The sequence below is a fragment of the Candidatus Harpocratesius sp. genome, assembly GCF_054039255.1.
Genome location: NZ_JBPLBG010000042.1, coordinates 57672 through 107519, shown reverse-complemented (window position 1 = coordinate 107519; position 49848 = coordinate 57672). Strand labels below are relative to the sequence as shown.

Annotated in this window: 46 protein-coding genes (1 of these 46 cut by a window edge); 26 read left to right on the top strand and 20 right to left on the bottom strand. The window is 30.3% G+C overall.

Annotated elements, in window-relative coordinates; all coding sequences use genetic code 11:
- Positions 1 to 396: 396 nt before the first annotated feature.
- From ACXLDF_RS10260 to ACXLDF_RS10235, 6 genes are all read right to left on the bottom strand, one after another.
- Positions 397 to 696 carry a hypothetical protein gene (locus ACXLDF_RS10260; protein ID WP_457558432.1) on the bottom strand — a complete coding sequence of 100 codons (300 nt, stop codon included), beginning with the start codon at positions 694 to 696 and terminating at the stop codon, positions 397 to 399.
- Between the two features lie 18 nt (positions 697 to 714).
- Positions 715 to 888, bottom strand: coding sequence for a zinc finger domain-containing protein (locus ACXLDF_RS10255; RefSeq protein WP_457558431.1), 174 nt, complete (start codon positions 886 to 888; stop codon positions 715 to 717).
- A gap of 142 nt (positions 889 to 1030) precedes the next feature.
- Positions 1031 to 1729 carry an aspartate/glutamate racemase family protein gene (locus tag ACXLDF_RS10250; protein WP_457558430.1) on the bottom strand — a complete coding sequence of 233 codons (699 nt, stop codon included), beginning with the start codon at positions 1727 to 1729 and terminating at the stop codon, positions 1031 to 1033.
- Positions 1730 to 1931: 202 nt separating this feature from the next.
- A complete protein-coding gene (locus ACXLDF_RS10245; RefSeq protein ID WP_457558429.1) occupies positions 1932 to 3338 on the bottom strand; it encodes a hypothetical protein in 1407 nt (468 codons plus the stop codon).
- Between the two features lie 86 nt (positions 3339 to 3424).
- A complete protein-coding gene (locus tag ACXLDF_RS10240) occupies positions 3425 to 3676 on the bottom strand; it encodes an Lrp/AsnC family transcriptional regulator (protein WP_457558428.1) in 252 nt (83 codons plus the stop codon).
- A gap of 42 nt (positions 3677 to 3718) precedes the next feature.
- Positions 3719 to 4240 carry a hypothetical protein gene (locus tag ACXLDF_RS10235; RefSeq protein WP_457558427.1) on the bottom strand — a complete coding sequence of 174 codons (522 nt, stop codon included), beginning with the start codon at positions 4238 to 4240 and terminating at the stop codon, positions 3719 to 3721.
- 226 nt (positions 4241 to 4466) lie between these two features.
- Between ACXLDF_RS10235 and ACXLDF_RS10230 the strand changes: the two genes are divergently transcribed.
- From ACXLDF_RS10230 to ACXLDF_RS10205, 6 genes are all read left to right on the top strand, one after another.
- Positions 4467 to 7133, top strand: a complete 2667-nt coding sequence (locus tag ACXLDF_RS10230) for an HsdM family class I SAM-dependent methyltransferase (RefSeq protein ID WP_457558426.1) — start codon at positions 4467 to 4469, stop codon at positions 7131 to 7133.
- Between the two features lie 63 nt (positions 7134 to 7196).
- Positions 7197 to 8111, top strand: a complete 915-nt coding sequence (locus tag ACXLDF_RS10225) for a DNA adenine methylase (RefSeq protein ID WP_457558425.1) — start codon at positions 7197 to 7199, stop codon at positions 8109 to 8111.
- Between the two features lie 422 nt (positions 8112 to 8533).
- Entirely contained in the window at positions 8534 to 8887 is a 354-nt protein-coding gene (locus tag ACXLDF_RS10220; protein WP_457558424.1) for an Hsp20/alpha crystallin family protein, read from the top strand.
- A 79-nt stretch (positions 8888 to 8966) separates the two neighbouring features.
- On the top strand, positions 8967 to 9326 hold the full coding sequence (locus ACXLDF_RS10215) for an Hsp20/alpha crystallin family protein (RefSeq protein WP_457558423.1): 360 nt from the start codon (positions 8967 to 8969) through the stop codon (positions 9324 to 9326).
- A 96-nt stretch (positions 9327 to 9422) separates the two neighbouring features.
- The gene (locus ACXLDF_RS10210) at positions 9423 to 9782 is read left to right on the top strand and encodes an Hsp20/alpha crystallin family protein (RefSeq protein WP_457558422.1); all 360 of its coding nucleotides are present in this window, start codon (positions 9423 to 9425) and stop codon (positions 9780 to 9782) included.
- A gap of 254 nt (positions 9783 to 10036) precedes the next feature.
- A complete protein-coding gene (locus ACXLDF_RS10205; RefSeq protein ID WP_457558421.1) occupies positions 10037 to 11095 on the top strand; it encodes an asparaginase in 1059 nt (352 codons plus the stop codon).
- Between the two features lie 74 nt (positions 11096 to 11169).
- Here the strand turns inward: ACXLDF_RS10205 and gatD (ACXLDF_RS10200) are convergent, their stop codons facing one another.
- The 3 genes from gatD (ACXLDF_RS10200) to ACXLDF_RS10190 all read right to left on the bottom strand — a co-directional run bounded on the left by gatD (ACXLDF_RS10200) (position 11170) and on the right by ACXLDF_RS10190 (position 15192).
- A complete protein-coding gene (gene gatD, locus ACXLDF_RS10200; protein WP_457558420.1) occupies positions 11170 to 12615 on the bottom strand; it encodes a Glu-tRNA(Gln) amidotransferase subunit GatD in 1446 nt (481 codons plus the stop codon).
- 5 nt (positions 12616 to 12620) lie between these two features.
- Positions 12621 to 14642, bottom strand: a complete 2022-nt coding sequence (gene gatE / locus ACXLDF_RS10195) for a Glu-tRNA(Gln) amidotransferase subunit GatE (protein WP_457558419.1) — start codon at positions 14640 to 14642, stop codon at positions 12621 to 12623.
- A gap of 145 nt (positions 14643 to 14787) precedes the next feature.
- Positions 14788 to 15192, bottom strand: a complete 405-nt coding sequence (locus ACXLDF_RS10190) for a hypothetical protein (RefSeq protein WP_457558418.1) — start codon at positions 15190 to 15192, stop codon at positions 14788 to 14790.
- Between the two features lie 117 nt (positions 15193 to 15309).
- On the opposite strand from ACXLDF_RS10190, the gene gatE (ACXLDF_RS10185) reads away from it, so the two are divergent.
- Together gatE (ACXLDF_RS10185) and gatD (ACXLDF_RS10180) are read left to right on the top strand one after the other, a co-directional pair.
- Complete coding sequence (gene gatE / locus ACXLDF_RS10185) at positions 15310 to 17361, top strand: Glu-tRNA(Gln) amidotransferase subunit GatE (RefSeq protein WP_457558417.1); 2052 nt, start codon at positions 15310 to 15312, stop codon at positions 17359 to 17361.
- Positions 17361 to 18752, top strand: coding sequence for a Glu-tRNA(Gln) amidotransferase subunit GatD (gene gatD, locus ACXLDF_RS10180; RefSeq protein WP_457558416.1), 1392 nt, complete (start codon positions 17361 to 17363; stop codon positions 18750 to 18752). The genes gatE (ACXLDF_RS10185) and gatD (ACXLDF_RS10180) overlap by 1 nt, the downstream gene beginning before the upstream one ends.
- A gap of 108 nt (positions 18753 to 18860) precedes the next feature.
- On the opposite strand, the gene asnS is transcribed toward gatD (ACXLDF_RS10180), so the two are convergent.
- The gene (gene asnS / locus ACXLDF_RS10175) at positions 18861 to 20156 is read right to left on the bottom strand and encodes an asparagine--tRNA ligase (RefSeq protein ID WP_457558415.1); all 1296 of its coding nucleotides are present in this window, start codon (positions 20154 to 20156) and stop codon (positions 18861 to 18863) included.
- 815 nt (positions 20157 to 20971) lie between these two features.
- On the opposite strand from asnS, the gene ACXLDF_RS10170 reads away from it, so the two are divergent.
- Positions 20972 to 22180 carry a glycosyltransferase family 4 protein gene (locus ACXLDF_RS10170; RefSeq protein WP_457558414.1) on the top strand — a complete coding sequence of 403 codons (1209 nt, stop codon included), beginning with the start codon at positions 20972 to 20974 and terminating at the stop codon, positions 22178 to 22180.
- A 43-nt stretch (positions 22181 to 22223) separates the two neighbouring features.
- Here the strand turns inward: ACXLDF_RS10170 and ACXLDF_RS10165 are convergent, their stop codons facing one another.
- The 8 genes from ACXLDF_RS10165 to ACXLDF_RS10130 form a co-directional block, all read right to left on the bottom strand.
- Positions 22224 to 22520, bottom strand: coding sequence for a hypothetical protein (locus ACXLDF_RS10165; protein ID WP_457558413.1), 297 nt, complete (start codon positions 22518 to 22520; stop codon positions 22224 to 22226).
- Positions 22521 to 22707: 187 nt separating this feature from the next.
- Positions 22708 to 23979 carry an acyltransferase gene (locus tag ACXLDF_RS10160; protein ID WP_457558412.1) on the bottom strand — a complete coding sequence of 424 codons (1272 nt, stop codon included), beginning with the start codon at positions 23977 to 23979 and terminating at the stop codon, positions 22708 to 22710.
- Between the two features lies 1 nt (position 23980).
- Positions 23981 to 24949, bottom strand: coding sequence for a hypothetical protein (locus ACXLDF_RS10155; RefSeq protein ID WP_457558411.1), 969 nt, complete (start codon positions 24947 to 24949; stop codon positions 23981 to 23983).
- Positions 24950 to 25100: 151 nt separating this feature from the next.
- Complete coding sequence (locus ACXLDF_RS10150) at positions 25101 to 25508, bottom strand: hypothetical protein (RefSeq protein ID WP_457558410.1); 408 nt, start codon at positions 25506 to 25508, stop codon at positions 25101 to 25103.
- Positions 25509 to 25658: 150 nt separating this feature from the next.
- Entirely contained in the window at positions 25659 to 26279 is a 621-nt protein-coding gene (locus tag ACXLDF_RS10145) for a hypothetical protein (protein ID WP_457558409.1), read from the bottom strand.
- Between the two features lie 47 nt (positions 26280 to 26326).
- Positions 26327 to 27289 (bottom strand): hypothetical protein, encoded by a 963-nt coding sequence (locus ACXLDF_RS10140; protein ID WP_457558408.1) that lies wholly within the window; start codon positions 27287 to 27289, stop codon positions 26327 to 26329.
- Positions 27290 to 27515: 226 nt separating this feature from the next.
- A complete protein-coding gene (locus tag ACXLDF_RS10135) occupies positions 27516 to 28436 on the bottom strand; it encodes an NAD(P)/FAD-dependent oxidoreductase (RefSeq protein ID WP_457558407.1) in 921 nt (306 codons plus the stop codon).
- A 199-nt stretch (positions 28437 to 28635) separates the two neighbouring features.
- Entirely contained in the window at positions 28636 to 28989 is a 354-nt protein-coding gene (locus ACXLDF_RS10130; protein ID WP_457558406.1) for a YbbN family protein, read from the bottom strand.
- Positions 28990 to 29182: 193 nt separating this feature from the next.
- Here ACXLDF_RS10130 and ACXLDF_RS10125 point away from each other — a divergent pair, with 193 nt between their 5' ends.
- Both ACXLDF_RS10125 and ACXLDF_RS10120 read left to right on the top strand, forming a co-directional pair.
- A complete protein-coding gene (locus tag ACXLDF_RS10125; RefSeq protein ID WP_457558405.1) occupies positions 29183 to 29854 on the top strand; it encodes a hypothetical protein in 672 nt (223 codons plus the stop codon).
- An 18-nt stretch (positions 29855 to 29872) separates the two neighbouring features.
- Entirely contained in the window at positions 29873 to 30652 is a 780-nt protein-coding gene (locus tag ACXLDF_RS10120) for a hypothetical protein (protein ID WP_457558404.1), read from the top strand.
- A gap of 66 nt (positions 30653 to 30718) precedes the next feature.
- Here the strand turns inward: ACXLDF_RS10120 and ACXLDF_RS10115 are convergent, their stop codons facing one another.
- Positions 30719 to 31240: a zinc ribbon domain-containing protein gene (locus ACXLDF_RS10115; protein ID WP_457558403.1), complete on the bottom strand. Its 522-nt coding sequence runs from the start codon at positions 31238 to 31240 to the stop codon at positions 30719 to 30721.
- Positions 31241 to 31431: 191 nt separating this feature from the next.
- Between ACXLDF_RS10115 and ACXLDF_RS10110 the strand changes: the two genes are divergently transcribed.
- The 9 genes from ACXLDF_RS10110 (at position 31432) to ACXLDF_RS10070 (ending at position 42267) form a co-directional block, all read left to right on the top strand.
- Positions 31432 to 33558: a tetratricopeptide repeat protein gene (locus ACXLDF_RS10110; RefSeq protein ID WP_457558402.1), complete on the top strand. Its 2127-nt coding sequence runs from the start codon at positions 31432 to 31434 to the stop codon at positions 33556 to 33558.
- Positions 33559 to 33634: 76 nt separating this feature from the next.
- A complete protein-coding gene (locus ACXLDF_RS10105) occupies positions 33635 to 34288 on the top strand; it encodes a helix-turn-helix domain-containing protein (RefSeq protein WP_457558401.1) in 654 nt (217 codons plus the stop codon).
- A 321-nt stretch (positions 34289 to 34609) separates the two neighbouring features.
- Entirely contained in the window at positions 34610 to 35416 is an 807-nt protein-coding gene (locus ACXLDF_RS10100; RefSeq protein WP_457558400.1) for a hypothetical protein, read from the top strand.
- Positions 35417 to 35567: 151 nt separating this feature from the next.
- Complete coding sequence (locus tag ACXLDF_RS10095; RefSeq protein WP_457558399.1) at positions 35568 to 36170, top strand: hypothetical protein; 603 nt, start codon at positions 35568 to 35570, stop codon at positions 36168 to 36170.
- Between the two features lie 7 nt (positions 36171 to 36177).
- Positions 36178 to 37704, top strand: coding sequence for a hypothetical protein (locus ACXLDF_RS10090; protein ID WP_457558398.1), 1527 nt, complete (start codon positions 36178 to 36180; stop codon positions 37702 to 37704).
- A gap of 36 nt (positions 37705 to 37740) precedes the next feature.
- Positions 37741 to 38499, top strand: a complete 759-nt coding sequence (locus tag ACXLDF_RS10085; RefSeq protein ID WP_457558397.1) for a hypothetical protein — start codon at positions 37741 to 37743, stop codon at positions 38497 to 38499.
- Between the two features lie 16 nt (positions 38500 to 38515).
- Positions 38516 to 39970 (top strand): FAD-binding oxidoreductase, encoded by a 1455-nt coding sequence (locus tag ACXLDF_RS10080; protein ID WP_457558396.1) that lies wholly within the window; start codon positions 38516 to 38518, stop codon positions 39968 to 39970.
- 21 nt (positions 39971 to 39991) lie between these two features.
- Positions 39992 to 41347: a (Fe-S)-binding protein gene (locus tag ACXLDF_RS10075; protein ID WP_457558395.1), complete on the top strand. Its 1356-nt coding sequence runs from the start codon at positions 39992 to 39994 to the stop codon at positions 41345 to 41347.
- A gap of 50 nt (positions 41348 to 41397) precedes the next feature.
- Positions 41398 to 42267: a protoheme IX farnesyltransferase gene (locus ACXLDF_RS10070; protein ID WP_457558394.1), complete on the top strand. Its 870-nt coding sequence runs from the start codon at positions 41398 to 41400 to the stop codon at positions 42265 to 42267.
- A 232-nt stretch (positions 42268 to 42499) separates the two neighbouring features.
- Here ACXLDF_RS10070 and ACXLDF_RS10065 read toward each other — a convergent pair whose 3' ends face one another.
- A complete protein-coding gene (locus ACXLDF_RS10065) occupies positions 42500 to 43183 on the bottom strand; it encodes an ArsR/SmtB family transcription factor (protein ID WP_457558393.1) in 684 nt (227 codons plus the stop codon).
- Between the two features lie 153 nt (positions 43184 to 43336).
- Here ACXLDF_RS10065 and ACXLDF_RS10060 point away from each other — a divergent pair, with 153 nt between their 5' ends.
- From ACXLDF_RS10060 to ACXLDF_RS10035, 6 genes are all read left to right on the top strand, one after another.
- Positions 43337 to 44350: an ABC transporter ATP-binding protein gene (locus tag ACXLDF_RS10060; RefSeq protein WP_457558392.1), complete on the top strand. Its 1014-nt coding sequence runs from the start codon at positions 43337 to 43339 to the stop codon at positions 44348 to 44350.
- On the top strand, positions 44351 to 45013 hold the full coding sequence (locus ACXLDF_RS10055; RefSeq protein ID WP_457558391.1) for an ABC transporter permease: 663 nt from the start codon (positions 44351 to 44353) through the stop codon (positions 45011 to 45013).
- Between the two features lie 133 nt (positions 45014 to 45146).
- Positions 45147 to 46325 (top strand): hypothetical protein, encoded by a 1179-nt coding sequence (locus tag ACXLDF_RS10050; protein WP_457558390.1) that lies wholly within the window; start codon positions 45147 to 45149, stop codon positions 46323 to 46325.
- Positions 46326 to 46395: 70 nt separating this feature from the next.
- Positions 46396 to 47403: a hypothetical protein gene (locus tag ACXLDF_RS10045; protein WP_457558389.1), complete on the top strand. Its 1008-nt coding sequence runs from the start codon at positions 46396 to 46398 to the stop codon at positions 47401 to 47403.
- A 43-nt stretch (positions 47404 to 47446) separates the two neighbouring features.
- Positions 47447 to 48574 (top strand): hypothetical protein, encoded by a 1128-nt coding sequence (locus ACXLDF_RS10040; protein ID WP_457558388.1) that lies wholly within the window; start codon positions 47447 to 47449, stop codon positions 48572 to 48574.
- A 64-nt stretch (positions 48575 to 48638) separates the two neighbouring features.
- Positions 48639 to 49848: the 5' portion of a hypothetical protein gene (locus ACXLDF_RS10035; protein WP_457558387.1), read on the top strand. It continues 38 nt past the right edge of the window; the window shows 1210 of its 1248 coding nt (coding positions 1–1210); its start codon is at positions 48639 to 48641; its stop codon lies beyond the right edge, outside the window.

The following is a 49848-nucleotide window of genomic DNA, read 5'->3' as shown; positions in this document are numbered from 1 at the left end:
TTGAAAAACAGGGCTATTTTAGGAGATAATTTGATTTTACAAATAAAATAAATTATGTCGGAGTAATTTTCAAATGAAATGCAATATAAAGATTAAAAAAATTAATTAACTTGTAAACTTAAGAATTTAATAAGAAATATGTTCTTTTATTTCTTAGCATGAGTAAAATATTAGCTAAAGAGAATTTTGAACATTTTTCTAATATATTTTTCGAATTAGAGCACTAATAATATTTATACTTCTTTACTACAATAAAAGACTCAAGAATAATAATGAAAATGCAAAATTGTATACCGATACTTTCATAGTTATGTGCGAATAAGTTTGTTATCCTATAATAACCAAGAATGCTAAATTTAGGAAAAAAATAAAATTATACTGCTTGAGATTAAGAGATTAAGAAATAATCGAAACCATAGTGCACTCTGCTCGTTGCACTTGTTCAAGACTCGCAATTGCATCTTCCAGAGGTTGGGTTCCACCTTCACGTTCTTTTAATAATATTCGAGCGATAATTTTTTTTGCACCAAATGCAATTGGTTCAATTTTGAATGTTTCGACCATTCCACCTGCTTTTTCAACAATAGGTTTTACCACATTATTCATTAAATCTTCCAAACCTTCAAAATCTTCTGGGATGATATCAAAAATACCTAATAAGGTCTTTGGGCCTTTCTTTTTCTTTTGTTCTGCCATTATTTTTCACCAAATATTTTATGGTCCTTCAAATCCACACTTAGGACATTTATAAGGTCGTGCAAAGCGGCGACATCTTTCACAACGCCACAAGAGTACATCTCCACAGTTTGGACATGCAAAATGCACTGCATTTTCATTGGGTTGGATCATTTTCCCACACGATGTGCATGATTCTTGATTATAACTCATTATTTATTAACCTCAAAAAGGCTACTTCTTGGGTATTTAAGGCAGAGATTCTAAATTAATTTTATGGTATAAAATGGAGAACTTAAAAAAAAAAAGATTGTTAATTTTATTAGTTAACTACGAAAATAAAATTGAATGTTAATTAACTTAGCATGAAATCCAAAGCATACTCCACATGTAATTGAGTTGTGTCAAAAATAGGAATAGAAACATCTTCTTGATGAATTAACAATGGGATTTCAGTACATCCAAGAATAATCCCTTCAGCACCTCTTTGATGCAAATTATTTATAATCCTTTGAAATTTTCGTCGAGATTCTAAGCGAATCTTTCCAAAGGCTAATTCTTCAAAAATAATTCTGTTTATTTCATCTATTTCTTGTTTTGAAGGAATCAGTGTTTCAATATAGTATTTTTCTAATAGTCGATCTTTCAGAAAATTTTCTTGCATTGATATTTTTGTTCCCAACAATCCTACAGTACTAATATTGAGTTCTTGTATTTTTTTTGCAGTTGCATCAATTATATGTAAAATAGGAATAGCAATTTGTAGTGAATCTTCCAAAAGGGGAATTATTTTATGAATTGTATTGGAACAGATAAGTAACGCCTTAACTCCCATTGATTGTAATCCTATACTCATCTTGCTAATGATCAATGTAATTCTTTTCCAATTTTCGATCTCCATGAGCTTAAAGATCTCATCGAAATCTAATGAATATAAGATTAACTGGGCAGAATGATATCCTCCTAATTTTTTAGCAATCCCTTCATTTAGTAAACGATAATATTCTAAAGTGGATTCCCATGTCATTCCACCTAATAACCCAATAGTTTTCATATTGAATAAATATTGTTTAAATATGATAAAAATCCTATTAATGATTTTGATAAATTTCTTTGAACTCATACTTGAAATAAACTTTTCACACTAGTTCATTTCAGAATTAAAAGAAAAAATCAGTAAAGAATCATAGAAAGAACAAATAATTAGGGCGTTTTAAGATGAATTATATGATTTTTTAATCTTCTCTCTATTTTATTCATTCTCGATTGGTTGCAATATATTCAATTTCAGGAAAATATTTAACTGATATTACACCAGGAAATGTTTCAATTTTCTTAATAATTAGAAATAATCTTGCTACAGAACGAAATGCTGCATGAAAAATAATACCTACTTTTCCAAAAGTAATGTATACTTCCCTAATCTCCTTAAATATTCGAATATACTTAAGAAGTGGTTCAATTTTCGAATTTTTGATACGAATTTGAAACAAAATTAATTTATAATTAGCGCTTTCATGCAAATATCTAATAATAATTGAAACTATTAAAAAAATACTGGTGATAATTACATAATTAAACAAAATGGGTTCTTTCCAAATAAATACTCCTATATATAAGCCGATCAATGGTTGTAAAACGGTTAAAACACTGTTCCATGAATCAAACCCTAATTCGTGTCGAGGCCAGTTTCCTGAAGCAATAATTTGAAACAAATATGGAATCATTGTGCAAATTACTGCTATTGAAATAATATAGGGATTAATTAAAAATTGTAATAAATGTTTTAAATCATCAAATACGAATCGTCGAGCTTCTTCTCCTGCCAATGTTGTATAATCGACTAATCCTAAAATCAACATGGTTAAAACGAAAATTATTGAACCAAATAGATGAATTCCTAAAAGTTTATAAAATGAACGGAGTAACCCCAATTTTTTACGCAGTATTTTCGATATTTCTGAATTGATTAGTGATTGGGGTAATAATGGAACTCTATGAAGTGAATCTTGTCCTACATATACAGTATATAAAATAAAGGCAAGGGTTGTAATTATAAGGATGAGAAAGCCAAAGAAAGTAAGGGAAGCATTAGGTGCAGAATCATAACTAAGTGTAATCGAAATAATACCTGCAGTGAGAAGAAATAGATATACCAACTTAAATCCATCCATTTCTTCTGTTCTTCTTACCCAATTTAAAATGGCAATGAAGAGAATTGGAAGAGCGTTGACAATAATTGTGCTAAGAATAACACCAACCAGCTGAAAGCTTAAATAATAAAATGGAACAACTATTCCTACTATAAGAAAGCCTAAAAAAGATAAATAAAGAATTTGATATTTTCCTCGTAAAAAGAATTTATTCTTTCCTAAATAATAAGATTTCAAAGTGGATCGAATTAAATAACCGAATTTTGGAGGTGAATTCGGAGGAGAATTCGGAGGAGAATTTAGAGATGAATCTGAAAGTGAACTTGAGCGAAATATCCAATATATTCTAATCCAAAGAAAGATGATCATTGATAATTCGAAAATTGCTGAAATAATAAATCTGCTGAAACCGATTGTAAAAGGACTGGCTCCTGGAATAAATTTGATGAACAAAGGTCCTAATCCAATAGCAATATTCCCAATTATTAAAAACAGTAGAAAAATATTCATAATCAATGCTCCAAATGGAAGTTTTAAAGATAATTTATATTTTAGTGAATTAATGAAATTGTAATTATTTTTGATTTTTTGGTAAATTATTTCAGGGAGAATTTCTTAAGAACAACTTGTGTGTAGGTCTCTTGAATTCCGGGTAAATTATCAAGATGCTTGCTGTAGAGTTCGTAAATTCCCTCCGTATCTTCCACCTCTATTTCGATCATACCGTTATAATCTCCCGTAAGGCGATAGTATGCTTTAATTTGGGGAAGTTGTAGCAGATAATTCTGAACAGTATCTCGTTGATTTCGTTCTATTTGAAGAAAGCAGAAAGCGGTTAATTTTACCATAATTTTCACATCAAAAAAGGTATTATTTTCCAAAAAAATTTCTTACTTTGAGAACTTATTTTTTCTCTTTTGCTGATTTTGATGTTTATCAAGGAATTTTTTTAAATTGGCATCCAATTGATTTCTTTTTTCAGAATCATAAAAATCGGCTAATTCATCTTGGGCTTTTGGATAATACTGCATATTCAAGAGTTCTTCTTTTCGATCGCAAAATTCTTTAAGAAGTGTAATATTATCATATATAAATTCTGTACTAAGAGCATTTTTTTCCAATAATCTTAAAATTCTCATGAGCATATCTAAAAAATGATAAGAATAAGATATTGCGGCTTTATAAACTGCTTTTTTCTTTGGTTCGGCTGTATATTCTATTTTATTGTATTCTTTCAATAATTTATTAAGAATTTTATTATAATTACGGGTAAACGGAATTATTAATTCATGAAAACGATTTCGCGCTGGTGATTCATTTACCTTATCACAATGCTGGTAAATTGCAATTTCTTGCGAAATTTTCAATTCTAATTGATGCAGTTCTTCCAAAGAAGTATGTGATGAATTCAACGATAATAATATAGTAAAGAATTCATTCCTATATTAATTCGGCTTTTAAATTATTTGTATATATCGAATTTAGTAGGTGACAATTTTATTTCTATATTTGGAAATGATGGAGATATTACATAGGGTTATATGAATAAATAATAATTTTGTCCTATAGATCAGTAATAGATTTTAAGTATATTGGAAGTACATCGCTTTATCATAATATAATGATGTGAATAAGTATATGGTGATTGAAGAAAACTTAACTTCATTTGGAAAGAAAAAACAGTCAAATTTAGTCGGTTCGATCTATACTGAAATATCCCATCTAAAAAGGGAAGTAATCGAATTTTCCAATAAGGACTTTACAAGTTTTTTTCATAAATCACTTTCATTTCTAAAAAAAGAAATATTGGATATTTTTTTGAAGAATCCGCTTATTTTATCTAGAAATTCTGCATTGGAGAAATTTCTAAGGCAAGAAATTTATGTCTCTCGCAATCATGAAAACTATCTTGATCAAGCTGCAGAGATGGGGGCATTTTTTATTCTATCTAAGTTATTTACTTATGAATTAATAAGACAACAAGTTCGAAATTCGTATTCTATAAATCTTTCTCCAATCTTATCGCAGAATGAAGAAAAATGTCCAACTACATTTAAAGAAATGTCAAATAAAGAAATAAATAAAAAAATAGTAAATAGATATAAGAAAAAAAAAGATAATTCAAACGAATTCGGAAATAAATCTGGATTGAAGTGGCAAATTTTAAAAAGTTATCGTAAATTGACTGACATCTTTGAATTTGCACCTATTTTTAGTAATAATCCCTTTATTATCGCTCTTGATTTCTCAGAAAATTCATCTTCATTAGAATTATTATTAAAACATTTTATTTTCACCATTCAAAGTATAAATTTTAAACATTTAGCATTAGAATCATTCGGCTCTCTTTTTCAAGATCTAATTCCTGTTATGGATCGTAAATTACTTGGTCAAATTTACACTCCTTCTGAAATTGCGGAATTCATGGCTCATCTTGCTATTCAAAATCCAAAACAAACTGTGTTAGATCCTGCCTGTGGTTGTGGTAGTTTATTGATTCAAAGTTATCGTCGTTTAGTTTCACTAAATCAATATTATCAGAGCAATAATTCAGATTCATTTTCAACAACAACTTCTAACTTACTTTATAATCTACCTTATTCTATACACGAAAAAGTCTTACATCAATTGTGGGGTATTGAGATTAATGTCTTTCCAGCATATATTTCTATGTTATCGCTTTCATTTCTTAATTTATCTATGATTACTGATTTTGTTGGAGTTTTTCTTGAAGATTTTCTTCAATTAGGACCTTTGAAAACTTATATGGTGAAATCAAAAAATTTACAAACTGGTGCGACAATTTCACGTATTCTTCCCGCATTTTTTGATGTAATTATTGCAAATCCCCCATATATTAAGCAAGAAAAGATACCTCGAAAAAAAATCATGATGAAGCAGTTACCTGAATTTGCAACCCAAAGAATTCAGCATAATTTAATAAAATCAAATCTTGACTCAAAAAAGAATGTAAAGAGGCTTAAATTAGAGTTATCTGGAAAAACAGATTATTATGGCTTCTTTTTATGGTATAGTGCATATTTTCTCAAAGAAGGAGGGCGTTTATGTTTCATTATTCCAAATAAATGGATGGATGTGAAATATGGAGAAAAAATTAAAAACTTTCTCTTGGAGAATTTTCAGATTCGGGCAATTATTAGCTTTGATCAAAATATTTTTACCGCCGCACAAGTTTCAACTGTAATTCTCGTTGCAGATCGATGTTCATCTCAAAAACAGCGCGAAACAACTATTGTACAATTTATTCGATTACAAAATAAAAATGCAATTCCATCTGTCTTGAAATTGGTTAACTCTACGAAAGATGATAAAGATTTCAATCAAATAAAGAAATTAGCTCAAGAAAATTCAAATTTATATTTTTTTGATAATACCATACAGGGAATTTCGAGAACTGCTGTTTTACAGAAATCGCTTCTACCAGTTGAAAAGTGGTCCATGAAATATCTGTATCAAAGTCATTTTTCACAGATTCTCTTGAATCGAAAATTAATCTCCTTAGATAACGGTATTTTTTGCAGAGTTGTGGGTGGAATTAAAACAGGTGCGAATGATTTTTTCTTCCCATCCAAAGATATCTTGAACCACTTTAGAATTCCTTCTGAATTTTTGAAACCTGGAATTCGTTCTGGTCGCAATTTACCTTCAACTTTTCTTATTCAAGAATCTATTAACCCATTTATTTCCATTCCTCCTGAGATCGAAGTTAATGACGAATCTAGGATTAGTGAATATATTCGATTTGGGCAAGATATTTGTCATTATCCTGATCGTCCTTCACTTCATTGGAAACCTTGGTATTCTATACCAGAAACGCAGCAAGATTCTCCTGATATTTTATTTCTTCGACATATTGATAAGAGTTTTCGGGCTTATTGGAATAAAATTGGCGCGATAGTAGCTGATGGAATACGAGGGATTCAAGTATTAAATGATGAATGGTTGATCTTCCTTTTAGGTGTTTGTAATTCTACATTTTTTTATTGGCAAGCTCACATGTTAGGTCGTTGGGAAGGTCAAGGCGACTTGCAGTTATTAGTTTATGAATTACGCCGATTTCTCGTTCCTAACATGGGAGAAATTACAATTGATCAGAAAAATCAAGTAATTCAAGCAATGAAAAATATTTTACAAAATTCTCCCCAGATTGATCAAGTAACTGAGCAGCAGCAAGAAATATTAGATCGTGCCGTATTAAATTGTTTGAATTTAGAAGCTGAATATTCTTTACTAATTAAGGAAACGCAAATGATGGAACAGAAAAGATTATCAAAAGGACTTTAAAATCACTTCATTATTAATATATTATTCAAAAAGTATATCTATAGAAGGAATGCATTAAAAAGCATGGAACTTACAGAATTTGTTGATGATAATAAAGAAAAAAGAACTCAAAATTCTGTACTTATTGAAAAGAGAATTAAAAATAGAAAATTCAAAAAAATTGTTGGTAATCCTCATCCCTTCCTTAAATGGGCAGGAGGGAAAAGGCAATTAATAGAACAATATGATGAATTCATTCCTAATGATATTGAAGAATATATTGAACCTTTCGTTGGTGGAGGTGCAATGTTTTTCTATTTGCTCCCAGATTTTGCGATTTTAATTGATAATAACCCTGTTTTAATAAATTCCTACAAAATCATCAAGAATAATGTGAATGAACTACTAAAACTATTAGAAAAGCATGAAAATAACTCTGAATATTATTATAAGATAAGAAGCTTAGATAGACATCCTGATTTTGATAAATTATCAGATATAGAAAAAGCATCCAGGACAATTTATTTAAATCGTTGTTGTTATAATGGATTATATAGAGTTAATAAAAAAGGGCAATTTAATGTACCATTTGGTCGATATAAAAATCCTATTTTTTGTGATAAGGAAAATTTACTCGCTGTTCACCAATCTCTGCAAAATGTCGAATTAATTTGTGATTCTTTTGAAAAGGTAACAGAATTTGCCACAGAAAACTCTTTTATTTATATGGATCCTCCCTATGTTCCCATTTCTGATACTGCAAGTTTTACTAGTTATACTAAAGAAGATTTTGGAAAAGAACAGCAAATTAAATTGAAAAAAGTATTTGAAACTTTGGATAAAAAAGGGAGTAAGGTAATGCTAAGTAATTCTTATTGTGAGTTCATTTTAGATTTATATGAAAAATATGAAATTAAAATTGTATATGCAACCAGAGCAATAAACAGCAATGCTAACAAACGTGGAAAAATAAAAGAAATATTGATTTTAAATTACTAAACGATAAAAAGCTCAGGATATATCTGAAGTTAATTCATTCTACTCATATTTTTGTCAATTTCAAAGTAATTCAAAGTAACCGTACTTTAGTTAGACGATTTTTCAATTATTTTCATTTTTTTTTTTTAATGCTTCTATGAAATGTGAGAAAATAAATTCCTATTTTTGCTTTTCTTAAAAAAATAGATACTTTTCCTTATTATCTGCTCTTTCTTAAGATAGAAATTTGGTAGTTATATCCTTTTTTTCACATATGAAATCTTGATAATTCAAGATTGTTTTAAAAAGAGTTTTGAAAAAATTTCTTATTATTAAATTCCAAAAGCTTTAAATACTCATTTTTACTTTAGATATTCAGAGATGACAACTTTAAGTTGTCTTGCAAAAAATATATAAAATTAAAATTAAATCAGGTGAGCAACATGACCGACAATAATGAAAACACAAAAATTCAATCCGAAACTGCTTCAAAAGATGAATTTAGACCCAAATATCGAATTACTCCAAAATACGGAGTTTATACAGAAGATGACAAAGTTATTCTCCAAATCGCAATTCCAGGGGTTAAAAAAGAGAATATTCATATGAAAGCTCTTAAAGATTACTTCACACTTCGTGCACAGCGTGATGAAAATACTGTATACATGCTAGATCTTGATTTTGGGGTCAAAATTGAACCCGAAAAAACGTCCTCACGTTATGAAGAGGGATTACTTCGACTTGAATTCAAGAGATTCAATCCTCTGGAACATGCATACAAAGTTCCAATTCAATAATCTTTTTTCTTATCATGTACCCATATAAATTCATAGAAATCTGAAATATAAAATACAAACAATCAATAGGTGAAGAAAAATGGCATTAGTAGAAAATGAAAAAAGTAAAGCAATGCAAAAATCTGAAAATAAAGAAGAAAAAGATGAAGTTTATTATCGTGTCTTTCCTGACATGAGACGTCGTATTAATTATGAAGACAAAACCATTTACATTGAAGTTTCCCTTCCTGGAGTAAAAAAGGAAGATATTACTCTTAAAGCACTGCCCACTTGGTTCCATCTGGTGGGAAAACGAGGCCATATGGAATATTCTGCTAATCAATCCTTTGGTGCAGAAATTGTACCTGAAAAAACCGAAGCAAAATATAATAATGGATTACTCCAAATCACAGCTCACATCCGAGACCCAATGGATGATGCGAAAGAAATCGCACTTTAATCCCTATTTTTTTATTTTAATTTATAGCAAAATGCTCAAAAAGTGAAATAATATAATATAAAGAACAAATAATGATAAAGGTGATAAAAAATGTCTATGGTGGAAAAAAAAGAAGAAATTGTAGATAAAAAGGAAGATATCAAAGAAAAGGAAGAGTCAAAAATCAAATATCGAATCCAACCCACACGTTATATTAACTATGATTGTGTCGATAATTCTTGGGAAATGGAATTTCATTTACCTGGTGTTGCCAAAGAAAATGTCAAGTTTAAGGTCTTGAAAGATGCATATTCTTTAGAAGCGATTCGAGATCAAGCCCTTTATCACACAAGTGAATACTTGCCATTTGAAATTGATTTGGATAGCGTAAAAGCGGAATACAATAACGGACTTTTATATGTTTCTGGAAAAATTAAAGATCCAATGGCAGATGCTGTTGAAATAAAGCTAGATTAAAAAATTATCTGAAATAGAGTATTTTTTTTCCTTTTTCATTTATTCTTTTGAATATTTATTTTTGGCTTGAAAAGATTGAAAAAATTGTACCTTTTCTCCGTAAAATTGAAAAATGATTTTAATTTCTACATTTTAGTTAAAAAATAGAACTTTTTAATCAGCTACAATAATGGAAAAATCTGTGATGAAATGCTATTTTCCGTCATTGCACAGAAAAACCAAGAAATTTCAAAAATTCTAAGGAGAATATATTCATGCAAAAGCGCCCTAAAATTCTATTAATTGGAACGGGTGGAACAATCACTGCTCAGAAGATAAATGGCGTATGGACTCCAGGAAAGTTTTCTGAAAGTGATTTGCTACTTTTTATTCCAGAGATTGAATCTTTGGCTCAAATTGATACTATAAATCTGTTTAACATAGACTCTGTATGTATGCAACCCAAATATTGGGTTAAAATTGCTCAAACAATTCAAAAAGAATATGATAATTATGATGGTTTTGTGATTAGTCATGGAACGGACACATTGCATTACACCGCCTCTGCTCTTTCCTTTTTAATCCAAAATCTCACGAAACCCATTATTTTAACAGGATCTATGGTTCCACCACATGTAATTGGAACTGATGCACGTCGAAATTTAATCGATGCAGTTAGGGTGGCTGCAGAATCGAAAATTCATGAAGTTGTAATTGTTTTCAATCGAAAAATTCTACGGGGCAATAGAACAAAGAAATTTAGAGAGGTTGAATTCGATGCATACCAATCTATTGGATTACAACCTATTGGAATAATTGAACAAGACATCCGTTATACAGGAGTTTCTTATTTTTCTCGATCATTATCTGATTATCCTAATTTTTTTGATAAAATGGAATTAGAAGTATGCATTCAAAAAATTACACCGGGATATAATCCCGAAATCATTGCAAAACTTCGAGAAATTGATTATAAGGGTATTGTGACAGAAGGGTTTGGTGCAGGCAATATTCCCATTAATGAAAATTCACTAATTAAAGAGATCGAAGCAGCTACAGAAGCAAAGATTCCAGTAATTGTTTGTTCACAGTGTGCTATTGGATTTTCTTGGATGGATTTATATGAGTCTGGAAAACGAGCTCTCCAAGCTGGAGCAATTCCTGGATATGATATGATTTCTGAAACAGCAATGGTTAAATTGATGTGGATTTTGGGGAATTTTCCCAATTTATCAATGCCAGAGATTCGCGCCAAGTTTTTAGAGGATGTTGCCGGCGAAATATCTATCATTAAATCTCCAAAAGAAAAACGGGCTTGGGAATATGCATTTTAATCAAAATAAATAAAAAAGAAATAAAATGATAAAAATAATGATTTTGATTTACATAGCACTACATTCGTAATTACTTATCGATATGCATCAAAACGAGGATTAGGATCGAGTTTTTTCATCATTTCTTGTAATCCTGGTTCAACGCCTTGCATAAACATATAACCTTTATTTGGTTCTCGAGTTGTAATTTCTCCTCGAAGATTAGTTGTCATAATCTTGCGAACTTCTTCGTAATTGCGAGTCTGACCTAAAGTCCAAATCATTTTTGCGTAAGCTGCAGAAGGTAACATATTTGCACCCTCAATCACACCTCGTGCTAGCATATCTCTACCTGTTTCATAAACACGTAAATTTGTAAAACCAAATAATGGTTCAACAACAATTACAACCGGAATTTCTTCTTCTTGGGCTCGTTCCAAAGCTTTAAACAAATAAGAACTAACATGTCCCAAACCTGTTCCAATGATAACCATTCCATGATATTTTTTGTCAATAACAGAATGTATCAAATCTTCATCCATGCCTGGGTAAAAATAGAGCATAGCAACGCGTTCATCGATTTTATCATTTAACCAAGTATCTTCAATATTTCCTCTTCGTTTTACGTCTTGCTTAAGCCAAGTTATATTTTGATTGGCATCGATGTAGCCTAGAGGAACGTCACTTAACGTGCGAAACGCGTCTCGTCTGCTAGAATGCATTTTTCGGACTCGCGTTCCTCGATGAATAAGGTTATAGGAGTCACTGGTGTTTCCATGCATAGAGACGACTACTTCGGCTAGATCCGCATGACCTGCAATAGTACTTGCATCAATAATATTCAATGGCCCATCACTGGAAGGTCTATCGCTACTTCGTTGAGATCCAACACAAACAATTGGGCGGGCTAAATCTTGAAACATGAAAGATAGTGCTGAAGCTGTAAAAGCCATTGTATCTGTTCCATGCCCGATAATGACTCCATCGGCACCGTTCTCAAATTCTTTCATAATTTCACGAGCAGTTTTAACCCAATATTCTGGTTTGAAATTTTCACTTAAGATTCCATAAATTTTTCGAGGTGTAAGATTACAAATATCCATTAATTCAGGAACGGCTGAAAATAATTCTTCTGGAGTGAATGCTGGCAGAACTGCACCAGTTCGATAATCCAACCGACTTGCAACTGTTCCTCCTGTCCCAAGAAGCGTTACATTGGGTAAATCTGGTTTAAATTTAACTTTTACTTCTGGTAATTTGTATTCTCCCTTCCGAAAGCCTAATTCTTCAATAGTACAATCATTAGTAATCTTTACTCCTACATTGTAGCCAGTATCGACTTTGATTACCAAGTAATCTTCTGAAGTGTGTTCACTTCGTGGTAGGATTACTCCTTCATAAACCGCATTACCGCGCGAAACCTTAACAACACTCCATACTCCAATCCCTTCTCGTAGTAATCTTTCTCGAAGTTTTCCTCGATAACCAGTAGGTTCTTTTTGTATTAAAATATCTTTTTTACTTTGCATTGGTTCTGTCATTTAATTCACACTCCTCTACTTATTTTTCGATAAACAAAGTCTGCTACTTGTTTTCCAGGTATTGCATGATTTAATTTTCTCATAATCAAACCAGTTATCTGATTACATTGATAACGTAATTCTTCATCACCTTTATTTACTGATTCTCTTTTTTCATTTCCCAATTTTGTATCTTTAACTTTATATTTTTTCGATTTTCGCTTAAATGCATTAAAAGCTTCAAGTGCATACGCATATTCTTGTTCTAATTGTCGTTCTAACTGATTCTTCTCGATTTTTTTTGTTCCAAAAATCTCGAGAATCTGATTAAGTGAAAATGTGGGGTGTTTGATTGTGGAAACTACTAAATCATGTAAAAGTGCCCAATCAAAGCGCTCATTTTGGGCTAATTTTAATAATTCTGTAATTTTTTCATCTGTAATTTTTGCAACATCTATTCCACTTCTTTTTAAGCCTAAAAGAGTTTCTTCTAAAAAGTGATAGATTCTTTTAGGTGATATGTGATGAATTTTCACCAAACGTTCGAATATTTCTATTCGTTCATGGCGGATTAAATCTGATAACTGGTTAAAAGTGATTCCATCTTTTCCTCCATATTCTTTTTCATATTCCCAAGGACGTTTTCTAACTTTTGATGCCAATTTTTCAATTGCATCCATGTCCATATCAAGAACTGGAGTATCTGTATCTGGATATAATCTTTCTTTTCCGTGTATGACTCGAAGAAATTCAGAATTTCCGTTAGGAAGTGCTTTTCGTGTTTCTTGTGGTACTCCATTAAAAGCCATTTTAATGCGTTCAATTACTTTTTTCAAGGCATGAATTGTCCATTTTTGAGAACCCAAGGCAATGACATATGCATCCTCAGAATTACACCCAAGAGTTTGCGAAATTTCATTATGTAATGATTCTGTAACTCGTTGTTTAAAGTAATTATCTTGCGAAATGAATTTTGTTTCAATCTGATCAGAGTGAAAGAGGTGTTTAATGGGCACTCCACTAATTAGTGATGCTTTTTCTAAGACATCTTGGCCAAAATCCTTTCCAGGTTGTTCTTCTCTACCTAAAATGCCATGAAGTTTAGGTAATCTAATTCCCATAATAATTGTCTTCTCAGGTATATCTGAAAAAAGATGGCTAATATCTAAATATGTATGTTCAAAATCTTCTTTTCGAAGTCCTCTTTGCTTTAATTCTTGAGCAATTTTAATGAGTGTATCTTGACGGCAAATTTCATAACGACATAATTTATCAAAATTATCTAAATCTTGAACACCTTTTAATTCTACTCGGTCTCCTCCTTTAATACTGATATTTACATCTTGTCTGGCAGAACCAATTCCCCTTCGTCCAATACCGCTTAATCGCAAGATTAAACCTATAGTTTTTGCAGTTTTAACAAGCTCTTCAGGGGTAGAAACATCTAAATAATCAGTAATCACTTCAACTAATGGGATTCCTAATCGATCAAGGTTATAATATACAGTTCGTCCATTATTTTTAGTTCTGATTTTTCGAGCACTATCTTCCTCAACAGTTAAATTTGTGATTTTAATCTTTTTTCCGTCAACCATTACCCATCCATCTCGAGCTACAATGGTTGTTCTTTGGAATCCAGTAGTAATACTTCCATCTAGATACTGCTTCCGTGCAAAGATTATTTCATCTACCAAAGCTTGACAATTCAACCAATGGGCTAATTCATAACCACTCATTAAAGCTTCTTCATCCGGGTGCATCGGTGGTTGCTCATCTTGTTCATAAATACAATCACATTTCTCAAAAGCATGATAAATGACTCGATAACCTTTTTCATATTCGATTAACATTCCGGGGTCAAAATCGCCCATTTCACCTAATACTGGTCTAAAATAGCGTTCAAATCGATAATCTGGTGGAGTGCTGTTTGAAACCATGATTGGAGGGCAATGGCAAAAAAGTTTTCGTCGGGCATTAATTTGGTGATGAATTTCGAGTCCGGCATGAAAACCAATTTTAGCAAAATCAATTTTTGTTGGATCAAGCATAACTGCTCACAATGAACCACGATAAGGTAATATTTGTGTTAAGATCGGAACCTTTTTGAAGTCGTGGTTTTCAAGGGATAGTGGTGAGATGAAATGAAAAGAATGGGAAAAGAAGGGGAAAAGAATTATAAAATATGAAATCTGATTAAAGTGCTTGGAAATTCTTGAATTGAATTTCGATCAGTTGATTGACTTTTTCTTCAATTTTTTTTGTATCAAAATTTGACGTATTTAATTGAGCTTTATTTTCTATATAGAAAGTTGTTGCAATCTCTCGTATAGACTTAATTTTAAATTCTCCCTTTATATAAAACACAAAATAGATTGATTTTTCTGCAAAAAAAAGATCTTTCGCAATTACAACCATATACGTTAAATCTTCTCCCGAACCAAAAGTAATAGTGGCAATATCTTGCTTGAAAAGCTTTCTTCCCAGACTTCCAACTGCTGATACCATTCCACTTAGCAGAACTGCATTAATTTCAACAAAACCTGCAAATGAACGAGTATAAAAGGGAAATCCTTGTGAATCACAAATTTGTAGGCACAAAATCATGATGTTTCTATGGAATTAAAAGAATGACAAATTCATTAATATTTCTGTGATTTGTGATATTATTGATAGATGATATATTAACTATAAAAATTATCCAAACCTTATGGTAATATGGGAAAAAGCATTGATTATAACGCGGTTGGGTTAAAATGTGGTATTGAAATCCACCAACAGCTCGATTCTGCTACAAAACTCTTCTGTGCTTGTCCAAATCAACTTCAAGGTACTCGCGAACCCGATTTTCGAATTTTACGAAAGCAACGACCTGTTTTAGGGGAAGAAGGAAAATTCGATGAAGGTATGTTATCTGAATTTCTTAAGGGGGGTTCGGTCATTTATGAAGGTTATTATGATTGTACGTGTACCTATGAATTGGATGAGACTCCTCCTTTTGCTTGTGATGAAGAATGTATTGATATTGCGCTTGAGATTTGCGCTTTATTTAAAATGAATATTGTGCGTGAAATGCATGTTTGTCGGAAAAATTATGTTGATGGGAGTGTTCCTGCTGGATTTCAGAGAACTATGGAAATAGGTCATGATGGTAATCTGGATCTAAAAAACGGAAAAAAAATTGGAATTGAAAACATCTTTCTTGAAGAAGATGCTGCAAGACGAATAAAAACACAAGGAAAGACTTCTTATTTTCGTGTTGATAGATTAGGTGTTCCTTTAGTGGAAATTACAACTACTCCTGATATACATGATCCAGAAGAGGCGAAAGAGACCGCTTATCGAATTGGATTATTGCTGAGATCCACGAATAAGGTCAAACGAATTATTGGATCGACACGCCAAGACATTAATGTTTCAATTGCAGGTGGAGAACGAATTGAGATTAAAGGAGTGCAAAAATTGGATTGGATCCCAGAGTTAATTCACAATGAAGTAATTCGGCAGCAAAAATTAATTGAGATTAAGAATATCCTCAATCAAAAACCAATTTCACCAGATGATATTAGACGAGAACCTATTGATTTATCGAAAATCTTCCAAAAAACAGAATGTAGATTTGTAAAAGCTGGAATCAAACGAAAAGAAAAATTCATTGGTATGAAAATTCCTGGATTTCATGGTATTTTTGGAACAGATGTACATCCTAATCGAAGATTTGGGACAGAAGTTGCAGATAAAGTCAAAGTAATTGCAGGTTTAAAAGGATTAATTCATTCTGATGAAAATTTACATGAGAAATATCATTTTTCAGCAGAAGAAATCGCTCAAACTCGGCAAAAATTGAATATTCAAAAAGATGATCTTTTTATTTTATTACTGGCTTCCGGACAGGCATTAGAAACTGCTTTAGATGTAATCATCGAGAGGTGTAAACAGGCATTCATTGGTGTGCCTGAAGAAACGCGACAAGCTAAAGAAGATGGAACTCATGTATTTTTGCGAGAATTGGGTGGTGAAAAGCGATTATATCCTGATACCGACACACCTCCTATATTGCTTTCAGAAATTCGTATAAAAAATATAAAAGAAAACATAGGTCCATATCCTTGGGATATTATTGATGAATATGCGAAAAATTATAATCTCGATCCTTCTCTGATTGAAGATCTGATTATGGATGGAAAAATGTCTCAATTTAATGAGCTTATCGCAAAATATCCTGAAAATCCTATGTTAGTCATTCGGACAATTACTGATATGGTTAAAGTTCTGCATAGGGAAGAAAAAAATATAAATGCGCTCAAATCTTCGCATTTTGATGAATTATTCGCTGGTTTAAAGCAAGGAATTATTGCTAAAGAGGCAATGTTAGGTGTCTTACGAATTTGGACCGATTTTCCAGAAATTTCTCTTAAACAAGCAAAGAAAAAAATGGGAATAAAAACTGCAGATTTAACTAAGTTAGATGGTATTATTGATGAGCTAGTTCAAAAAAATATGGAACTTATTAAGACAAGAGGCCGAGGAGCAATTGGCCCTTTAATGGGTGATTTAATGAAGATTATTGGGAGAGGTGCTGTTGATGGTAAGATTCTATCGTCTAAATTGGCTCAAGCTATTGGTAAATTGATTTCCCAAGGAAACCCTACATCAGCAAATGAGAAAACAAAAAAGAAACAAAAAACAAAAAAACCTACAAAAAAAACTTCTCAATCCCCAAAAAATAACCCAAAGAAAACCACAAAAACAATTAAAGGTGAAAAATAATGGTTGAAGAACAAGATATGAAAGATTACAGTGGATATAAACCCCGTTCTGTTGCAATTATGAAAAAATTTGGTGTGAAATTATGGAACAAAATCGAAATATTGACTCCCAAAGGGGCGGTTCAAGGTGTTGTCCTCCCCCGTAATAAATTTGCACCAGATGGATTTGTGGAGATTAAGCTTAAAAATGGTTATAATATTGGGGTTCCTCTGGATAAAAATACTAAAATTAAGGTTATTGGTGAAGTTCCTCCCATGGAAGTTTCATTTGATCAACATATTCAACCAAAAAATAAAAATCTTCCAACTGTATGCCTTTTAGGTACAGGAGGAACAATTGCTTCTCGATTGGATTACACAACAGGAGCAGTTATTCCAGCGTTTGAACCTGGGGAATTATTTACAGCTGTCCCAGAACTGGCAAAAATTAGCAATATTGAAACTGAAGTTGTTTATCAACTCCTTTCTGAAAATCTTACACCCCAGAATTGGCTTGAATTAGCGAAAAAAATAGTAGAATTAGCGAAAACTAATATTGATGGTATTGTTATTGCCCATGGAACAGATACACTAAGTTATACTTCTGCCGCTCTTTCTTTTCTTTTGAAAAATGTCTCAATTCCAGTAGTTTTGGTTGGTTCTCAACGATCAAGTGATCGGCCATCTTCTGATGCTGCTTTAAATTTAATTCATGCAGTTTCTTTTGCCAGTAAAGCAAATATTGGAGAAGTTGTTGTCTGTATGATGGGTTCCTCAGCACACGATTATGGATTCATTCATCGAGGTACAAGAGTGAGAAAAATGCATTCTTCTGCAAGACACACCTTTAGATCTATTGGAATTACACCTTTAGGTATGATCCGGGATGATGAAATTAAATACTTTTCGACAGAAATCAAGCCAAGAGATTCAAAAAATCGTAAAAAAATGGAATGTTGGTCATCAATTGAAGAAAAAGTGGCTCTTATTTATTCCTATCCTGGAATGAAGGGTGATATTCTTGATTTTTACTTGAATTCAGGATATAAAGGCATAGTATTTGCTGGTTCAGGGCTTGGACACTTACCCAAGACCATGTATCCTGCTTTAAAACGAGCATATGATGCAAAAATTCCGATATTAATGACTGTTCAAACACTTTGGGGATATACAGGGATGGATGTCTATGAAAGTGGCCGAGAATTGCAAGATTTAGGTGTTATTCCTGGAAAGAATATGCTTCCTGAAGTAGCGTTTACAAAAATGTGTTGGGCATTGGGTAATTTCAACGAATATGAAAAGATTAAAGAAATATTAACAACCAACATTGCTGGTGAAATTACATCAGGAGAATCAATGAATGGTTTTCAAATTTTTCAAGGCGTAGAACACACAATTTCACCCAAAGAATAAATCTACCGTTTTTTCTACTTTTTATCACTTTCATAGTGATTATATTTTATATTTTTAAAACAAGAGAAAAAAATTAGAAAAATAACCAGATTTCAGAATATATTATCATTAAGGAGTATTTCGATTCATTACTCTGGGATAGGCAATAGTATCGCGAATGTGATCCAATTTTCCTATCCAACGCAAGAGTCTTTCTATTCCTAATCCAAATCCAGAATGTGGAACACTCCCAAATCGTCGTAAATCTAAATACCATTCATAATCTTCAATTTTAGAACCATCTCGTTTTAGATTGAAAATTATATTGTCAATATCGTCTTCTCTTTGGCTTGAACCAATTATTTCTCCATATCCTTCTGGTGCTAATAAATCATTACACTCTGCGTATTTTCCATCTAAAGTTTTCATATAAAAGGCTTTGATGTCTCGTGGGAAATGGGTAACATGAATTGGACTGGATAAATCTTCTGTAAGTGCTCTTTCATGATGAGTTCCAAAGTCTTCTCCCCATTCAATTTCAACTCCTTTCTTTTGGATTCGTTCTACTGCTTCATCATAGCGAATTCGTTCAAAAGGTGCTTTAATCTCCAGTAATTCATTTGGATCTCTGCCCAATTGCTGTAAATCATAAGGTACTTCTTTAGCTGCATGATGAATCATTGCAGTAACTAGTCCATCTTCAAATTTGATAATACCATCTAAATCAACAAAAGCAGCTTCTGCTTCTAAATGCCAGTATTCTGCTAAATGTCTGGTAGTTCGAGATTTTTCCGCCCGAAAACTCGGTGTTAAAGAGTAAACCCTTTTATGTGCAAAGATAAGTGTTTCTAAGTATAATTGGGCACTTTGCGAGAGATAAGCAGGTTTTCCAAAGTATTTTATCTCAAAGAGAGTGCTCCCACCTTCACATGAACTTCCAGTAATTATTGGTGGAAACATTTCCCAATATCCTTGTTCTTTGAAATATGCTCTCGCTCCTTCTATTAATGCTGCTTTTACACGAAAACTACTGGTCAGTTTTTGACTTCGAATCCAAAGATGTCTGTGATCAAGTAAAAAAGCTTCACTTTGATCCTTTGATATTGGAAATGGTTCTGCTTGATGGATTATAATAAATTCATTCATTTGCATTTCATATCCATTTGGTGCGCGATCATCAGATTTAATTATTCCATCAACAATTATTGATGATTCATAACGAATACTACAAATTTCTTCGAATTTCTTTTCATCAAAATTGGAACTCTTAGCAGTGCACTGTAAAATTCCTGTTCCATCTCGAATAACAATGAATGCAATTTTCTTACTGTTTCTTTGGCGGTAAACCCATCCTCGAATTTTTACTTGTTTTCCATCAAATTTTGGGGAAAGAATCTCTTCAATTCGATAATATTTAGGTTCCATAGTTCGATCAAAATTTAAAATTAAGGTTTATAATTAACATTTTCGAGATTTGTGTTAAACATGATTCAGAAATGCCATAAAATCTATCCAACAGCGTTTGTCATTTTTAAATCATCTGTATAATATCTTACTAACCAAGGAATTTTGAATGCTTATGAAACCAATTCGATTTTTCATCCAAGTTAAATTTACGTTTAGCTGCAATCATTGTGAATCAGAGTAATTCTTCAGAATCTTACAGTGATAATAAAAATATAAATTATCATTTTCATATTATTATGTGAAATGAAAAGCACCTAAGTGATAAAATCGAGAAGAAATTTCTTTGAATGAATAATGATTTTTGTAATAAATTCATGATGTCTTGATGTATCATAGTTAATTAAGAAAATGTGAACTCCGCTCATCTCCCCATTTAAAGATTAGTAATTACTTAATTTCTATAGAAATAATCAATCACGGGAGTGATTTCATGAAACAGAGAAATGTAAAAATTTATCGCATCGCAAAAGATTTTATGGAAAAGACCTTAGGACTCGAACGAGAAATGGAAGATTTTAAGCGATCCATCCACCGAACACTGTATTAATTCTAATCATTCATAAATACTTCTTTTTTTCTCATTCTTTTTTTACTTTATTGCTTTTTTTTTATCTTCTCTCCAAAGATTAATATAATTAAATTACTTTTTTATCTAGAAGGATTTCTATCTTAATTTTACCGACAAGGATGTCAATTTTGGCATAATTCCTTCATAATCAATTGCTAAATAAATAAAGTTTGGATTATTTATGCACATAGCACTCTATACTGGAATGTTTAAACGAAATAAAGATGGTGTTGCAAGATGTCTGCATAAATTAGTAAAGACATTTGCTAATCACGGTCATCATGTTTTCATTGCTTCACCAGTTCTTTCATATATTGAGCATCCAAATTTATCGTTTTATAAGATAAAATCAAAACCGTTATTTTTTTATCCAGATTATCATATTTCTCTTTTTGATTTTAAGTATATTCAATCAATCTTAGAATATAAACCGGATATTATTCAAATTTCAACTCCAGATTTGATCGGATTGATGCTTTTCTTTTTTGCACGAAGATACCGAATTCCTGTTGTTTTTATTCATCATTCTGATATTGTGCGAGTTTTCAATTATTTTGGTCTTGGATTTTTGCATTATATTATTAATTCTGTTCTTCCCTTAATTTACAATAAAGCGATCATCACATTTTGCCCGACAAAGTTTTATAAACGTGAATTACAACAATTAGGAGTAAAAAGGCTTGGGATTTGGTCACGGGGTGTAGATCATACAATTTTTAATTCAGTTCACCGAGATGAGAAACTTCGAAAGAAATGGGGTGCTCCAGAAAAGAAAATCATTTTATATGCAGGTCGACTTGTATGGAATAAACGCCTTGATATTTTGATTAAAGTATATCAAAAATTTCAAAAACAAAATAAAATTGATACACAATTTGTTCTAGTTGGAGAAGGCCCTATTTTAAGTACGTTAGTAAAAAAGATGCCTACTGCAATTTTTACTGGATTTCTTGAAGGAAAAGAATTAGGTGCAACTATTTCCAGCGGAGATCTATTTCTTTTTCCTTCTGATACAGATACATTTGGACAAGTGGTACAAGAGGCACTTTCATGTGGTTTACCGGCAATTGTTTCAAATGTAGGGGGATGTCAAGAAATTGTAAATACATCAAGTGCAGGTATGGTTATTTCTAATAACGATGTGAATGCTTACTACCAAGCTTGTTATAAAATATTAAACGATTCTCAGCTTTACAAAAAAATGCGTCAAAATGGAATTGAATTCACTCGTCACAGGGACTGGGATTCTATTAATTTATCTCTTTTGAAAAAGTATGAAAAAATTGTTTCATTTTGGCGGCATAAGAAAGCATATAAACGGTATCAGCGTTTGGGTGATTCATATCGGATTAATATTTTTGCTGAAATTCAGCGTTTGTTAAAAAGATATGGTATTATTCAAGATATATATTAGTATAAAAGAAAAAATAATCAAATATTCATAATTTGTAAAAAATTTACTCTTTTTTATATAATTTCATAATCTTTCCACATTTTTCACAAATGTAATCGGATTCTGTGAGTTCCTTTTTTCGCAGTGTTCTTTTATATCCACATTTTGCAGTACATTTCAAGTAGTATTTTTTTCTTGTTTGAGTAACTGTAGATGATGGTTCTTTTTTGGTAGTTTTTTTTTTTGTTAATTTTTGCTTTAATTTTGTTGATTTTTTTGATATTTTCTTCGATTTAGATGTCTTTTTATCATGTTTACTCGATTTTGACTTTACTTTAACACCAAAATTATCTAGGCTCATGAATTCACTTCCATTTTACTTAACAATAATAGATATGAAGGAAATCATTTAAAAAAGTGGTTGCTTGTTATATTTTTAAGAGTATTAAAATATATTATATGGTTATTTCCATTTTTTAACTAAAGGTTAAAAGTTGAAAAAAGTGATTTAGAGATTAAGATTTAGGTGAATTATTATTTTCTTCTCTTCAACTGCTTTTCTCACCGTTTTCTTCCTGATTCTCTTCATGATTACTGTCTTGACTCGTTTTTTCTTTTTTTGATTCTTGCTGCTGATTATATTTTTGAAATAATTTCTCTTTTATTCCGAGAATTATTGCCAGTTGTTGTTCTTTATCGCGCTCTTCTCGACTTTTTTCTAATTCTATTTTTTCAATTTTTGATAATTTTTCTCTCTCTTTTTGAATTTTTTTCTCAAGTGCTCTCTTTGCTGTTTCTAAAGCCATTAATGATTGCTTATGCTTTATTTCTGCCTTATATTCTTGTCTTTCTGCCTTCCATTCTGCGCGTTCTAACCGTTTTAACGCTTTTTCTCTTTTAAGTCTTGCCTTTTCTCGTAGTTTTTGTGCTCTACGATCTTTAAATTCTGTCTTTTTAAGTTGATATATTGTTATTGGTGTTTTTCTTCCTTTTAATTCGCTGTGTTCTGCAATTACGTCCTCTACTTCTTGAATAGGCTTCTTTTTGGCGCGTTCTTCTGCAGTCAAGCTGTCTTTTTCTCTGAATTCATTTGGACGGTATTTTATTGCAGGCGTTCCCATATAAACCCATCCTGATTCTAACTCTTGGCTAAAAGATGTACTTGATAAGGCACCTAAAATAGTATTATCACCTATTAAAGTTCCTGGACTTATTACTGAATGTGCCCCAATTAAGCAATCTTTTCCTATTTTTACTTTTTTAATAATCAATAACTCAGTAGTTATCATTGAAGTCATGATTATTGATCCTTGACCAATGATAGTTCCATGTCCTATTTCGAGAAATTCTGAATCAATCCAAGCATCATAAGTTGGTGTTGATAACGCGACTCTATCCCCAAACATTTTTAATGCAATAGAATCGGCCCATGGAACAGGAAAGTTGTGACAAACCCAAATTGGAAACTTTTTAACAACTGCTCTAAGACTCCAAAATCGATAATCTTTGTTTTTCCTTGTTCTTTCAAAATATCCTTCACGAGGGCGGTGAAATAGGAATATAATTTTTAGAAATAGCCAAGCCCACCAAATTGATGAAAAAACTAAAAGAAAATATCCAAAAAACAAATAGAGTGGTAAAAGTACTAAAAAAAAATAAAGAGATATTTCAAAAACTGATAACAATTTAAAAATTATGAAAATTTCAGGAAATATTGATATCCAAATAAGTAAAATATAGATGAATATATCTCGATTAACTACAAGTGTATTGGTTGTTGTTGGTCCTGCTTTCAGACTAGTCGGAATTGAACTGGACATATTATTGTTCTCCCTCAGAAATATGATTAAATGAATTTATTTCTTTTTTATATCGTTTCTTCATTTCTTTATTTCTAAATACTAACATTTTAATCTCTTCTGGAATTTGAAACATTTTTATATATCTTTTCAATGATATTTTACCTACTGGCAATCCAAAGTATTTACTAAAACCTCTAACTTTTCTAAATTTGACCACACCAGACATTGGGAGGAATTCTGTATATGGTTCTAATTCTGTTCCTGGAGGAATCGCATTAAATGCCCCAACAACGGCGTGTTCATCTATTTTCACTTTTTTTAATGTAATTGCCCCATATTTTCCTTCAACCAAATGACTACTTACGATAGCACCTTGAGCAATATATGCGTAATCACCCATTTCTAAAAATTCTTGAGTATAAAATTGATCTTCAATCACGCATTTTTTTCCAATTCTATTTGTTCCTACAAAATTAAAAGCCCAAGGCATTAGCCATGGATAGGCAGATTTCGAGATTTCCCATTTTAGAATTCTTAAAATCAGTCCACGAAAATGATAATAGTTGATTGCTCGTGCTTCTTTTTTCCCAATACCTTTGGCTGCCACTAATTCTTTTTGAGGTGAGCGCCAATTACAAAATTTTAATAACCAACGACTAAAAAGAATTACAAAAAGTAAACGAAGGAAAAAAAAGATCATTATTAATAAAGGTGTGATAAGCCAAATTATGAGAAGTGTGATATCTTCAAATATTAATGATAAATTGAGCAGTAAAGGAAGATTTGGAATAATAATATTTTTAAAATAAAAAAATAATCCTATTGAAGGAATAAGCCATGAATAAGCCCAAATAAAAATAATCGTGGGAAAATATCTTTCATATTGAATCCGAGCTCTTGGAATCTGTTGTGAATTATGCTCTTCAAATTCAGTCCTTGCCTTTATTTGATTTATAGTACAAGAATCAAAATTTTTTTTTTCATTCATTCGTTCAACAATTTTATCATGATTTGATTACATAAAAACCAAACTTTGATAGATTTTTTTGATTATTTCTGATCAGTAAAAAAAAATATGATTTTATTATTTCTTTCAAGCTTTAATACTTTAAAACTAAGAAAAAATTAGAATGAAATAATTAATCATCTGTACGTCTTTTATTAAAAAGTGATTTCAATTCATCCATAATACTACCTCTCAAGCTCATTGGATTGGCAGGTGCTGGGCTTGGTGCAGGTGGTTTTGAACCAGGAGGTGGGGGTGGTGTGCCGGGTTTTCCGCTTGGGGGCGGTGGTGGAACTCCTGGGCTTCCTCCTCCTTGAGCTACTCTCTTTTCTAAAGCACCAATTTTTGATTCAATCCCACTTATTTTTTTAGAAAGTCCATTAATCTGATTTGTGATAATTTGAATTTGTGTATCTGTCATTTCAGGGATTTTTAAAACGATCTGCATGATTTTTTCCACAACATCTGCTAATCCTTCAACACGTTCTTTTAAAGGTGCTTCAGAATATGCATTCATCATTTTAAAGAATTCTTCAGCCATTTTTCTCCACTATCCATAATAAAAATTTAAAACCAATACTCACAATAGGTATTTATATTTGAAGTTAAAAAGAATTACTTTTCCAATAATTCCAATTTCTCTTTAAAAAAAATTGAAATAAGATTTTTAATAAAATAGAAAAAATGATTATTAGAATTCAAGAAAACCTGGATCTCCTAATATTTCTTCTATGTTTGCCCGTCTTTTGGGTTTTTCTGATGGTTTATCTTGCTCTTCACCAAAAGGATTCACTTCTTCTTCATCATAAATGTTTTCTTCCAATTCTGCATCAACAATTAATCCTGCTTTTAATTGCTCTAATAAACGTTTTTCATTTTCTTTATATTGCTTTGCTGCTTCTTTCCATTTTTCGGCATTTTCTAAATCTGCAGGATCTTTATACTTCTCGAATTCTTCTAAAGCTTTCTCTGCATTGATTTGCGCGTTATCAGACAAAAATGAATATACTAATGCTAATTCTGAATATTGACCTTTTTCTTTTAAGATCTCTTCACGTCTTGTTAAACGGTCATATTCTTGATCTTTATAATAAATATCGATGAAATTTCCAAATGCGTCAACAGGTTCACTAATTTCATTTTTTGGAACTTCTTGTTGTTCACCGCAGTGACCACATATTACCATTGCTTTATCATCACTAAACTTCATGTTAGTTTTCATTGTTTTATGACCACATTTGGGACAAGTGAAAATTTTAGGTAAAGTTCTAACTGGTCTATAAACTACTTTTTTACGTTTTCTTCTTCCCATTATGTTTCACTAAATAAGAAAAATCCATTTCCAAAAAATTTTTGCATTTATTGATTATTTAGATTATCAATGATTTTTTTTGCACATTCAGGGCAATAACTGTGGGAAAATTGAAAATCATTGTATTTGGCTAAATATTCCTCTAATTGTTCCCAATAACCTTCGTCTGTTCGAATTTTTTTACAATTTGCACAAATTGGTAATATTTTCCGTAATTCTTTAATTTCATTTTGAGCTTCTTTATATTTTTTAAGCAAACTTTTGTGTTTTGGTGGAAGTAAATATCGAATAAATGGTATTTTTTTTGAAGTAAGCACTTCTAAATTAGAATGAAAAAAGTATAAATAAATAAAAATGAATAGACCAAATCCGGTTCCAAAAATAACTTTTGCTAAAATACTGTATTTTAAAGAATAATTAGCACTTGGAATTAATATATTTATTCCAATGGGATACAAAATTCCATCAAAAACCAAAACTATTATATATATTCCTATAATCATAAGTGATGCAATTATTCTATTCTTAACCTTTGATAAGAATTGCCTCATGATTATTAGCTGAAGCAATATTTCACCAGAAATAAGTACAAATGAATAAAACACTGATTTGCATGAGAATTCAATTAAAATTTTTGAATAATCAAGATAAATCACCTGGGAAGATGAAGTAAAAATTAATGACAAAAAAAGAAATATGAAAGAAATAAACAAATTAAGAATAAAAATAAAATATATCAAATTTCGGACAATTTCGTGTTCTGGGTGGGAAAGAATTAGGAAAAGTGCTGTGAACATTAATGCAGAATATGCAATATCTCCTCCATTTAAGAAAAAGTTGTCAGAAAGCTGAACTGAATATAAGGAATTAAAAATTTTAGTTAAACAAAAAATAACACCTAAATATGCATAGGTAAAAAACACTTGAAATTTGGATTTGAAAAGAGCAGAAATAAAAATTGGAAATGCATAGATTGCGAAATGAATTAAAATGATTGGAATAATATCCATTTTTTAACCTCAAATTTTTAATAAAAAAAAAAAATACAATAAATGCTTCAGAATAGATATTATTACTTAACAAACCAAATAAAAAAAAGTATTTCTTATCAATGATGCAATGATAATGGAAAAAATTAATATTTTAGAATATTTTTCAAAAAAGAATTAATATTTGAAAGATATTTGATGATTTTTGAAAAATACTGATCAAAGAGATAATTAAAAATCTGCTTTTTTACTGATGCTTTATTATATCTAGAGCCGCAATTGTTCCATCTGATACTGCAGTAGTGATTTGCCACTGAAATTTATCTCTAATATCACCTGCTGCGTATACTCCTGGAATATTAGTTTCCATTGTTTGCTCATTTGTGGAAATATATCCATATTTATTTAGTTTAACTCCAGTTCCTTTAATTATTTCGTTATTTGGAATCATTCCAACAAAAATAAAAACTCCATCTCTTTCTAAGGTTATACGTTCATGTGTTTTGAGATTTTCTATTTCTACTGCTATTTTGTCATTTACCGCTTCAAATTTTCGTGGTTCATGAGAATACATAAAGGTCGCTTTTGGGTTTTTCTTTACTTTTTCTGCAGTGATTTTTTCTGCCTGTAGCTCATCGAACTGGTGTATTACTGTTATTGAATTAACCAACTGAAGCAATAACAACGATTCTTCCATTGCAGAATTTCCACCTCCAATAACAAAAATATCTTTTCCTTTGTAAAAATCTCCATCACATGTCGCACAATATGATATTCCATTACCTGCCAGTTCTTTTTCTCCAGGAAGATTCAGCATTCTTGGGGATCTTCCAGTTGCTAAAATGAAGAAAGGAGCTTCATATTTTTCACCAGAGGTTAGTGTCACCCATTTTTCTTTAGGTGATAGGTGCAATTCTTTTATATTGCTTATTAATTTAAATTCTGTTCCATACAGTTGTGCTTGCTTATACATGTTCTGAGCAAGCTTATAACCTGGAATTGGTTCAATAAATCCTGGAAAATTAGCAACTTGATGTGTTGTTTTGACTTGGCCACCTGCAGTGGACATATCAATAACAAGAACACGAAGTTTTGCGCGGGAAGAATATATTGCAGCAGTTAATCCTGCCGGTCCCGCTCCTATTATAATTAAATCATAATTTGTCATATTTTTTCATCAAATTGGATTATTAATTAAATGTGTAGATTAGTTTGGTGTTATTTTATCAATTTGGTTAATTTTCGATTCATATTTTCTGAATAAAAAAAAAAGAATTAGAAAGTTATAGGTAGATTAGTTTCTAACTGTAAATTGAGGGGAATAAGTGCAAGAAGTTTCATTGAGTTAATAATTCTAAAATTATTAATTAAGCAAAAACTTCATTAATTATTGCTTTAACATCGCCTGGTTCTTGAATGCTTGAAGTTGCTTTTACCACTTTTCCATTTCGATAATAAATCGTGAATGGTAATCCACGGAATCTTCGAACTTCTGGAAGATTACGAATGATTGCAGCTTCAGGATGATCAAAAAGAAAATCATTAAACTTAATATCTGGATGCTCACTTTCTAGTAGTTCCATTATTCCATAAACAGGAACACACATTGGACCCATTCGGCCGCATACAACAACAACTTTCTCATTATTTGCAATCATTTCTTCCAGTTCTGCACTGCTTGTGATATGATGTAAATTTGTATCTAAGGTTGGATAATTCATTTTATTAAAAACCTCCGACGGATAAATGTGCAAGAATATTGCACAACCATCTAATTTAACTAAATCGCGCCTTGCATTTAAAGATCTTGATTTTATTTAATTTTTCTGAGTTTTTTTTTACAAATTATCTTGAAGTTAAATCGACAAATCACTTAAATTTAGTAGAGTAATAATGATTACAGAAGTGGAATAAATGATATTCGATTGTATCAAATCTCGATATGTCAGTATAATTTATCAAAAATTTTGTATTATATGTATCTTTTCTATTGTTATTTTAAATATCTTAAGTATGAATTCGCATGTTCCTTGTGTTTTATATGATTCTAATCATAATTCTTTAGATGATATATTTTTTTTTTCCCCATTTAGTGCTGATGATTCATTTGAAGAGAATGACAATTTTAGCCAAGCAAGGCTTATTTCTCCTGGTTTTTATGAACAATTATTTCAAAATGATGATGATTGGTATAAATTAATTCCAAATGCAGAAGAACAAAATGGAAAGCGGATATTTTTTAATATTACTACTTCATTCCCAATAAATGATTTTAATGTAGAAATTTTGGATGCTGATAGCAATTCATTAGTTAATCTTACAAAAAGTGACAATAATTATTTTGGAACTTATGATTTGTATTCTGAACTAAATATTTTTATTCATATTTTCACAAATCAAACAAGTATTGTGAGATATAGCTTAAAAATCACTAGTATTAATTTAGGTAAATTTCATTATATAGATCCTTTTGGTATAATCCCTGCTTTTCCAACCTTATGGTTAGGCTTTATATCAATAGTGGCTATTTCATATACTTTTTTTTATTTAAAAAAAAATAATCTAACACTTAAATGTGTAAATTGACAGATATTGGTGAATAAAATGCGAATTGGTGCTCTAATATCAGGAATTCTTTGCTGGGTCTTTTCATTATTTCAACTTTTATATTTTTTACCTGTAATTCAATCTTCAGCCACTTATGGGATTAATTATAGTGATAATGATCTTACTTTTTCTGAAATGAAAAATGCAATTGCAATCACTTCAATGGAAAAAGTAACCCCAATTATGCTTGTGTTTATTCTTGTTTATTTTTCTTGGATTATATTCTTTTTTCAAACATTTTCGACTCGCAAAGGTATAATTATCATTGGTGCTATTGTTGGAATAATTGGAACTCTCTGTTTTGTTCTAACATGGTTAATGAATCAAATGTACTTGGATCTTTACAAAATATCATGCGGATTTTTTACATTAGGTATGCTTTTATTTGGTTTTGGAATGATTGCATATCAAGATCTTTTTAAAATTGGTACTTATGTCGGACCGTTAATTGCTCTTATAACTATTGGTGTTTTTGGTATAATGGGGATTTCTTTTGAATACGATTTAGGCAGTAGATCACCTTTAGAGTTAGAAGAATTTATCAATTTACATTTAATTATTCAGAACGTTTATTCATTTTTACTTGGTGGATTTGCGCTTTTATTTGCATTTTCAAAGCGTTATTTTTATGAAAATAACGATGATGAAGATTTAGCACCAGAGAGAAGCGCATTTGCAAGTTATGTTGCATTTGATACTTCAAATGAAAGTAACAAAAAAGAGGAAGTAAAGAAAGAGAAAAAGTCAAAAAAAATAGAAGTTAATTTTGATTTTTAACCTGGAAATAAAAAAATGACATTCCATATTTGATTTGTGATTATTTTTTCCGTGAACCAGTTAATTTCAAAGAGTAGATCCACAATATGGGCAATATTTTGCATTTTGATTTTCGGTGATTTTTGTCCCACATTCTTTACAAAATACAGAATGCGTCAGTTCTTTATACGGACTTTCAATTGATTTTTTTTGTTTGATTAAATCTATATTTTCTGATTGATTGGGAATTGCAATAAGTTGCATTTCACCTGTTGTTTCAGAGAATGATCCTTGTAAATCTCCTGATGCTCGTAAGTCTAAAATAATTGCTCTTATATCTTTTTTTGAAATTCCGGTATTTTCTTGAATTTCTTCCAAAGTAACATTCGGTTTGTGCATAAATTCTGTGAGAACAATTCTGCGTAATTTTTTCCTGTTGGTTATAGCATAATACTGTGTGGAAAAAATGCTTAGTGCTATACCTATCCAAATAAAACCAATCCAAGACATTTCGATTAATGTGGTAATGCCCCAATATGCAAAAGCACCACCAATAATTAAGCTACAATATGAGAATCCTTCAGAATATTGATTTTTTTCGTATTTCATGAAAATTCACCCAAAAAAAAAAGTAATTTAATTAATTTTGTTATAATAATTTTAAGGTTTTTTCAAATTAAAAATAAATTGAATCCAATTTTTAGCGATGATTTTAGAGTATAAATTTGCCAGTTATTATTTTAACATTTATAAAATTTTTTAGGCTCTTAATGTACATATTTATCAAGAGAGGATCAACCATGGATGGGGAAGAATATCGAGTATCAGCAAAAAAAATCATACAAAACCTATCATTTGGAGATTCTCAATCAATTCAAAAAATCAAAGAAAATCTCTCAAATAAACTAAATCAAGCAGAAAATCCATTTATGGTGTTCCTAGAGATAATAGAATATAAAGAATTGTGGAATAACCAAGAATTTAAAATAATTAATAATCAATTTCAAGCATTATTTGATTGGGCCATAGAAAAGTCTTTAGAAGGTATTGAAATAAAATTTCATATTGCAAAAATTAGATTTCTTATTAATACTTCTAAATTTCATGAAGCTCTCATCTATATTAGTCAAATTCTCCCAAAAATTGAAAAAATGCAAGATTTGCCTTTAATAGGCTTAACTTATAGTTATCAAATTCTTGCGTTTCATCGTTTGGGGCAATTTAATAAAGCTATCGTCAATGGAAGTGAAGTTATAGATCGATTAGAGAAGGAACCAAAAAAAATTGAAATAGATTTAGTTTTAATACGGTTATATAATAATTTAGCAATTTCTTTTGAAGTTATTGGTGAGATAATTAATGCAGAAAGATTTTACCTTAAATCTCATGAGTTTTGTCGGAGATATCAGTTTTTAGAGGGAGTAATTATCACTTTAAGTAATTTAGGAGATACAGCCTTAATTCAAGGGAAATATCTAAAAGCAGAAATATGCTATAATCAAGCAATTGAAAAATGTGACCATTTACAAAATTTAAGATTGAAAGGACTTCTTTTAAAAAATTTTGCCAAAATTTGGATTGAACGCGGAAAATTTAACAAAGCAGAACAATTATTACAAAAAGCTATTGAATTATTAAAATCTAGCAAATATTATACCCCGCTTATTGATAGTTATCTATTATATGCTAATCTTTATATTTTAAAAGGTGATTTTGAGCAGGCACTTCTTTTCTTAAAAATCGGATATAGATTTGTTTTAGAGTATAATATTCGAGATAATGAAATCTACATTTTATTGATGATGGCTGATGTTTGGCTTAACTTAGGAGATATCGATAAATCATATAATTATTTAAAGGATGCAGATAGAATTTTATTAAAAACGAATAATATAATGGGAGAAGCAGCAATTTTATTACAAAAAGCTCGGATAAATTTACAACAAAATCATTTCAACGAAACTGATTTAAGTCTTTATAGAGCAAGTGTATATAGTGAACGCGCTTCCAATATAGATCTGCAATTTAAAATTAAATTACTTCAAGCACAAAGTTATATTACACAATATCGACTATCTTCTAATAATTCTTATCTATCAAAAGTAAAGCCAATTCTTCAAAATTTGGAATCATTTACAAGTGAAAGAAATTTGATTCCAAAAAATATCAGCGTTAAAATAATTTTAGGGATTTATTATTTAATTGTTAATAAATACAAGATAAGTTATAATTTATTTTCTCAAGCGGTTAAATTAGCTGAAATGATTAATAATCCAAGAAAAATAAAAATGCTTCAATTATGTGTCAATATTTCAAAAAATGCAATAGATAAATTTGAGTTTGGAAAAATCCCATCTTTGAAAATCATAAATACTGAAGGATTTTTTATTTCGTTTATTTTGGATGAATTAAAGCAAATTACTAGAAATATTAACCATCAAAACAAACAAAATATTGAAAAATCTAATTTTCCGATGATAGTGTATCGCATAGATGAGAAAGAAGGTATAGTTGTCGAAAAAACTTTCAATTTAAACGAGAATGATCCAAATTGGCGAACCAATATAACATTATGTGGCACTCTTTATGCAACAGCATTAGGGCAAGGAAATTTCTATCACGAAGGTCTTTTTGGCTCTTTACCATTTGGAAATTTGAATTACCGCGCAATGATCTATGCCCAAACAAATGTTCTTAGTGATAATGGACAGATTAATGAAGAAAAGCATTTACATTCTAAACATCAAGATTATTTTTTAGTTACTTTTCTTTTTCCTTTAAAGATTAGTAATAAATTTTCAGATATTTCACAATTTGAACCAATTTTTCAGAAATATTTGAAATCGATTCATCATTGTTCTGATTTTTCTTTTCAATGGTTAAGTTCTCTTCAACAAGCGATATTATCAAATATTTCTAATGATTAATTTTTAAATTGGAAATAAATTTTAATGAAATGTAGATAGAATCTTTTTTTTATTACAAGATGAATGTATCTAAATAATGATGAATGAAGAAATTGTTCATATGAAATTTTCATTTCCTGTTCCTTCTGATCTGTGGTTTTCTAAGTATTTTCTTAAATATCCTTTAATTCATTTTACTATTCTTTCAAGCTTTTTATTAACAGAAAATAAAGGAAGCTGCCTTATTCAAGTTAGGGGGCCTAATATTTCTATATTTTTGAATGATTTTTCAGAAAACTACGAAAAAAAAAAAGTAACTATAATTTATCAAGATCCTAATTCAATTTTGCTTAATATCTTAATTGAAGATCCATGGATTCTTCATAATATTACGAAGAATCATCTTTTAATTCGGTATCCTTTACAGATTTTTAAAGGAATAATATCTATTGAATTAATATCACCTCGAACTAATATTGAAAAAGTGTTTAGGAATTCAAAGTGGAAAGATCTGAATATCACTGTTAAGCAAGTCCGTGAATATTGTCCTGAATCCTTACTAACTGCAAAACAGACAGAAATTTTGATATATGCTTTAGAAAATGGATTTTTTGAAATTCCAAGAAAAATCACTTTGAGTTCAATGGCTTCAAAAATAAAATTGACTCCATCTGCTTTATCTGAAAATATAAGAAGAATCACAAAAAAGTTAGTCGTACATTATTTAAATTGTTTTGAAAAGCCATTATAGTAGAGAATCTGAGTGTAGATTAGTTTTTTATCAAGAATATATAGATCGAATAACGTAGGAAAAAAAGCTTTTTAAGAGATTATAATTTGTTATTTTGTTCTTACTAGAACAAAACACTGTTTTTTCCTTAATTTAAATATATTTGACTTTATAGATAATTGTACTTTTTATATATAATTGCTTATAAAATTTGAAAGTATTCACTCTCTTCACCAAATCTTTAATCTTTTTATAGAGAGAAGTCGAAATAAATAATAGATAATAATCTTACCTACATGAGATTATAACATCTAGCTTTAGTAACACAAGGAAGGATTTAATTTGACTTCAGAAAAAAAAGAAGATTTTAGATTTGCAGGAATCTCTGCCTTTATAATGGGTGTTTTTGGAATATTGTGCTTTATTATATTTTTCTTATGGAAATATGAATATATTATTGAAGTCGAAATAGCAAGTGGAAAAGGTTGTGGTCCCATCATTGTATATTTCTATCCCATTTTTACAGATGTTGGTGTAATTGCAGGTGTGTTGTGGATAATTAGTGCTCTTGGCTTTTTTAACAATCAGAAATGGGCCTTTAATGTTTCAGTTATTGCAAATATTTTATCGCTAAAAACAAGCTTTTGGCCAAATATTCCTGCTATGGAAAGTGGTGCATCACTACCCCTTTGGTTGATTATATTTGTAATAAATCTAATTATGTATTTTATTCTCTTAAGAAGGATTGGAAAGTTCAATTGGAACAAAATATTATTTGGATTGGGAATGGGCATGTGTTTTATTTTATGTTTTATAAATGGGATTGCTGCAACGCAAAGGATGGTCTTTTTGGATAAACCTGAACGAACAATTTATATTATGACTGAAAGAATGAATTTTATTGCGTCTTTTGGATGGGGTTTTTCTATATTTGGCTTATTAATGTCTAATAAAGAATGGATCAAATGGGTAGCAATTGGGTCATCAATTTTAGGGATGATTGGCGGATATCTTGTGGCTTTTGCTAGTGCAATGGGTAAAGATTCGTTTTCAATGTTCTTTATGGCTCCAGTATTATGTTCTCTTTTATTACTTCTTATCCTTTGGCCAAAATTTTGGGAGAAATTTAGTAATTCTGCAGATAAATAGAGCAAATTATTTGACTAGATATCATAATATTTATGGAATTTTTTTGTATTCAAAAAAAAACTATAATAATCAAATTACAAATCAATAGCAATATATTTTATTTAAAAATTAACAAGTTGAAAAAATAAGAACAAAATTAAGTTGAAAAAATATGAAGAAAATCAAAAATACTAAGGTTATTCTAATCATTATCGCAATAATATTAATTGTTAATGTATCTAACCTTAGAGATGGTGTAGCACATAGTCCTAAATATGTTGATCTCAAATACTATGAACAGGAACAAATCTTAAGTATATATATCACCCATGGGGTTTCTGACTTGAATTATCACTATGTAGAAACTGTAAAGATCGAATTATATGATGTCCTTAATGATACATTTAAAAATGAAAATCAAAATCATTCTTTTACAGAGCAATCCATATTAACATTTGGTTCTCTAAATAAAACTCAAGAATTTATCTATCATTATACAAATCAATCAACACATCAAATTTTCCACTTAAATATTTCTTTATCTGCAAATGAATGGACATTGATTAATGTAACTGCCATTTGTAATCTAGGGGGTCAATTTTCGAACACAATGGTTGTTGGACATTATCCGTACTATGATGTTGAACATTCAATGATAGAAGCTGTAGTTCCAACAATAATTTGTTCTATTGTTACAATGACACCATTGTTTATACTCAGAATTGTAAGAAGAAATAAAACGCGAAAAATAAATGATAAAGGTTTAGAGGTGTGAAAAAATAATGAGCGAAAAAAAACAAGAAATTAAAGAACTAGAACAAAATCAAGATCAAAAACAATTAAAAGAGTTATCTATGGAAACTTCAATTGAAGCTCTTATTGAAACTCCAGATTATAAAGAACCAAAATATAATTATGATAAAATCCATCTAAGTTTAATTTTATTCATATTTCTCGAAGTTTTATTTCTCTTTACTTTTTCTGAACCAATGTCTTTTATTTGGGGTGGAGAACCTCTATTTCCTATATATAATGATGATATTATATCAAGAACTGCTCGAATTATTATGATATATCATTCAATTGCGACACCGTTCGTTGTAGCAACTACATTTTGGACTATGGAATATTTTAATATAAGAAAAAAATTAATTCCAAGCATTAAAATTACTTTAATTTCTGGTGCTTATCTCTCAGGAATTTGTGGTTTGATATTTGGTTATACTCGAATTAGATTTTTCCATGAAATGTTTTATTTCGGACTTTTCTTAGTTTTCTTAGGAGGGGTTCTCTTTATTGTAGCTAGCTTTCCTATACCTGGGAAATATCCAAGTCCTAAGAAAGCAACACAAGGTGCTCTGTTTTTTGGATTAAATTTAGAAAACTATTCATTGGTTATTTTAGCAGGGTGTGTTATTGTTTCTGTTATATATGGTGCTCTTGCTGGTGTTGAAACTTTTACAAATACTATTTGGCACTTAGATCGTCCAAGTAATGATGCTTTTTTAGCAGAAGAAGTAGTGAGAGTTCTTATTCATGATATGCCTGAAGAGTTTGTTGTTTCCCATCTACATATTCAACTTGCTTTGTTAGCTGCTATGGTAACAATGATTGGATACAAGGTTAGTAAAATAAATGGAAGAATCTATCATTATATGCTTTTTGCATGTCCCATTGGGATTGTAACTATCTCATACGGTGCTTGGGTATTAAATCATTATTTAATATGGGTTGGTGCTGGAATTCTTATTATTTGTACCGTATTCATGTCTTTACATGGCTGGTGGGAAATTTCAAAGGATCACCTTGGAGATAAATATAAAACAGCTTCAAATTGGGAAAGAGTTAAAGCTATTATTTCAGATCCTGTTTTATTTACACTTTATTTTATCTTCATGTACGCTCAAATAGTAGTTACTATCTGCGGTATCATTGTTGGACTCCAAACAAGAGAAGTGTACCGTACACACGAATATTTAAACATTGAATATGATTTTAATGTTGGACATTGGCATTTACTTGCAGTATTACTTGCAACTTTAGTTATGTTAATAGCAGTAAACCATTTTAAAGTTCCTATGAAAAGTCGAAAGATTAGTGGATGGTTACTTTGCATTGGAGGGTTTATTGCTTTTACTGGAGCCAATATTTACATGATGCGAACTCCTGCAATGGATAAACAATGGTCAATGGTTATGACTTTTATAGGTGTGTGGTTTCTTACTGCTGGTTTTATTGCTAGCATATGTCAAATTGTTATTTCATATAGAAATCAACAAAAAAACAAAATATTACAAGAAAATAATTAAAAATTGAAATAAAAAAGATAAAAGATGATTATAATTATGGTAACGCTTATTTCAGATGTTTGGGGTATTATTCAACTTGTTTTAACTGTTGGAATAATGTTGAGTCTTCTTAGCTCTATTCTGTTTTTGGAATACTTTGAGAAAGAGAAAGATAAAAGAATATTAAATATACTTTTAATAACCTTTTTCTTCTGTTTGGGATGCTTATTTGTACTGTCAATTATCGATTTAGTCATTCTGGGTTCTCTCTATGAAATTTTACTTCAGATTATAGTGTTTATTTATATGTTAATTATCATATCCGCGGTAATATTGACAATAATGAATAAACATTATAATCGAAACGTTTTTCTTTCTATTTTAGGAATTTCTTTGCTAATTTTGATAATTATGGGAATTCTTATATGGATAAACGGAACTGCATATAATAGTCTTCATATTGGTTCAATTATTGGCTTACCTGCTTTATTCTTGGTAAGTCTTGGCACAATATTAGTGCTTCTAGATGAAAATAAATTTGTGCTTTATCATGGATATACTGCAGGTTCTGCATGGATTTTAACATTTTACAACGTTATTCTTTTATTTGCATTATCTTCTGATATAATGACTGCCTATTCCGGGTGGATTCACGCATTTCATATCATTTGTGGTGGAATAGGCCTAACATTTGGATTTGCAAGTGGATTGTTTGGGATTTCTGGGCAGAGACGGCTTGCAAAGATTACAGGGTATACAACACTTGCTTGCTGGTGGACGGCATATATGTTATCGATATTCATACAAAACATATAAACGGATTTGAAAAAAAATGGTAAAAAATCAATATTTAGAAAAACTACAAAAATTCACTCAAGAAGTTGAAAAATTAATCTCTCCTGCGTTTATTACGACAGATCCCTATGAAATTGAAGCTTCTTCAGGAGATCTCTCTTTACTACCGAAATATCATTATAAATTTAAAGAAGAGTATTTAGCGACACATATTATTCGTCCAAAGGATAAAGAAGAACTCTCGAAAATTATGAAATTATGTCGTGATTATTCTTTTCCTGTAACTATTCGTGCAGCGGGTACATCTTGTTTTTCAGCAAGTACTCCTACAAAGGGTGGGGTAATTATAGATACAAGACGAATGAATCGTATCTTAAAAATTGATAATGAAAAATTGATAGTGTCTTGTGAAGCAGGGATTTCTTGGGTCAAACTTATTGAAACATTATTAAACTATGGTCTAACTCCCAAATGCTATCCGACAAGTTATAAATCATCTTGTGTTTGTGGTTTTATTGCAACCTCGGGAAAAGCAGGGATTGGTATTTTAAAATACGGAATTATGGAAGATACACTTCTTTCTGTAACTATAGTCAAACCAGACGGTTCAATTGAAACTGTTTCTAAAAATTCTCAAGGTGATCTAACCTTAGAGGATATAACTGGTTCAAACGGAATATTCGGTGCCATTGCAGAAGTAGAAATGAGTGTAACTGCTCTTCAAACTTCTATGCAAATGATAGGCTATAGCTTTAAATCGTTTTCAAATGCTTTTGAGTACTTTTTAACGTTAAAGAATTATTCTGAAGTGCGTCCGTTATTTCTTTCTTTATCTGATAAGAAATTTGAGCAATTATCTCATAAAATCATTCCATCGCGTGATTATTTCGTTTACGCTGTATATTATGATGATACTAATCAAACAAATAAGGCATTTTCATTTGCAAAGGAAGCTGCTGCTAAAATAGATGGATTATATGTGGAAGAATGGTATTTAAAAGAAAAATGGGATGATATTGCAGATACTGAATTAAATCTTGCTAGAATATGCAAGAATCCTATTTTCCAAGAATATTGGATTTCTGATGAAAGAGTAGATGCTTTTTACAAATTTTATTCAAAAAAAATTCGAGAAATAGAGTATCGCAATGCATTTTATATGATGGCAGGAGGTGAAGGAAGAAATCGAATAAAGCTATTCGGTCTTTCTGATATTGATAATTCACGGGAATTTTTTGCAATAAAAGCCAATTTTAATGATATTACTAACGAGTCCTATGCAAATCATGATAGTTTGTATACAATTGGAGTCGTGAATACATTCTATTTTCTTCAATTTAATCCAGAAGATGTTAAATCGATCAAGATAAAGAAATACAAACTTGACCCTAATGAACTAGTCAATTCTTATCGTTTCATTAGAGCAAAGATGAAATTTTGGAGAATAAAACTTCTATTCAAAGTTGCCAAATTTTTATTTAAGATAGTTTAAAATGCGTTAAAGTGAGTATATATGAGTAAAGAAAAATCTAACGTAAGAAAAGAGGTAATTACATCAGGACCTCCTGTTTCGGGTATTTTCTCTCCACATCGTGATAATTTACTTAAAACACGCTCTTCTTTAAAAAATGAATTAGGTTTTGAAGAATGTGTTCAATGTGGCTATTGTAGAAACGTTTGTCGTGTATATAATGTTACTTTTAATGAAAAGGATTATGCTGGTGGACGAAATCGAATTCTTAAATCTTTATCTCGCAATGCAATAAAATTTGATAAAGATGAAATTGTTGATACAATATACCGATGTATGCTATGTGGAAATTGTAGAGAAGTTTGTCCAATAGGCATTGATACTGTTGCTGTATTTCAAAAATTTAGAAAAGATTCAATTTCAAAAGGGGTATTACCTGAAAAACTTGATTGGATTAATAAAGCAATTAAAGAAACTAAAAATCCATTTCGTGAAAATCATGAAGATCGATTTAAATGGACTGAAAAAAGTGAACCTGGTTTACGTGCATTAAAACGTGGAATTGAACTTTTTCAAAAAATTGAGGATGGTGAAGATGCAACCATGGAGAAAAAGTATGAAGTAGGCTACTTTTTAGGTTGTACTTCAGCTTATCGGAATACAGAATTAGCAATAGCAACAAGCCAAATTTTAGAAAGACTTGGAATGGAATTTATCTTTTTTCCTGAAGAACAATGTTGTGGATCTGTTCAATACCGAACTGGACTTGAAGATCATACACTTGATTTAATTCGAAATAATGTCGAAATGATTCGAAAAAGTGGTGTTCGAGACGTTGTATTTTCATGTTCTGGATGTTATTCTACTTTTTTACTTGAATATCCCAGATTATTTGGCGAAGAACTAGGTTTTAATTTATATCATATTGCAGAATATGCCCCAAAAATTATAAAAGAAAAAGGATTGAATGTTCGTTATACTAAAAGAACCAAGGATAATCCTATGCTTATTACATATCATGATCCTTGCCATTTGGGACGATATTGTAAAAAATATGATGAACCTCGAGAATTAATTAATATGATTGAAGGAGTAAAGCTAATCGAAATGAAACATATACGTGAAATGTCGTGGTGTTGTGGAGCTGGTGGAGGTGTAAAAGCATTATATGGTGAGTTAGCTGGTGTTGTTGCAAGGAATCGATTAGGTGAAACAACTCAATGCATGGAAATCTTGAGATCTGAACGATTAATGGAAGCAGAGCAAACAAACGCAGAAGTTCTTGTAAGTTCTTGCGTTTTTTGTAAAAACAATTTGAATCAAGCAGCAACTGAAGATAATTCTGAACTTTTAGTAACTGACATTTCAGAAATTCTGCAAGACTGCGAATTCTATTAATTTTTTTAATTTAAAATTATTTTAAAAAAATTTTATAGGAATTTATTTCTATGAATATAAAAAAAATTGCTTGGATCTATTCTGAATTAATTAAGTGGAAACAAACCCTTTTGTTAGTTTATACTTCAATTATGGCTTATTTTATTTCAATTGGAGCTAATTCAATTATAATAAGTGATTTATTATTTCTTTTTGTATCTATGTTTTTAACAATTTCAGGAACAACAATATTAAACATGTACATTGATTATGATGTAGACAAATTAATGGAGCGAACTAAAAATAGACCCATTCCTAGTGGTCAAATTCCATTGAAAATCGTTTTAATTAATGGTATTATAATAACAATTATAGGATTAATTTTTGCATTTGTTTTCTTAGATTGGTTAACAGGATTTCTTATTTTCTTAGGTTTTTTCTTTGATTTTTTCATCTACAGTATATGGCTCAAGCGAAGAACAAAATGGAGCATAATTTTTGGAGGAATTGCAGGTGGTCTTCCAGCGATGGCAGGAAGGGTTTTGGCGATTAAAAATATTGATTTTGTTAGTATATGTTTCCTTTTATTTATTCTATCATGGATACCTGTTCATATTCTGACATTAGCGTTATTTCCTCATAATTTAAAGGGTTATAGAGATGCAAAGATTCCAATGTGGCCAGTTGTTAGTTCTGAAAAAGAAACAATGCGAGTTATTGCTGGAAGTACATTTGTAAATGCGGTTGTCATCTTCCTGATGGCACTGTTTTTGGAAACAAATCTTATAATTCTCTCTTGCATCGGTATTTTTTGTATAATTCTTGTTAGCATGGTTGTTGATGATTTGATTTTTCCATCCCAAAAGAAAACATTTAGGCTTTTTAAATTTGCTTCGATATTTATGTTAGGAGGTTTTTTGTTGCTTTACATCGGTGTGTAATATAAGTAGAGTAGTATTTGAGAAATTAATGTGCGAATAAATTTTAACAAAGAGGGGAGATGCAAACGGAAAATTGAAATAAATTTATAATTCAATTAGAGAAATTTCAGGCTTGTAGAAATATATTATTGAATTTTTTCGATTTACATTTTTCACTATTATTTGATTTCTTCAAATTATTTGACATATTCGATTATTTTGTTAATTCAATTTAATTATTAGGTGATAATTTTTAAATTATCTTAGAATTTATAGTTAATTTTTCTATAGGGATTATTGTATGGAATAGAAGATAAGGAAATTGCTCTTTTTTAAGATTTTGTGGATCAACAAGTTGCTTTTCTTGCAATTCTGTATAAAATGCTTGAGAAAACTCAAATAATCTTGTAAGATATAATTTACGTTGCTCTTCTGTCATAAATGAAAGAGATATGAATAGTTTTGGATCTTGAAAGTCAAGAATTTCAAAGAAACTATTATTAGAATTTTGTATTATTATTGATAAGATTTTCTGAGTCTTTTGGATAATTTTTATCATAAATGTAAAAATTGAATTGTATGTCTGAGAAATTGTATTAAATAACTCACGTTTTTGTATATCTGAAAGTTTTTGAAGATCTTGCATTGAATACCTCGGAAATTGAAGTAATTTTTGCAAATTCACTGAATAGTATTTAGCTGGAATATGGCTTCTCACCTTTACTTCTTTGGATTCTTTTATTAATTCATTACGATTTAAGAGTTGAAGATGTCGATGAATTGTTGATCGACTTTTTTGGATATATTCTTCCAATTGACTTAAAGTTAATTCTTGATGTATGAATAAAAATAGGATTATCTCAAAATTCGTCTCATCAGCTAATAATTTCATTAGATCATTATTATCTTCTCCACGTTTTTTTTCCTTCTCAAACATTTTTTCGATAACTCCTGGCAGTAACAAATTTTAAATGAAAATGTCCCATTTATTACATGATTTTTGTATATTTCAAAACATATATATTTTTGGGACATACAAAAATTATTCAATTTATATTCAATTTTTATTTAGGAGAGAATACAGAAAAAGATGTCCAAAATATCAACTGTCCCTCAAGAAACTGAAGAGTTCTCTTCAATAAAAGATGGTTCATTGGATAATAATTCCATTCTTTTAGAATTACAGCAAGTTTCCAAAAAATATGGTGACTTTCCTGCATTAAATTGTATTAATTTACAACTCAGAAAAGGCGAAGTTTTCGGATATATCGGACCCAATGGCGCAGGAAAGACAACAACTATCAAAATAATCGTTGGATTAATCCGAAATTTTGAAGGAACCATTATTTTTAATGGTAAATCATTATCAACATCTAAAGATTCTATTCATCAATTTTTAGGATATCTTCCTCAAGATGTTGGATTTCAATCTTGGCGCACGGTAAATCATTTACTGGAAACATTTGGAAAATTATCTGGTATCGCTAAAACTGAATTATCTGCACGTATTAATTCAGTTTTAGAAATGGTTGGATTAAAAGAAGTAAAGTATAAGAAAATTATTCATCTTTCAGGAGGAATGCAGCAAAAATTACGGTTAGCACAAGCGCTACTTCATAATCCTCCATTTTTAGTTATGGATGAACCGATGACTGGTTTGGATCCCAGCAGTCGCTATCAAATGAAGAAAATCATTCGCAAATTGGCAGAACAAGGAATAACAATCTTTCTTTCAAGCCATATTCTTAGTGAAGTTCAAGATATTGCTGATCGTATAGGAATTCTTAATCGGGGCCAAATACTAAACGTAGGAACGCCACAAGAACTCCAAAAACGATTCATGGTGGATCATCAAATAGAAATCTTACTTGAAGAATCTGACAAAACACTGCCTTCCTTTTCAAAAATTCCAATGGTAACAAAAGTCGAAAAAAAGCGTTCATATCACTATCTAATATCAATTTCCAACACTGCAGATTTAGATTCTGCAATTTCACAAATTTTACAAATACTGGTAAATCAAAAAAGTGCAGTTCGAAAAGTAGAGCTGAAGCAACCATCCTTAGAAGAAGTTTATCTAAAATACGTGGAGGAAGATAAATAAATGAGTTTGAAATTGCTATTTTTGGATGAATTAAAAGGTTTTTATAAATCAAAAGTTATGTTGGTCCTATGGATTGGAATGCCTCTACTAAGTATTGTAATACATTCACTTCAACCTGAGACTGAAGGAATTCCACTTACGATTTTTATTAGTTTAATGATTTCATCATTAAGTGGGACTCTAGCATCAGTAATGTTGAGCACAACAATTGTTGCAGAGAAGAACCAGCATGTTTATGATCTTTTCTTGATCCGTCCTGTAAAATCTTGGCATATTATGCTGGCAAAGTGGCTGGCTGTTTATTTCTGCATTTTAATAGCTACAACGTTAAGTATTGGTGTGGGTATTATATTAGACTTAGTAAATACTGATGTTCCTCTTAAAATTCTTATGGATGGTTTATGGGATTCATTAGCGATTAGTTTAAGTGCCATGGCAATTACTTGTTCCCTTTCTGTTTTAATTGGAATCTTAGTCAATTCAACAATGGTAGCTGCAATTTTAGCTATTTATTTTGGAAACCAATTAAGCATGTTGGCAGTATTGCCGGGAATATTCTTTGAAAATATTAATACCGCTTGGTATTCAATTGGTGTTGGATTTTCTGCGACTCTCATTGTGAATATCGCGATATCTTTAGTGTTAACTCGAAAGAAATTGTAGGATCATCTCTTTAATTTTTTTTCTTTTTTCAATTCGAAAAATCGAAAAGTTTTTTGGATTTGGAATATTAATTGATTTGTCTTTTTGTATTATAAAGAATTTAATATTTCCTTAGTGGAGTTTCGCCTTGAAAATGTCGTTAGAACACACTACCCTTGATTTGGATTTTGATCGCCCCTTATTAGAAGATGTGTTTGATGCTCCTGATTTGCGGTATGTTTCACTTTATATGTATATAATTCGAAAAGAATTATTCGAAGATATGTTGAATGATGATTTATTAGATTCTTTCGAGATCTTGCTTTCATTAGAAGAACCAACAGTTGAAGACCTAAAAAAGCATTGTAGTAGTGATTTCATTAAAAATTTGATTCAATTTCATCTTATTACAAATATAAAATCTTATCAGATGTTAGAAACAAAAGCGAATCATTATAAAATAAGAATTGCTCCAGGTTTAAAAATTGCACATGAATCTTTGAATGAAGAAGAAGAAGAAATCCATATTTTTATGAGTGAATCTGTAATCGAGCGTATAATTGCTCCAATAATTCCAGAAATGACTCAATCGAAAGTATTGAAAGCTCTGAATCGACTTCGGGGAATGATGTGTCCGCGTTCTTCTACTATTCATGCCCTTGTTCATAAATATGGGGATTATTGGGTATTAGATGATGATTTTTATTATATTATAGATGAATTAGGAAATCCTTTTCAAGCATTACGAATCGAATTGATGATTAGGCAAATGGCACAAAAATATAAAGAAATTCGTAATAGAATTGATGGATGTCTCTCTATATTTTATTCAGAATTACCAAAAGCAAAAGTGATGAAGAAATTTATCCAATATCAGAAGAAATTAACACAAAAAACAACTTCAAATGTTCCAGATTATTACAAAATTTTAACGCAAAAATCTCGGAAAAAAATACTTCCAAATAAATTTCAATTGGAATTTGAATCATCAGAAATACCTTCAATTTTTAATGATTGGAAAAAAAAACTTAATACTTTAATTGATCTTAGAATAAAATTTGATAACATTAACGTTGAAATGGAAAAATTACAAGCATATTATTCTGGAAAGAACCAAATTATGCCATATATAACCTTTATCCAAAAATCTACTTTCGATGAAGATGATATCTCATCAAAGATTCGTGATTCTCTTTTAGATGCGCGAAATAAATTGAAATATATTAGTCATCAACTGGATCAATTTTCAGAGAAGGATCTTAAGATCTTAAATTTAGATTTAGAACGCTTTATTATTGAAAAAGACTTGATTCCTGGAGAAAACGATCTATAATTCATTATTTAACAAAAACATGTGTGATTATAAAAAATAAAATCAATATTGAAAAAAAATGGTGTAAAAGATGGGAGAACTTTGTCCAGCTTGCGGTAAAGCAGAATTAATTCAATTGATTCCTGGTGTAAAAACTTGTCCAAATTGTAAAAAAATGTTCCGCGGAGAAGAACCAGAAGAAAAGCTTGATCTTAAAAAAGAAGGTGAAATTCTCGATGGTGAATATTATATGGAGAATACTTCCTTAAATCCTAAATGGGAGATTGCTGATAAAGGAATTACTATCCATCGTGAAAAAAATAAATCTTGGATTGCAGTCTTATTATGTCATTCTCCTTCTTTTGAATCTATTAAGTATATTCGAATATCTTGGTGGAAAAAATCAATTAACACTCATGCAGGCATGTTTAAAATTCAAGATTTAGCCGTTTTAGAGAATACAATTATTGCATTAAAAAGAATAGATGCATTATTTGACGAACAATTTACCCTAAAAAAAGATGTGTCAATTAGCTATGATCCAATTCCTGAGAGATTAAATTCTATTCAAGAATTACAAACATTTGATGAATCAAAACGATTATGTCCGAAATGTAAAAGAAAAATGAATAAAAGTTCAAATAAACGGTTTTATGAATGTGAACGTTGCGGTGAAATTGTTATAATGGAAGAGGGTAAGCCTATTTTTGATCTTCCTGCTAATTCGCTTTCTCTATCATTTTCATCCAATTTTCCAATTAATTATTATTTACCAGATTATGGAATTTCAGTAAAAATAGGGATGGCAGACTGGAAAGCTGTAGTAATAATTCATGCAAAAGAAAATCCAGAGAAAAAATGGTTACGTTTCTATTGGTGGACGCGCAATCTTCAGCAATATATGACTTCTCAATATTCTCTTGGTAGTGGACAAGGATTAAGGTGGGAGAGTAAAAAAGGTGTCATGTCCCCGAATATTTATGAAAAAGATCAAATTCCAAAGTTAATTGATGCTCTTGAAAAAATACGGAAAGAATGGGCATCCTTAAAAAATGTTGAAATTCAAGAAATTTCATTTAAGGAACCGTTATTATCATGAAATTTAATGAAATTAAACCTTATTAATAAAACAGGTGGTTATTTTGGGAACTGAATTATGGTCGGAGTTAGTAGAAAACTTTAAGTCAGGAATTGAAAAATCGCTCCAATTAATTAAAGAACGAGACGTAGAAAATATCCCTGGGGCAAAAGATCAATTAATTCGCCGATTTGAGGAATTAATCAGATATCTTCCCCGAAACAACGGTGAATTATTAATAAAAGCTATTGATGAATCTATTCAAAATTCGTTTTTCCCTCGTACACACGATTTAGCAGATGCTTTTTCAAAAATACTTTATTCTTTAGAAGCAGACCCAGATAACTCATATATTATCAATGAATTAATTAATGGGTTTATTGCATCAAAAACTAAATCCTTTGGGTCTTTTAAAGAAGGACCTGTAATTGATAAAATAGTTGAAGGATTTAAAAAATCAAAACGATTTAGAATAACAGATCATGCATTTTATGCAATGTTTGGAGATCCAAATAACCCACGAAAATCTTTACAATCTCAATTAGAGAAAATCACAGATTTTATCGGTTTAGTTGTCGAAGAGCGAGTGATTGAACGAGATTTAGCAAGGTCAGAGAAAAAAATCATTAAATTTTATACTTTTCCACCAGAAATACTTTCTCTGTTAGAAGGACAGTATTTAATAACCACTGAAAAAGGTGAAGTAATTATTAACGAGGATTTTGATAAAAACGTATTTACTTCTCTTTTTCTTGCTCGATATTCTACTCAAAGAACAACACTAGGGAAATACAAGATTAATGGAATATGTAATATTTTTGCTTTAATCTTAATTCTTAGCTTTATGCCCAAATTATCCCTTTCAGAAAATAATCCCATCTTGCGCGATCCTTCTTTTGATGGAGAGCGAATGAGTGTAATTCCAAAATCTTGGATGCGTAAGGATATTCTTATTGAATTAATGCAACCAACCATTGAATTGATTGCTTTTAGATTGGGCGCCACTAAATGGTATGAAAAAATTGAAAAATCAGATGCAAAGAAAAGATTACATTTACAATCAAACATGTTAATACGTGATGTGAATAAATGGGTGTTAGGTAATTTATGTCGTGTTGAAATTCCGATATTTGTTGAAATTAGTAATATTTTTCAAGAAATTACTGTGTCTGGAGAATCTAAATTGGAGTAAACGTGAGCAGACTAAGATAAACTTATTTTGATTTAATATAAAAATTATATGGGAATGATATAAAATGGCGAGAGAACGATGGGAAGATGTGGTTGCATATTATCGGACATATTTGAGTTTAGTACAATCTCTAATTAAGGAAACAAAGACTTTAATTAATGACATTTCACCTTCAGACTTATTAAAAACTGAAACAATTAAAGAAATTTTGGATGAAGCATCCAAAAGGAAAATAAACAAAGTAAAAGTCATTGCTGAGTTTAATTCATTCTTTCTTAAAGAGATTTTTCAACATATCTTTAATTATATTGAAGAGTGCCGCGATGAATTCGATCCACAAGATATAAAAGATTTTATTATTGATTTCTTAGAAGAATCTGATAATACATTTGAAATTTTATTAACTTTAGTAGAAGAAGATAGAAATTTACAGCGAAAATCTTTACTTTACAAACTTTTTCGTGCTTTGTCCTCTTTGATTTTTCCAACAGGAGACTCTTTAAAGGAAATATACTCTCAACTCATTGAGAATTCACATGAATGGTATCTTGCACAACGTTACATTTTGCAACCTTCTACATTTTATCGTGAAAAAATTGATGAAATGATAATTCCGGGTTTTTCTCCTAAAATATTCCAAATTATTAATCATATGACTTCATTGTTCAATCTAGATCCAAATTATTTAGATAGTGAAGAAAATCCTGAAAATGTCATTCCAACAATTCTTATCTCTGATGTTTTCGAACCCTTTATTGACAATATTGCAAATAGTGAAGAAGAAGCAATAAAACGGATCTCTACCAGAATGGAATTACGAGTAATAATGAATGCTTTTATAGGGCCGTCCTTATACTTTTTAGAATTGATTGAACCCCACAAATATATTCGAACACAAATTGATGCTGATGGTAAAACTCGTTGGATTCCTCAATTCAGTAATGAAACGCTTGTATTGCTTTATTTGGCAAAAGTTTCATTTAGGCGAGGTTTTCTCTCAAAAGAGTTGATTAATTGGATTGCAATGAATTTTGCATTTATTATTTATAATGCTCTTCTCCATACTTTTCTTTCTAGTGATAATATATTTTACAATTTATTTTTAGATTTAAAAACTGAAGAGAAAATTTTACCGTATTTGATGAAATTGTTGTGTTTTGAAGATTATTTGCGATTAGATAGAACTAAAATTCGAGATAGTCCTGTTTATCGGAAAGAAATCTTTACATTTTTAGGAAAAAAAATTGAAGCAATTGATCGCTTAACATATCATC

Excerpts from the sequence above, each read along its gene's own strand:
- ACXLDF_RS10260 (WP_457558432.1), bottom strand. The coding sequence starts at position 696 with ATGGCAGAACAAAAGAAAAAGAAAGGCCCAAAGACCTTATTAGGTATT.
- ACXLDF_RS10255 (WP_457558431.1), bottom strand. The coding sequence starts at position 888 with ATGAGTTATAATCAAGAATCATGCACATCGTGTGGGAAAATGATCCAA.
- ACXLDF_RS10250 (WP_457558430.1), bottom strand. The coding sequence starts at position 1,729 with ATGAAAACTATTGGGTTATTAGGTGGAATGACATGGGAATCCACTTTA.
- ACXLDF_RS10245 (WP_457558429.1), bottom strand. The coding sequence starts at position 3,338 with ATGAATATTTTTCTACTGTTTTTAATAATTGGGAATATTGCTATTGGA.
- ACXLDF_RS10240 (WP_457558428.1), bottom strand. The coding sequence starts at position 3,676 with ATGGTAAAATTAACCGCTTTCTGCTTTCTTCAAATAGAACGAAATCAA.
- ACXLDF_RS10230 (WP_457558426.1), top strand. The coding sequence starts at position 4,467 with ATGGTGATTGAAGAAAACTTAACTTCATTTGGAAAGAAAAAACAGTCA.
- ACXLDF_RS10225 (WP_457558425.1), top strand. The coding sequence starts at position 7,197 with ATGGAACTTACAGAATTTGTTGATGATAATAAAGAAAAAAGAACTCAA.
- ACXLDF_RS10220 (WP_457558424.1), top strand. The coding sequence starts at position 8,534 with ATGACCGACAATAATGAAAACACAAAAATTCAATCCGAAACTGCTTCA.
- ACXLDF_RS10215 (WP_457558423.1), top strand. The coding sequence starts at position 8,967 with ATGGCATTAGTAGAAAATGAAAAAAGTAAAGCAATGCAAAAATCTGAA.
- ACXLDF_RS10210 (WP_457558422.1), top strand. The coding sequence starts at position 9,423 with ATGGTGGAAAAAAAAGAAGAAATTGTAGATAAAAAGGAAGATATCAAA.
- ACXLDF_RS10205 (WP_457558421.1), top strand. The coding sequence starts at position 10,037 with ATGCAAAAGCGCCCTAAAATTCTATTAATTGGAACGGGTGGAACAATC.
- gatD (WP_457558420.1), bottom strand. The coding sequence starts at position 12,615 with ATGACAGAACCAATGCAAAGTAAAAAAGATATTTTAATACAAAAAGAA.
- gatE (WP_457558419.1), bottom strand. The coding sequence starts at position 14,642 with ATGCTTGATCCAACAAAAATTGATTTTGCTAAAATTGGTTTTCATGCC.
- gatE (WP_457558417.1), top strand. The coding sequence starts at position 15,310 with ATGGGAAAAAGCATTGATTATAACGCGGTTGGGTTAAAATGTGGTATT.
- gatD (WP_457558416.1), top strand. The coding sequence starts at position 17,361 with ATGGTTGAAGAACAAGATATGAAAGATTACAGTGGATATAAACCCCGT.
- asnS (WP_457558415.1), bottom strand. The coding sequence starts at position 20,156 with ATGGAACCTAAATATTATCGAATTGAAGAGATTCTTTCCCCAAAATTT.
- ACXLDF_RS10170 (WP_457558414.1), top strand. The coding sequence starts at position 20,972 with ATGTTTAAACGAAATAAAGATGGTGTTGCAAGATGTCTGCATAAATTA.
- ACXLDF_RS10165 (WP_457558413.1), bottom strand. The coding sequence starts at position 22,520 with ATGAGCCTAGATAATTTTGGTGTTAAAGTAAAGTCAAAATCGAGTAAA.
- ACXLDF_RS10160 (WP_457558412.1), bottom strand. The coding sequence starts at position 23,979 with ATGTCCAGTTCAATTCCGACTAGTCTGAAAGCAGGACCAACAACAACC.
- ACXLDF_RS10155 (WP_457558411.1), bottom strand. The coding sequence starts at position 24,949 with ATGAATGAAAAAAAAAATTTTGATTCTTGTACTATAAATCAAATAAAG.
- ACXLDF_RS10150 (WP_457558410.1), bottom strand. The coding sequence starts at position 25,508 with ATGGCTGAAGAATTCTTTAAAATGATGAATGCATATTCTGAAGCACCT.
- ACXLDF_RS10145 (WP_457558409.1), bottom strand. The coding sequence starts at position 26,279 with ATGGGAAGAAGAAAACGTAAAAAAGTAGTTTATAGACCAGTTAGAACT.
- ACXLDF_RS10140 (WP_457558408.1), bottom strand. The coding sequence starts at position 27,289 with ATGGATATTATTCCAATCATTTTAATTCATTTCGCAATCTATGCATTT.
- ACXLDF_RS10135 (WP_457558407.1), bottom strand. The coding sequence starts at position 28,436 with ATGACAAATTATGATTTAATTATAATAGGAGCGGGACCGGCAGGATTA.
- ACXLDF_RS10130 (WP_457558406.1), bottom strand. The coding sequence starts at position 28,989 with ATGAATTATCCAACCTTAGATACAAATTTACATCATATCACAAGCAGT.
- ACXLDF_RS10125 (WP_457558405.1), top strand. The coding sequence starts at position 29,183 with ATGATATTCGATTGTATCAAATCTCGATATGTCAGTATAATTTATCAA.
- ACXLDF_RS10120 (WP_457558404.1), top strand. The coding sequence starts at position 29,873 with ATGCGAATTGGTGCTCTAATATCAGGAATTCTTTGCTGGGTCTTTTCA.
- ACXLDF_RS10115 (WP_457558403.1), bottom strand. The coding sequence starts at position 31,240 with ATGAAATACGAAAAAAATCAATATTCTGAAGGATTCTCATATTGTAGC.
- ACXLDF_RS10110 (WP_457558402.1), top strand. The coding sequence starts at position 31,432 with ATGGATGGGGAAGAATATCGAGTATCAGCAAAAAAAATCATACAAAAC.
- ACXLDF_RS10105 (WP_457558401.1), top strand. The coding sequence starts at position 33,635 with ATGATGAATGAAGAAATTGTTCATATGAAATTTTCATTTCCTGTTCCT.
- ACXLDF_RS10095 (WP_457558399.1), top strand. The coding sequence starts at position 35,568 with ATGAAGAAAATCAAAAATACTAAGGTTATTCTAATCATTATCGCAATA.
- ACXLDF_RS10090 (WP_457558398.1), top strand. The coding sequence starts at position 36,178 with ATGAGCGAAAAAAAACAAGAAATTAAAGAACTAGAACAAAATCAAGAT.
- ACXLDF_RS10085 (WP_457558397.1), top strand. The coding sequence starts at position 37,741 with ATGGTAACGCTTATTTCAGATGTTTGGGGTATTATTCAACTTGTTTTA.
- ACXLDF_RS10080 (WP_457558396.1), top strand. The coding sequence starts at position 38,516 with ATGGTAAAAAATCAATATTTAGAAAAACTACAAAAATTCACTCAAGAA.
- ACXLDF_RS10075 (WP_457558395.1), top strand. The coding sequence starts at position 39,992 with ATGAGTAAAGAAAAATCTAACGTAAGAAAAGAGGTAATTACATCAGGA.
- ACXLDF_RS10070 (WP_457558394.1), top strand. The coding sequence starts at position 41,398 with ATGAATATAAAAAAAATTGCTTGGATCTATTCTGAATTAATTAAGTGG.
- ACXLDF_RS10065 (WP_457558393.1), bottom strand. The coding sequence starts at position 43,183 with ATGTTTGAGAAGGAAAAAAAACGTGGAGAAGATAATAATGATCTAATG.
- ACXLDF_RS10060 (WP_457558392.1), top strand. The coding sequence starts at position 43,337 with ATGTCCAAAATATCAACTGTCCCTCAAGAAACTGAAGAGTTCTCTTCA.
- ACXLDF_RS10055 (WP_457558391.1), top strand. The coding sequence starts at position 44,351 with ATGAGTTTGAAATTGCTATTTTTGGATGAATTAAAAGGTTTTTATAAA.
- ACXLDF_RS10050 (WP_457558390.1), top strand. The coding sequence starts at position 45,147 with ATGTCGTTAGAACACACTACCCTTGATTTGGATTTTGATCGCCCCTTA.
- ACXLDF_RS10045 (WP_457558389.1), top strand. The coding sequence starts at position 46,396 with ATGGGAGAACTTTGTCCAGCTTGCGGTAAAGCAGAATTAATTCAATTG.